Source organism: Mesorhizobium sp. P2_C5_2, from assembly GCF_056404535.1.
In genome coordinates this window covers 230058-285437 of the sequence record NZ_JBFUDV010000006.1, presented here as the reverse complement: position 1 = coordinate 285437, position 55380 = coordinate 230058, and the positions used below count along the sequence as shown (strand labels likewise).

Annotated in this window: 61 protein-coding genes (2 of these 61 running past the window's edge); 56 read left to right on the top strand and 5 right to left on the bottom strand. The window is 62.6% G+C overall.

All coding sequences use genetic code 11. The annotated features are described in order from the left end of the window. Positions 1-138, top strand: partial view of a LysR family transcriptional regulator gene (locus AC1D1B_RS25030; RefSeq protein ID WP_477335343.1) — the 3' portion only. Its footprint begins 48 nt before the window's first position; 138 of the gene's 186 nt are visible here — the last part of the coding sequence; its start codon lies beyond the left edge, outside the window; it ends in the stop codon at positions 136-138. A 5-nt stretch (positions 139-143) separates the two neighbouring features. Continuing rightward, entirely contained in the window at positions 144-851 is a 708-nt protein-coding gene (locus tag AC1D1B_RS25025; protein ID WP_477335420.1) for a LysR substrate-binding domain-containing protein, read from the top strand. Positions 852-1032: 181 nt separating this feature from the next. Here AC1D1B_RS25025 and AC1D1B_RS25020 read toward each other — a convergent pair whose 3' ends face one another. Then, a complete protein-coding gene (locus tag AC1D1B_RS25020) occupies positions 1033-1488 on the bottom strand; it encodes a DUF6314 family protein (protein WP_477335341.1) in 456 nt (151 codons plus the stop codon). 411 nt (positions 1489-1899) lie between these two features. Between AC1D1B_RS25020 and AC1D1B_RS25015 the strand changes: the two genes are divergently transcribed. Further along, positions 1900-2424, top strand: a complete 525-nt coding sequence (locus tag AC1D1B_RS25015; protein ID WP_477335339.1) for a hypothetical protein — start codon at positions 1900-1902, stop codon at positions 2422-2424. Positions 2425-2450: 26 nt separating this feature from the next. Here the strand turns inward: AC1D1B_RS25015 and AC1D1B_RS25010 are convergent, their stop codons facing one another. Beyond that, positions 2451-3224 (bottom strand): SDR family NAD(P)-dependent oxidoreductase, encoded by a 774-nt coding sequence (locus AC1D1B_RS25010; protein WP_477335337.1) that lies wholly within the window; start codon positions 3222-3224, stop codon positions 2451-2453. Between the two features lie 160 nt (positions 3225-3384). Between AC1D1B_RS25010 and AC1D1B_RS25005 the strand changes: the two genes are divergently transcribed. The 4 genes from AC1D1B_RS25005 to AC1D1B_RS24990 all read left to right on the top strand — a co-directional run bounded on the left by AC1D1B_RS25005 (position 3385) and on the right by AC1D1B_RS24990 (position 7880). Continuing rightward, positions 3385-3687: a hypothetical protein gene (locus AC1D1B_RS25005; RefSeq protein WP_477335335.1), complete on the top strand. Its 303-nt coding sequence runs from the start codon at positions 3385-3387 to the stop codon at positions 3685-3687. Positions 3688-3846: 159 nt separating this feature from the next. Beyond that, positions 3847-5241, top strand: a complete 1395-nt coding sequence (locus AC1D1B_RS25000; RefSeq protein ID WP_477335334.1) for a multicopper oxidase family protein — start codon at positions 3847-3849, stop codon at positions 5239-5241. A gap of 148 nt (positions 5242-5389) precedes the next feature. Beyond that, positions 5390-6703, top strand: a complete 1314-nt coding sequence (locus AC1D1B_RS24995; RefSeq protein ID WP_477335332.1) for an NAD(P)H-dependent oxidoreductase — start codon at positions 5390-5392, stop codon at positions 6701-6703. A gap of 277 nt (positions 6704-6980) precedes the next feature. Beyond that, entirely contained in the window at positions 6981-7880 is a 900-nt protein-coding gene (locus tag AC1D1B_RS24990) for an MBL fold metallo-hydrolase (protein WP_477335418.1), read from the top strand. A 261-nt stretch (positions 7881-8141) separates the two neighbouring features. On the opposite strand, the gene proC is transcribed toward AC1D1B_RS24990, so the two are convergent. From proC to AC1D1B_RS24975, 3 genes are all read right to left on the bottom strand, one after another. Further along, positions 8142-8957: a pyrroline-5-carboxylate reductase gene (gene proC / locus AC1D1B_RS24985; RefSeq protein ID WP_477335330.1), complete on the bottom strand. Its 816-nt coding sequence runs from the start codon at positions 8955-8957 to the stop codon at positions 8142-8144. Between the two features lie 87 nt (positions 8958-9044). Beyond that, complete coding sequence (locus AC1D1B_RS24980; RefSeq protein ID WP_477335328.1) at positions 9045-10364, bottom strand: O-antigen ligase family protein; 1320 nt, start codon at positions 10362-10364, stop codon at positions 9045-9047. After that, positions 10333-11331 carry a glycosyltransferase family 2 protein gene (locus AC1D1B_RS24975; RefSeq protein ID WP_477335326.1) on the bottom strand — a complete coding sequence of 333 codons (999 nt, stop codon included), beginning with the start codon at positions 11329-11331 and terminating at the stop codon, positions 10333-10335. The genes AC1D1B_RS24980 and AC1D1B_RS24975 overlap by 32 nt, the downstream gene beginning before the upstream one ends. Before the next feature lie 180 nt (positions 11332-11511). On the opposite strand from AC1D1B_RS24975, the gene AC1D1B_RS24970 reads away from it, so the two are divergent. The 49 genes from AC1D1B_RS24970 to terL form a co-directional block, all read left to right on the top strand. Then, on the top strand, positions 11512-11898 hold the full coding sequence (locus tag AC1D1B_RS24970; RefSeq protein ID WP_477335324.1) for a hypothetical protein: 387 nt from the start codon (positions 11512-11514) through the stop codon (positions 11896-11898). A gap of 77 nt (positions 11899-11975) precedes the next feature. Then, positions 11976-13631, top strand: a complete 1656-nt coding sequence (locus tag AC1D1B_RS24965; RefSeq protein WP_477335322.1) for a site-specific integrase — start codon at positions 11976-11978, stop codon at positions 13629-13631. Positions 13632-13782: 151 nt separating this feature from the next. Then, on the top strand, positions 13783-14481 hold the full coding sequence (locus tag AC1D1B_RS24960; RefSeq protein ID WP_477335320.1) for a hypothetical protein: 699 nt from the start codon (positions 13783-13785) through the stop codon (positions 14479-14481). Positions 14482-14573: 92 nt separating this feature from the next. Then, on the top strand, positions 14574-14849 hold the full coding sequence (locus AC1D1B_RS24955; protein ID WP_477335318.1) for a hypothetical protein: 276 nt from the start codon (positions 14574-14576) through the stop codon (positions 14847-14849). 179 nt (positions 14850-15028) lie between these two features. Continuing rightward, positions 15029-15595, top strand: coding sequence for a hypothetical protein (locus AC1D1B_RS24950; RefSeq protein ID WP_477335316.1), 567 nt, complete (start codon positions 15029-15031; stop codon positions 15593-15595). A 176-nt stretch (positions 15596-15771) separates the two neighbouring features. Further along, positions 15772-18474: a DNA-directed RNA polymerase gene (locus tag AC1D1B_RS24945; protein ID WP_477335314.1), complete on the top strand. Its 2703-nt coding sequence runs from the start codon at positions 15772-15774 to the stop codon at positions 18472-18474. A 184-nt stretch (positions 18475-18658) separates the two neighbouring features. After that, the gene (locus AC1D1B_RS24940) at positions 18659-19018 is read left to right on the top strand and encodes a hypothetical protein (protein WP_477335312.1); all 360 of its coding nucleotides are present in this window, start codon (positions 18659-18661) and stop codon (positions 19016-19018) included. Beyond that, positions 19011-19430 carry a beta-sandwich lipoprotein gene (locus AC1D1B_RS24935; protein WP_477335310.1) on the top strand — a complete coding sequence of 140 codons (420 nt, stop codon included), beginning with the start codon at positions 19011-19013 and terminating at the stop codon, positions 19428-19430. Before AC1D1B_RS24940 ends, AC1D1B_RS24935 begins: the two co-directional genes overlap by 8 nt. 33 nt (positions 19431-19463) lie before the next feature. Then, a complete protein-coding gene (locus tag AC1D1B_RS24930) occupies positions 19464-20099 on the top strand; it encodes a hypothetical protein (protein WP_477335308.1) in 636 nt (211 codons plus the stop codon). A 1-nt stretch (position 20100) separates the two neighbouring features. Then, positions 20101-20394 (top strand): hypothetical protein, encoded by a 294-nt coding sequence (locus tag AC1D1B_RS24925; RefSeq protein WP_477335306.1) that lies wholly within the window; start codon positions 20101-20103, stop codon positions 20392-20394. A gap of 20 nt (positions 20395-20414) precedes the next feature. Further along, positions 20415-21950, top strand: coding sequence for an SGNH/GDSL hydrolase family protein (locus AC1D1B_RS24920; RefSeq protein ID WP_477335304.1), 1536 nt, complete (start codon positions 20415-20417; stop codon positions 21948-21950). Further along, positions 21947-22468 carry a hypothetical protein gene (locus AC1D1B_RS24915; protein ID WP_477335302.1) on the top strand — a complete coding sequence of 174 codons (522 nt, stop codon included), beginning with the start codon at positions 21947-21949 and terminating at the stop codon, positions 22466-22468. The genes AC1D1B_RS24920 and AC1D1B_RS24915 overlap by 4 nt, the downstream gene beginning before the upstream one ends. A gap of 80 nt (positions 22469-22548) precedes the next feature. Beyond that, entirely contained in the window at positions 22549-22812 is a 264-nt protein-coding gene (locus tag AC1D1B_RS24910; protein WP_477335300.1) for a DUF7940 domain-containing protein, read from the top strand. Beyond that, positions 22799-23302: a lysozyme gene (locus AC1D1B_RS24905; protein ID WP_477335298.1), complete on the top strand. Its 504-nt coding sequence runs from the start codon at positions 22799-22801 to the stop codon at positions 23300-23302. Before AC1D1B_RS24910 ends, AC1D1B_RS24905 begins: the two co-directional genes overlap by 14 nt. 90 nt (positions 23303-23392) lie before the next feature. After that, on the top strand, positions 23393-23755 hold the full coding sequence (locus tag AC1D1B_RS24900) for a hypothetical protein (protein WP_477335296.1): 363 nt from the start codon (positions 23393-23395) through the stop codon (positions 23753-23755). A gap of 162 nt (positions 23756-23917) precedes the next feature. After that, a complete protein-coding gene (locus AC1D1B_RS24895) occupies positions 23918-24442 on the top strand; it encodes an N-acetylmuramoyl-L-alanine amidase (protein WP_477335294.1) in 525 nt (174 codons plus the stop codon). A 93-nt stretch (positions 24443-24535) separates the two neighbouring features. Continuing rightward, the gene (locus AC1D1B_RS24890) at positions 24536-24817 is read left to right on the top strand and encodes a helix-turn-helix domain-containing protein (RefSeq protein ID WP_477335292.1); all 282 of its coding nucleotides are present in this window, start codon (positions 24536-24538) and stop codon (positions 24815-24817) included. Then, entirely contained in the window at positions 24814-25236 is a 423-nt protein-coding gene (locus AC1D1B_RS24885) for a hypothetical protein (RefSeq protein WP_477335290.1), read from the top strand. The genes AC1D1B_RS24890 and AC1D1B_RS24885 overlap by 4 nt, the downstream gene beginning before the upstream one ends. Then, on the top strand, positions 25223-25579 hold the full coding sequence (locus AC1D1B_RS24880; protein WP_477335289.1) for a DNA ligase LigA-related protein: 357 nt from the start codon (positions 25223-25225) through the stop codon (positions 25577-25579). Before AC1D1B_RS24885 ends, AC1D1B_RS24880 begins: the two co-directional genes overlap by 14 nt. Beyond that, complete coding sequence (locus AC1D1B_RS24875; RefSeq protein ID WP_477335287.1) at positions 25524-27347, top strand: toprim domain-containing protein; 1824 nt, start codon at positions 25524-25526, stop codon at positions 27345-27347. Before AC1D1B_RS24880 ends, AC1D1B_RS24875 begins: the two co-directional genes overlap by 56 nt. A 63-nt stretch (positions 27348-27410) precedes the next feature. Beyond that, positions 27411-27713, top strand: a complete 303-nt coding sequence (locus AC1D1B_RS24870) for a hypothetical protein (protein ID WP_477335285.1) — start codon at positions 27411-27413, stop codon at positions 27711-27713. A gap of 20 nt (positions 27714-27733) precedes the next feature. After that, positions 27734-28582, top strand: coding sequence for a hypothetical protein (locus tag AC1D1B_RS24865; RefSeq protein ID WP_477335283.1), 849 nt, complete (start codon positions 27734-27736; stop codon positions 28580-28582). Positions 28583-28613: 31 nt separating this feature from the next. After that, on the top strand, positions 28614-28802 hold the full coding sequence (locus AC1D1B_RS24860) for a hypothetical protein (RefSeq protein ID WP_477335281.1): 189 nt from the start codon (positions 28614-28616) through the stop codon (positions 28800-28802). Positions 28803-28894: 92 nt separating this feature from the next. Then, on the top strand, positions 28895-31084 hold the full coding sequence (locus AC1D1B_RS24855) for a DNA polymerase (RefSeq protein ID WP_477335279.1): 2190 nt from the start codon (positions 28895-28897) through the stop codon (positions 31082-31084). Then, entirely contained in the window at positions 31041-31553 is a 513-nt protein-coding gene (locus tag AC1D1B_RS24850; protein ID WP_477335277.1) for an HNH endonuclease, read from the top strand. The genes AC1D1B_RS24855 and AC1D1B_RS24850 overlap by 44 nt, the downstream gene beginning before the upstream one ends. Positions 31554-31811: 258 nt before the next feature. Continuing rightward, a complete protein-coding gene (locus AC1D1B_RS24845) occupies positions 31812-32105 on the top strand; it encodes a hypothetical protein (RefSeq protein ID WP_477335275.1) in 294 nt (97 codons plus the stop codon). Next, the gene (locus AC1D1B_RS24840; RefSeq protein ID WP_477335274.1) at positions 32102-32992 is read left to right on the top strand and encodes a hypothetical protein; all 891 of its coding nucleotides are present in this window, start codon (positions 32102-32104) and stop codon (positions 32990-32992) included. The genes AC1D1B_RS24845 and AC1D1B_RS24840 overlap by 4 nt, the downstream gene beginning before the upstream one ends. After that, entirely contained in the window at positions 32989-33474 is a 486-nt protein-coding gene (locus AC1D1B_RS24835) for a DUF3310 domain-containing protein (RefSeq protein WP_477335272.1), read from the top strand. The genes AC1D1B_RS24840 and AC1D1B_RS24835 overlap by 4 nt, the downstream gene beginning before the upstream one ends. Then, positions 33467-33841, top strand: coding sequence for a hypothetical protein (locus AC1D1B_RS24830; RefSeq protein ID WP_477335270.1), 375 nt, complete (start codon positions 33467-33469; stop codon positions 33839-33841). The genes AC1D1B_RS24835 and AC1D1B_RS24830 overlap by 8 nt, the downstream gene beginning before the upstream one ends. Further along, positions 33841-34158, top strand: a complete 318-nt coding sequence (locus AC1D1B_RS24825; RefSeq protein ID WP_477335268.1) for a hypothetical protein — start codon at positions 33841-33843, stop codon at positions 34156-34158. The genes AC1D1B_RS24830 and AC1D1B_RS24825 overlap by 1 nt, the downstream gene beginning before the upstream one ends. Positions 34159-34181: 23 nt before the next feature. Further along, positions 34182-34421, top strand: coding sequence for a hypothetical protein (locus AC1D1B_RS24820; protein ID WP_477335266.1), 240 nt, complete (start codon positions 34182-34184; stop codon positions 34419-34421). Between the two features lie 16 nt (positions 34422-34437). Continuing rightward, positions 34438-36132: a portal protein gene (locus tag AC1D1B_RS24815; RefSeq protein ID WP_477335264.1), complete on the top strand. Its 1695-nt coding sequence runs from the start codon at positions 34438-34440 to the stop codon at positions 36130-36132. Positions 36133-36146: 14 nt separating this feature from the next. Beyond that, complete coding sequence (locus AC1D1B_RS24810; RefSeq protein WP_477335262.1) at positions 36147-37199, top strand: hypothetical protein; 1053 nt, start codon at positions 36147-36149, stop codon at positions 37197-37199. Between the two features lie 60 nt (positions 37200-37259). After that, positions 37260-38231, top strand: coding sequence for a major capsid protein (locus AC1D1B_RS24805; protein ID WP_477335260.1), 972 nt, complete (start codon positions 37260-37262; stop codon positions 38229-38231). A gap of 281 nt (positions 38232-38512) precedes the next feature. Further along, positions 38513-39109, top strand: coding sequence for a hypothetical protein (locus AC1D1B_RS24800; protein WP_477335258.1), 597 nt, complete (start codon positions 38513-38515; stop codon positions 39107-39109). A gap of 15 nt (positions 39110-39124) precedes the next feature. Next, positions 39125-41608 (top strand): phage nozzle protein, encoded by a 2484-nt coding sequence (locus AC1D1B_RS24795; RefSeq protein WP_477335256.1) that lies wholly within the window; start codon positions 39125-39127, stop codon positions 41606-41608. After that, positions 41605-42081: a hypothetical protein gene (locus AC1D1B_RS24790; RefSeq protein ID WP_477335254.1), complete on the top strand. Its 477-nt coding sequence runs from the start codon at positions 41605-41607 to the stop codon at positions 42079-42081. Before AC1D1B_RS24795 ends, AC1D1B_RS24790 begins: the two co-directional genes overlap by 4 nt. 6 nt (positions 42082-42087) lie before the next feature. Next, positions 42088-42609, top strand: a complete 522-nt coding sequence (locus AC1D1B_RS24785) for a virion core protein, T7 gp14 family (RefSeq protein ID WP_477335252.1) — start codon at positions 42088-42090, stop codon at positions 42607-42609. Positions 42610-42613: 4 nt separating this feature from the next. After that, a complete protein-coding gene (locus AC1D1B_RS24780) occupies positions 42614-45673 on the top strand; it encodes a M15 family metallopeptidase (protein ID WP_477335250.1) in 3060 nt (1019 codons plus the stop codon). 276 nt (positions 45674-45949) lie between these two features. Next, on the top strand, positions 45950-49594 hold the full coding sequence (locus AC1D1B_RS24775; RefSeq protein WP_477335248.1) for a hypothetical protein: 3645 nt from the start codon (positions 45950-45952) through the stop codon (positions 49592-49594). Positions 49595-49623: 29 nt separating this feature from the next. Continuing rightward, positions 49624-52128, top strand: a complete 2505-nt coding sequence (locus AC1D1B_RS24770) for a phage tail fiber domain-containing protein (RefSeq protein ID WP_477335246.1) — start codon at positions 49624-49626, stop codon at positions 52126-52128. A 235-nt stretch (positions 52129-52363) separates the two neighbouring features. Further along, positions 52364-52687, top strand: a complete 324-nt coding sequence (locus AC1D1B_RS24765) for a hypothetical protein (RefSeq protein ID WP_477335244.1) — start codon at positions 52364-52366, stop codon at positions 52685-52687. Positions 52688-52761: 74 nt separating this feature from the next. After that, entirely contained in the window at positions 52762-53163 is a 402-nt protein-coding gene (locus AC1D1B_RS24760) for a hypothetical protein (RefSeq protein ID WP_477335242.1), read from the top strand. Positions 53164-53207: 44 nt separating this feature from the next. Beyond that, positions 53208-53498 (top strand): hypothetical protein, encoded by a 291-nt coding sequence (locus AC1D1B_RS24755; protein ID WP_477335240.1) that lies wholly within the window; start codon positions 53208-53210, stop codon positions 53496-53498. A 2-nt stretch (positions 53499-53500) separates the two neighbouring features. Next, on the top strand, positions 53501-53812 hold the full coding sequence (locus tag AC1D1B_RS24750) for a hypothetical protein (protein WP_477335238.1): 312 nt from the start codon (positions 53501-53503) through the stop codon (positions 53810-53812). 15 nt (positions 53813-53827) lie between these two features. Further along, a complete protein-coding gene (locus AC1D1B_RS24745; protein ID WP_477335236.1) occupies positions 53828-54067 on the top strand; it encodes a hypothetical protein in 240 nt (79 codons plus the stop codon). Continuing rightward, positions 54064-54318, top strand: a complete 255-nt coding sequence (locus tag AC1D1B_RS24740; protein WP_477335235.1) for a hypothetical protein — start codon at positions 54064-54066, stop codon at positions 54316-54318. Before AC1D1B_RS24745 ends, AC1D1B_RS24740 begins: the two co-directional genes overlap by 4 nt. Further along, entirely contained in the window at positions 54315-54500 is a 186-nt protein-coding gene (locus AC1D1B_RS24735; RefSeq protein ID WP_477335233.1) for a hypothetical protein, read from the top strand. The genes AC1D1B_RS24740 and AC1D1B_RS24735 overlap by 4 nt, the downstream gene beginning before the upstream one ends. A gap of 201 nt (positions 54501-54701) precedes the next feature. Continuing rightward, positions 54702-55380: the start of a phage terminase large subunit gene (gene terL / locus AC1D1B_RS24730; protein ID WP_477335231.1), read on the top strand. The gene runs 1223 nt beyond the window's last position; only the first 679 of its 1902 coding nucleotides appear in the window; the start codon lies at positions 54702-54704; the stop codon falls past the right edge of the window.

Below are 55380 nucleotides of genomic sequence, written 5' to 3'. Positions count from 1 at the left end.
GCCGGCCGCCTGCTGAGCTTCAGCCGTGCCGCCGAAGAACTGTTCGTGTCGCAGGTCGCGATCAGTCGGCACGTCCGCGAACTGGAAGCCTTCATCGGCCAGCCACTGTTCGAGCGTCTGCACCGGCGGTCGAATTGACCGAAGTGGGCCGGTTTCTCCTGGACCAATTGACCGCCAGCTTCGACGACATCGATCTGCGGCTTTCGCAAATCCTCGCCGAACCAGCCCAGGCCGTGCTTCGGATCAGCGCCGAACCGACATTTTCCAGCTGGCTGCTACCGCGCCTCAATCGGTTTCGACAGCAGCATCCTAACGTCGACGTCTCGCTCGAGGCGGACGCGCGGCTGGTGGAGTTTCGCGCTCACGAGGCAGAGGTGGCCATCCGCTGGGGGAAGACCGCGCGATCATGGCCGCGGACGCAGGCGCAGCACCTCTTTGACGGGCGGGAAACACCTGTCCTTGCACCCACCCTGCTCGCGTCCGGCCCGCCTCTTCGCTCACCAGCAGACTTGCTCCACTACACTTTGCTGCACGACTATGACCGGACGTACTGGGCAAGGTGGTTCCAGATGGTCGGCCTTCCGGACTTCGCTTCGCAGAAGGGTCCCATCTATCAGTCCGGGGCGCAGGCACTTCAGGCCGCGAAGCTCGGCCACGGCGTTGCTCTCGCCGACCTTGTAATAGATGGCGAGGACCTTTGGCTTGGAACGCTTGTGCGCCCGTTCGAGATCGACATGCCCGACGGCGCGTATTGGCTTGTTGCACCCGATCTCCAAAGGCTCAGCCGACCCGCAAGTGCGTTTGCGGAGTGGATTGTGCAGGAGTTAGCGCTCGGAAGAATGCCTACGTAGACGCGCTCGTTGGCATAGACACGCTCCGACGAGCATACCTGACCGAGAGCAATGGCGCGAGCGGCAGGAAAGTATCAATAGAAACAGATAGTTGGCGTGTTGTTGACCGAGTTCGATCCTCTCTCGCAGCACCAGTCGAATCCCTCAAGAATCGCTACGCCTTAGATGGCAACATGCCGCCTCAAGTCAGATCATTGCCATCTAGGCGACGGAACCGGCTGAGGCTCGCATAGTTCTTGCGCGGGCCTTTGACCCGCCACGCCTCGGCCCATTCGTCGGGGCCGCGAAACAAGAAGCGCCCGGCATAGACATCGGCGCCGCAGCTGTGATGGACGATCTGTGTTGGCTTAGGCTCGAGCTCGATGAAGTCGCTGCCGTCGGCACGAAGAATCCGGATCGAATGGTCGCGCCGCTCGAGCTTGTAGGCTCTGCTCGCCGGCATCGCATGAGCGCCGATTTGCATGACGCCGCGCTCGGTGAATGCATCAGCTGTGACAACAGCGTTGCCGGTAAAATTGTATGTCGCACCGGCAAGGAAATCGATCATCGTGCGGCGGACCGTCCAGTCGCCGGCAATGCTCTGCCATGGCCTGGCGTCGGCGCCGGCCGCACCTTCGGTCAAATAGATGCGATCCACATTATACCCGCAACAATACAGCGCTTCGCTTCGTGTCATGGATACAATAAAGGCCCGGACAGCGTCGCGCAAAGCCATTCGATCGTCACGCCTATCAGGGTCGTAAGACTGGCGACTGGCTTCGTTTCATAACGGCCGTTTGACAGCAAGCTCCAGCCTTGCACCGCGCCCTGCTGGACGTGCCGCATCCGAACTCATGGCCGGTGTTCGACGATCGCAAAGTCACTCCCGGCCGCCGTGTCTTCGCTCCAGCCCGCGTGCGGCCGAAAAATTCTTGGGCTGGAGTGAACAAACTCACAGTCTGGAAGAAACATTTCTGTGTAGCAATCGTGATCGGCAACACATCATTGCCGACGCGCTCGAATCTATTGATGTCTTGAGCAACGATCTTAACAGGGCAGGGAGGGTGAAATGGCTAAGAATTGGGAATTGAGAATTACGCGTACCGGCGAGCAGACAAGAAGCCCGAAGCGCAGAACAGTCGGGAAGTACGAAGTCTTTCACGACGGCGTCAAAGTCGCCGGTCTTTCCGGAGTGACTGCAGAAACGAAGGGGCCGGGCGACAACAAGACTGCCGGCAACAATCGCTGTGTCGAGGCAGGCACCTACAATCTGTTCACGCAAGCCGGTGCCAAATATGTGACGATCGGCTACACCTCGAACGTCAATCCGGCCGCGCTCAAGCGCCCCGGCCTGCTGCTGTTGCCGACCGGCAAACGGGTCGGGATCCTGATGCATCCGGGGCGCGGCTTCCTGTCGTCGATCGGCTGCATCAATCCGGCGACGAAGCTTGCAACCGCCACCGACAACATCGACTTCGTCGACAGCCGCAAGCGTGTCATCGCCATCATCGACGACATGAAGGCGTTTCTTGGCGCGTCCTTTCCGGGCAACAACGGCGTCAAGATCCCGAACGCGACGATCGTGATCAAGTAAGCAATTCCAGGCACGGCGCCGGCAGCTTACGCCACCGACCAGCCGCCATCGACCAGGATGTTGGCGCCGGTGATCAGCGAGGCCGCTGGTGACGCCAGGAACACCACGGTTCCGGCGACGTCGATCGGGTCGCCGATGCGGCCGAGCGGGATGTGGCCCAGCACATGGGCGTGGAAATCTGGTTCGGCCAGCGAGGGGCGGGTGCCGTCGGTCCAGATAAAGGTCGGCGCGACGCTGTTGACGGCTATTCTGTGCTGCGCCCATTCCGCCGCCAGGCAACGGGTCAGATGGTTGATCGCTGCCTTGCTCATGCAATAGATGGCTTCGCCCTTCAGCGTCACCGTGCCGGCCTGCGAACTGATGTTGATGATGCGCCCCCCTTTCTGCGCGATCATCAGCTTCGCCACCGCCTGGGTGGTGAAGAACGTGCCCTTGAGGTTGACGTTCACCGTCAGGTCGAAATCTTCTTCGGTGACGTTCTCAGCCAGGTTTTCCGGCCCGAGCCCGACATTGTTGACCAGAACGTCGATGCGGCCGAAGGCGGCGTGCGCCTCGGCGACGGCCTTTCGAACCGTTGCGAGATCGGTCAGGTCCATCTCCACCGCCAGTGCCCGCCGGCCGATGCGCTCGATCTCGGAGACGAGGTCCGCCCCGTCGGCCTTGCTGCGAACGCCGACGATCATGTCGGCGCCGGAGCCGGCGCAGGCGAGCGCACAGGCGCGGCCGATACCACGCGAGGCGCCGGTAACCAGCACCACCTTGCCGGTCAGATCGAATTTCGGCGTGTAATCCGTTGTCATCGCAAACCTCCCCTAAGAAGCCGTCAGGCCGGAATTGCCGTATCTGGCGGACATGCTGAACACTACCCGGTCGCAAGCTGAAAGCCAGCGGGCACCATGCGCATCAACCCACGACAAGAACACAGCCCGCCCAAGGACTTGCCATGGGCCGGCCATCATGATGCCATCTCGCCTTCGCAAGATATCGCCGGGTTTCGAGGAGGCGGTGTTGATCCTGCGCGAGGCGATCGTGGTGCAAAAGAAGATCAATTCGGTGCCGGCTGTCGCCTTTGCGCAGGACAGCCTGTGCGACGTGCTGGTCGATCTGGGCGCTGCCCACAAGGACAAGGCGATGGCGCAGGAGGCCATCGCCGCCTGCCAGGAGGCGCTCGTCATCTTCAAGGAGCGCAAGATGGACGATCTCGCTGCCGGCTCTGAAAAGAACCTCGCTGAAGCACAGGCGCTGCTCGCCGAGCTGAACTGACACGCAAGCGCCGCAGCCGGCATGCGGACGAATGGCAGCCGGCCCGGCGTTCACGCCACAGTGCAAACAAATGTCATCTGGCTCGCCATGGCATGACAAAGATGGGATGTGGCAGTATCGGCTTTTGCGCCGGCAATGTTCTTTCCGTTGGAGCCTGCAATGACCCTACTCACCCGCCGCAGGCTTTTGAAAACGGCTGCGGTTGCCGGCGTGGGCGGCATCGGGCTTGGAGCCATGGGCCGACTCGGTGGCTGGGCAGCAGCCACGCCCGAGCCGGTGTTGCTCAAGACGGCAAAGATCCAGGCGAAGTTCATGGATGTCGGCCAGACCAGGGACGTGCTGACCTATGGTGTATCCGGAATGCCGCCGGTGCTGCGGATGAAAAAGGGCGAGCCTTTTGCCGCGCGCCTCGTCAACGGCATCGACGATCCGACGACGATCCACTGGCACGGCATTCGCGTGCCCAACAAGATGGATGGCGTTCCCTTTCTGGTTCAGCCTTACGTCTATACCGGCGATCATTTCGACTACGCCTTCACGCCGCCCGATGCCGGCACCTTCTGGTACCATCCGCATTGCAATACGCTGGAGCAGATGGGCCATGGCCTGACCGGCGTGATCGTGGTTGAAAACCCCGGCGATCCGAAATTCGATGCGGAGGCGGTTCTCAATCTGCGCGACTGGCGGCTGGGCGACGATGCCCAGTTCATCCAGCAGTTCCGGCCGCGCGATGCCGCAAAGACCGGCACCTACGGCACGGTGCGCACCGCCAACTGGCTCGATCAGCCGCAATTTGACGCGCCGGCCGGCGGGCTGGTGCGGCTGCGCGTCGCCATCACCGATGTCACCCGCATCTACGCCTTTCGCGTCGAGGGCGCCGAGGCCGCGGTCATCGCACTGGACGGCAATCCGGTGCCGCAGCGTTTTTCGCCCGATGCCTTGCTGCTGGGACCGGGGCAGCGCATGGAGCTCGCCATCCGCATGCCCGATCAGGAGGGCGCGATCGTCAGCCTGGGCGACGTCAGGGGCACCAAGCCTAAGATCCTGGCTACCCTGCGCGCGACCGGAAACTCGCTCAAGCGCGATTTGCGCGACCTCGCTCCGTTGGAGGTTAATCCGGTGCAGGAGGTTGACCTCGCTGCTGCTCAGCACATTGCGCTCTCACTCAGTGCCACCGCCGAAAACGTTCCAAGTGACAGCATATGCGGCACGCTCGGCTACAGCTTCTGGGCCATCAACAAGGTGCCGTGGCCAGGCGACACGCCGGACCCGACCGCACCCTTGGCCGAGCTGAAACTCGGCAAAAGCTATGTCATCGACATGGAGAATCTGACGCCGCAGTCACATCCGATCCATCTCCACGGCATGAGCTTCAAGGTGCTGTCGTCGTCGACGCGCCAGGTGCAGCCAGTCATTTCTGACACCTACCTTATCCAACCCAATGAGAAGGTTCAGCTCGGCTTCGTCGCCGACAACCTCGGTGACTGGCTGCTGCACTGCCACATCATCGAACACCAGAAAACCGGCATGACGAGCTACGTCAGGGTGGTTTGAAGCAGCATTCGGCCAATCGGCTCCGGAATGGGTACCGGTCGGGCTTATTGTCGGAGAAATTGTCGCTGTCCGCCGGTTTCGTTGGCAAAGCGGGGCCTTTCCCTGCTATTCCCGCCTGCAAATCAAGAAATTGCGGACACGCTTGCTTATGACCAATGTCGCCCTGACCGGACTGGCCCGCGATCTCGCAAGGCGGGCTGCCGAAGGCAAGCCAGTGCGCATCGGCGTCATCGGCTCCGGCGAAATGGGCACCGATCTGGTCACGCAAGGCATGCTGATGCCGGGCATATCGGTCTGCGCCATCTCGACGCGCCGCCCGCATACCGCGCGTGACGCGATCCGCATCGCCTATGGCGACGAGGCGATGGCGGTGGAGGCGGACAGCGCCGCGAAAGTCACCGGCGCCATCGAGAGCGGCAAGATCGCCATCACCTCGAACGAGATGCTGGTCACCAACCCGCTGATCGACGTCGTCATCGACGCCACCGGGAAACCCGGCGTCGCCGCCGATTTCGATCTCAAGGCGATGGAGCATGGCAAGCATCTGGTGATGATGAATGTCGAGGCCGACGTCACCATCGGCTGTTACCTGAAGCAGCAGGCCGACCGGCTCGGCGTCGTCTACTCGGTCGGCGCCGGCGACGAGCCGTCGAGCTGCATGGAGCTGATCGAGTTCGCCTCGGCGCTCGGCTACACCATCGTCTCGGCCGGCAAGGGCAAGAACAACCCGCTCAACCACGACGCCGTGCCGGACGACTATCGCGAGGAAGCAATCCGCCGCAACATGAACCCGCGCATGCTGGTCGAGTTCGTCGACGGCTCGAAGACCATGGTCGAGATGTGCGCTATCGCCAACGCCACCGGGCTGGTGCCCGATGTGCCCGGCATGCATGGCCCCAAGGCCGACCGCGACGAACTGGCAAAAGTGCTCATTCCACGCGCCGATGGCGGCATCCTGTCGAAGAAGGGCGTCGTCGACTACACGATCGGCAAGGGCGTGGCGCCCGGCGTCTTCGTCATCGTCGAGGCGACGCATCCGCGCATCGTCGAGCGCATGGACGATCTGCATATCGGTCACGGCCCCTATTACAGCTTCTTCAGACCCTATCATCTGACCTCGCTGGAAGTGCCGCTGACGGCGGCGCGCATCATGCTCTACGGCCGTCCCGACATGGTGCCGCTGCCACAGCCGGTCGCCGAAGTCTGTGCCGTGGCCAAGCGCGATCTCGCCGCCGGCGAGACCTTCGATGCCATTGGCGAGACCTGCTACCGCTCCTGGACCATGACCGTCGAAGAAGCCCGCGCCCACCGCGCCGTGCCGGTCGGCCTGCTCGAAGGCGGCAAGGTGCTGAAACCGGTCAGGAAAGGTGAGTTGCTGACCGCGGACAACGCCACGCCCGACCAGACGACAAGGCTGTTCGCCCTGCGCAAGCTGCAGGACGAGATGCTATACGGGGGCTGAGCCTGCGCCTGTCTGGAAAGCGGCAACCCATCGTTTCGTCATCCTATGGTCTTCGCGACGGAGCTCCGCTCCTTGCTCCGCCCGTGGATGACGACTTGGGGCTGTCACTAAGCTCTCAACCTACTTCCCAGTTCCACCGACCGCCGCTTCGCCGACCCCTATTGTATGATTCATTCAGACAGTCTGTCTTTTTGATCCGGGTTTTTCAAACGGTGAGGAGGTGCCAATCTCTGCCACGATCAGTTGAACCCATTGAGGATTGAAAATCTTGCAAACCATTTGGACAAGACGCGAGACAATGAAAACCTTTCTGGCAACGGGCATGGTTGCCATGCTGCAGCCTCTGGCTTTTGCAGCCAAGGCCGCCGCCAAGCTGGAATGGACCTATTTTCAGGCTGACGAGAACGGTTTCCGCCGCACGCCGGTGCTGCTGACCGGGGAGAAAGAAGCAATCCTCCTCGATGGCGGATTTACGCTGTCCGATGGCCGTGCGGTCGCGGATGCGATCAAGGCGACGGGCAAGACCCTGACGACGATCTATGTAAGTTGCAGCGACCCTGACTACTATTTTGGCCTGCGTCCCATCGCCGATGCATTCCCCGGCGCCAAGATCATCGCGGCCGGCGCAACGGTGGCGGCCATCAAAGCCAATGTGCAAGGCAAGCTCGATGTTTGGGGCCCGCAGCTCAAGGACAATGGACCGAAGGTTTTGGCGGATGTCGTCATTCCCGAGGCTTCCGACATCACCGCGCTTGAAATCGAAGGCAACAAGGTCGAGATCGTCACCGTTGCCGATCTGAAAGACCGCCGCTATCTCTGGGTGCCAAGCCTTGAAGCCGTGTTCGGTGGCGTGCTGATCTCGTCGGGCGTGCATGTCTGGGTTGCCGATGAGCCAACCGTTGACGACCGCAAGAAATGGATTGCCGCGCTCGATGAAATCGCGGCCCGCAAACCCAAGATCGTGGTACCGTCTCATCAGGTGGCCGGTGCTCCGGACGGGCTGGCGGCCGTGGAATTCACCCGCGCCTATCTCGAAACTTTCAATGAGGAAGTCGAAAAAGCGAAATCCGGCGTTGAACTGATTGCAGCGATGAAGCGGCGCTATCCCGATCTCCTTGACGCCTCGTCCCTGGAACTGGGCGCAAAGGTCGCCAAGGGTGAGATGAAGTGGGGCTGATGCGGCCTGGCTCAGGGCAGGGGCGCACGGGCCTCCTAAAGGCGGCAACCTATCGCTTCGTCATCCTATGGCGAAGCAGGAGCGCAGCTCCGTCGCGAAGACCATAGGATCCATTCCGTGACCTCAGCCGGAGGTGCGGCGGTGCAGAATTCTGCACCGTGGCAAGGCTTTGATGTCCCGGCATGTATCCCAGGGTCTGCGCCGCGTCGCCTCGCTCCGTGCTCCGCCCGTGGATGACGACGTTGGGGGCAAGGTCTCGGTTTACTTCCCCAATTCCACCGACCGCAGGCGCGCCGCTTCCACCGCTTCCGTGAGCAGCTTGGTCAACCGGTCTTCGCCCATCAGCACGGCAAGGGCGGCGGCTGTGGTGCCGTTGGGGCTGGTGACTTGCTGGCGCAGCACGCCGGGCTCCTCGCCGCTTTCAGCAGCGAGCGCGGCGGCGCCATAGACGGTCTGCATGGCGAGCAGCCTGGCGGTCTCGGCCGGCAGCCCGGCTTTCTCGGCGGCAACCGTTAGCGCCTCGATGAAGTGGAAGATGTAGGCCGGACCGGACCCCGAAACCGCCGTCACCGCATCCATCAGGCCTTCGTCGTCGATCGTCGTCACCACACCGCTCGCCGACAGCAGCTCGGCGACGAAACGCCTGACATCATCGGTAACCAGCGGGTTGGAATAGACCACCATCATGCCCTTGCCGATCGCCGCCGGCGTGTTCGGCATGCAGCGGATGATGGGTGCGAGATGGCCGAGGATATGCTCGAAGGTGGCGACCGGCGTGCCGGCGGCGATGCTGACGAAGGTGGTCCTGCCGTCGCCGAAGCGCTTGTAGGCGGCGGTGACGTCGCGGATCACCTGCGGCTTCACGGCGATGACGATGAGGTCGGGCTCAGCGTCGGCCGGGATGCCGTTCGCGTCCGCGGCAGCACCGCAACCAAGATGCTCGGCGCGCTTGCGCAGGTCGGCATTGGGCTCGACCACGAACACGACTTGCGGGGCAAGCTTGCCGGATTTCAGCCAGCCCGCAAGCATGGCGTAACCCATATTGCCGCAGCCGGCGAGAACAAGCCTGATCGTCATTGAAAGCCCTCCGAGACAGGCTTCTCCTTAGACGCTCGCGGCCGAGCGGGGAAGTCCCTCAGCGGTGGCCAGATCAGACCAGCCCGGTCAATGGCGCCGGCGCACCGCGATCGGCCGCAGCGACACTTGCCGCAGGCCAAGTACGCCGAGCACGAAGAACAGCCAGACCGGGTCGCCGCGATGGAAGAAGAAGCTTTCGAGGAACGCGTTCAGAGCCGTGAACAGCACCACCATCATGAAGAAATCGCCGAGATAGATGTTCTCCTTGCGCGGCGGAATGCGCATGTAGTCGCGCAGCGGTGCGATCAGGAAGGTGTAGACCGCCACGCACAGCGCCGGGATGCCCATCAACACGGCAATGTCGAGGTAGCCGTCATGGCCATGCACTATGGTGCGGATGTCCCAGGGCCGGTCGAAGGGCTGGTCCTGGCTGAGCAGCAGCGGTGTTCCCCAGAAACTTTCATAGCCGTAGCCGGTCCACGGCTTCTTCGCCAGCATCTCGCCGGAGAACTCCCACAGCGTGGTGCGCCCGGTATAGGTGAGGTCCGGGAAATAGGTCGCGGCCAACTCCTTGACCGGCGGAATGAAGACGATGCCCAGCGTGCCGACCGCCGTGGCGATGATCGCCAGCGCAAACAGGATCGGCGTGCCGAACCGCATGCCGATCAGGCCCGGCAGCACGACAATCAGGATCGAGAACGGCACCAGGCCTGCCGTCGTCTTGGAACCGGTGTGCAGCATGAAGACCATCGCCGCGCCGAAGATCGCCACGCCCCAGAATCGCTGCCCGCGCCGAAAGAGATAGAGGCCGGCGAAGCTGAAGCAGGCCATGACCGGCCCGGCGATGTTCTTGTGGGCGAAGACGCCACGCCACAGGCCCGCATGTTCAGGCTCCTGCGAATCGGCCGTGTGCATCGCTTCATGCGGAAACACGATGAGGCCGATATAGGACAGGCCAATGACGGCGATCGCGCAGAAGATGATGACTTTCGAGAAACTGTCGGCGTCGCGCGGCAGCACCAGGATCGTCGCTATGGTCAAAATGCCGAGCAGCGTGAAGAAGGCCGCGCGCATCGCTGAGGACGGGTCGGTCGCGTTGATGACCGAAAGCATGAAAAAGCCGAGCATCAGGATCCAGGACGGGCTGAGCAGCGAGCGCACCACCTTGGGGTCGGCGAACGTCAGCAGTGAGAAGATCGAAATGGCGCCGAGCGAACTGAAGCCAAGCTGGTTGACGATGTCGCCACCGTCGCCGGTCAGTTCAGCGCCTGCCGGCTGAAACGGCCGGAACGACACGATGATGACGGCAAACAACAGCGCGGCAATGGCCGTCGCCACACCGTCGCGGGTGACGATGCCGCCCAGCAACAGCTCGTCAGTTCTTCTCAGGCTGCCTGTATTGCTCATTGGCGTATCCGAATTCGGCAAGCACGCGGCCGAGCGCGACATAGACGGGGTAGAGCGCCGTCGACAGCGATCCTGTCCGCGCCAATTTGAGTGCGCCACGCAAGGGCGAGGCGACCAGCAGCGCAAGGCTTTTCGCAAACACCTTGACGCCGGCCAACGGTGTGCCGGCGCGTTTCTTTTTCTCAACCAAGGTCGAGATCACACCGTTGCGCAGGCTGCGGGCACGGATCCAGTCGGCCTCGACGCGCCTGGCTGGAACACCTTCGCGCACCTTGGCCTCGGCGCACCAGCCAAGCACGAAGCCTTTCTGCACCGACCGGCTGAGGAAGTCGGAATCGCCGCCGCCCATGAAGTTGAATCGCAGGTCGAGGAAAGGCGGCCCCATGGCGGTAAGCACATTGCGCCCGACCAAAAGGTTACCCGAGGAATAGAGTGCGGCCACGCGTCCGGTCTCGCGATAGGGCGGCGCAAACACCGGGTGCTCGGCCCATTTCGCGTGTGCCGGATCGGCAAACACCGGCACTTGCGGCCCACCGACAATGTCGGCGCCAAGCGTCTCCGCCGCCTTGCACATCCGCTCCAGCCAGTCGGCCTCGGCGATCTCGTCATCGTCGATGACCAGCAAATGGCGAAAGTCAGGAAAATGCAGGATCGCCGTCTGCCAACCGGCATTGTAGGCGCTGCAATTGCCGCGCTCATGCGCAATGATGACCATGCCCTGGATATCGCCGCGCTCGAACAGCGGCACTGCCGCCTTGGCGCCCTCACGCGCATCGGCCTCGTTCTCGATGACGATGACGGCGAAACGCCGGCTGGTGTGCTGCGCCTTCAGCGATGCCAGCGTTTCCAGGAGCAGTTGCGGCCGCTTGAAGGTCGGCAGCGTGACGACAGCTTCGATGGTCTCGGCGGCGAGCCCCGGAGAGCGTCCCGCGATCGATACCGAACCATCCGATGGCAAAGGGATCATTCGCTCCAGCCGCATGTATCAAATCTAGCTTCCGATAGCACCGCGATGATAACGTTTCGTTAAAGTGGCGGTGTGCTCTGGAAGCCTTGTGCCGCGCCATGTGTAGCATTTTGTTTGACTTTTCGGAGCCGTGGGGTGTAACAGCGGGGTGTAACAGGACCCTAGAGGAGTTGCACCGAAATGACCCGATACCAGATAGCCGTTAGAGACTACATCAAGGAAGCGGGAGGCATGGCCACTGTTGCAGACATCATCGCTTTCTGCTGTTCCATACCGCAGCTTGAGCGCTTAGAGCGGGATGGCTACGTGAAGATCGATGGCGTTGATACAAGCACCATGGGTAGCTATGTGGCCTGGGTGGATGACCGCGCTTCGTTCATGCGGGACTTTGCGACCACCGTAATGGAGTCCGTCAACGCTTTGCCTGTGTGGAAGCCAAAGTGTGAGTTCTGCTGTGACACGGGGTTCATCGATTGGCGAATGGAAAAGCCTGCCGTCCCCTGCACCGAATGCACCACCTACACGGCCGACACGCGGCACTTCCCCACCATCGGGCGGAGGCGCTGAGATGTTGCAAGCTGCCCTCACCTCTGTTACCCTTTCGTTCATGGTGCTGATTTGCGCCAGTTGCTACGAGGTGGCCAATGCCCCTCGCTAACCCCTACGTCCAACGCATCCCGGCTGACATCAAGCCCCGCACCGCTGGCCTCAGTCTCGACATCCCGGTGGGCGACACGCTCACACCCTACACAATCACTGCCGCCGCCCAGGCTATACGGCTGAGCTTGCGGACCAACGATGTGCGGGAGCGTAAGGCAAGAGCCTTGCGGGTGAGTGCCTTCCTTGAGACCGTATGGAATGCACTGCGACGCAATGAACTTGTGCCTCAATCTCTCCCCAACTGTGTGCTCCTCGCTAAGGCCATGTATGTGGGCTGGGCGGAGAGCCATGAGGTCCGCACTGACAGCATCACGCTAGACCAGACCGATAGGCAGCCTGATGGCAGCTATCCGGTCATGGACCTCAAGCAGAACATGGGGCCGGACACAGAGCCCCCTGAGTTCTGGGTTGCGATGGTGGAGAAGACTGAGGCACAGCTCACCGACTTGGCCAATGGTGAGCTTGATGCTCTCACCATGAAGGACCTAGACATCATCATCACCAAGCAGCTCCTCAGGCTGAGAGGCGTGATGGGCACCGACAAGGACACCATGCAGGTGTTGCGTAGGGAGTTCCTCAGGGCCAAGCGTGATGGCTATGCCAAGCGGGTCAAGACAGCAGACGGGGACTTTACGCCAGACACCAAGGCCGAACGGTTCCCCAAGGAGTTCACTGAGCAAGGCTATGCCGGTGTGCCTAAGCGAGCCCCCATGCCTGCCTCTGGTGTCCGCATCACGGGCCTAGTGGATGAGTGGTGGAAGGAAGCCGAGAAGACTGGCCGTGCGGCTGCCACATACAGTGGCTACAAGACCACCTTCAATCACCTTGCGGCCTTCGTGGGGCATGATGATGCGCTCCGCGTTACGCCAGCCAATGTGGTGGCCTTCAAGGATGCGAGACTGGCAGGGGGCTCCTCTGTGGCCACCATCACGCTCAACCTCGCTGCACTCAAGGGCGTCTATGAGTGGGCCAAGGACAACCTCATCGTTCCGACCAACCCGGCAAGGGACGTGAGGGTGAGCAGGATGAAGGCCGTGAAGCTCCGCGAGAAGGACTTCACCATGGAGGAGGCCACCGCCATCCTTGCGCATGCCAACAAGGCCGCAGGGCCGGGGCATAGGGACCTTGCGCGGTACTGGGTGCCGTGGCTCTGTGCCTACACCGGGGCCCGTGTCGGTGAGATGGTCCAGCTCCGCCCCCAAGACCTCAGGCAAGAGGGGGAGGGCGATACGGCTTACTGGGTGCTCACCATCACGCCTGAGGCTGGCACGGTCAAGGACAAGGAGCTGCGCCACGTGGTGCTGCATGAGCACTTGGTGGAGCGTGGGTTCCCCGAGATGGTGGCAGCATGCAAGACCAAGCACATCTTCCTGCCCGACACCAACCGGAACATTCCGCTGCTTATGCGCTCCATCAAGGGCATGCTGGGGGTGTTCGTGCGGGAGATCATCAAGGACCCAAACGTAGCCCCTAATCACGGCTGGCGGCACAGCTTCAAGACCCGGGGCCGTGGGGCTGGCATACAGGACAGCATCTTGGACAGCATAACGGGCCACGCTCCGCAGACGGTGGGAGGGCGTTATGGCCGCGTGGAGCTGGACACTCAAGCGGAGGCGATGCGCCGCTTTCCGCGCTACTAAAGGCGAGAGCACGGCGAGAGCGCAAAGGTGGCGAAATGCGGGCTTTCCGCAATACCACCCACTTTACGAAGGAAAGAGCCCAAGGCCGCCTTTGCATCTTGGAGTAACCGCGCCGGGAGGTCCCCGGTCAATCGTATGGAGAAACCACACAATGAAGAAGCTTTTCGTTACCAGCCTTTGGGCCATCGCCTGCCTCGCCCCGGAAGCCGGCGGCTCTGTGACATTCAAGACGGACCCCAGCAAGTCGGAAGCCGAAGTTGCCGGCGAGGCCAAGGCCATGGGGGAGGGCATGACGTTCCAGACCGACCCGGCCTTTGCGGAAGCCCAAGCGGCGGCCAAGGGTGCGCCTCTCGTTGGCCTCACGGGGAAGACCGTGCAGGTTCACAAGGAGGGCGAGGAAGGCATGCTGGCCATCGACGCCTTCACCGGGCAGGTCATCATGAACGACGACACCCCGGAGTGGGCCAAGGACTTGGGCCTCGTGGTCGCCCAGCTCACCGAACGGCACATCTTCTACGGCAACCGTCTGGGTCCGGACTATGCGGCAGCCCATCAGCAGCCCGAAGTGCTGGCCTTTGAAGACCTTGGCTGGCTGTGCCTCGTGGACAACGGAACGGCTGAGCCCCATGAAGCCGTGGTGCAGGCCGACAGCGAGCACCGCATGAACGTGGTGGCCACCGTGCTGGGCATCGACCGTGACGTTGACGCCACTGAGCCCATGGGGGCCGACGCTTCCGGCTGGAGCATGGAGGTCTACAGCAACGAGACCCGCTCCCAGGCTGAGCTTGACGCTCTGGAGGCCGCCCGCATCCAGCAGTTCGAGAAGGACCAGCAGTCGGCACAGGGCTGACCCACACGGACCACCGACGATCTACAACTGAGGGGCTGGCCGCAGGGCTGGCCCCTATGTTTTTTGGAGAGCTTTGAGGGAGACACACAACCATGCACAACCACAGCAATTACCGCCTTGCCTTCATTGAGCGCCTTGCCGCTCCGCCACCGCCCAAGGTCTTTGTGGCTGACACCATGCAGGCCCAGCTCGCATACTCACAAAGGGTCATGCAGCAATACCACCGTCTCCTCCTAAAGGAGGACATCAAGTTTACCATGGTGGGCCACGACGAGCTTGCCTTTGACACGCCCATGGCCCCGGAGCTTCTGGCCCGCATATGGAATGACGCCATGCTATTGGTGCAGGTGGGGAGGGACCTTCACTAAGATGGGCACACCGTCTGACATGTTCCGCACCATGCCTCTCCTCAGGCAGTTCTTTATGCTTGATATTGAGAGAGGCACTATGCTAAGGCATGAGGTAAGGCGTGACCCGGCCACAGGCTTGACCCTGACCCGCTCCGCCGACTTCATCCCTCAAGTCAACCAAACAGGAGCACTACCTCATGGCAAAGCAGTCAGCAGCACTCCAGAAGCCTAAGGCCGAAGGCGGGGAGGCCCCTAAGCAGCGGTCCTTCTCGTTCGCCCCGGTGGTCCTTGCGACCCTCCCGGACCTCCCCACGACCACCACGCGGGCACCCAACGACAACGACTTGCCCTTCCGCAAGGAGTTCTTCGCCAAGGTCCCCGAGACGGTCACCAAGCCCGGGGAGCAGGCCACCCTGTTCGTGCCCAAGGCGTTCTGGGAGACCCGGGACGTGGACATGGAGAAGGTGGACGGGGCCTACCAGAAGCAGAAGCTACGGGACCAGTTCAACAAGTGGCGCGACGAGACCAAGGTGGTCACCAAGGAGCGCACCCGTGGCCCCAGCGTCGGCCAGGGCAAGAACGGCAAGCCCATCCCCGGCCCGGAGCTGACCCCGGAGGAGAGCACCAACACCGCGCGGGGGCACTATGTGTTCTTCGCGGTGGAGCGCACGGGCAAGGAGCCGGAAAAGCTCTGGACCGATATGGGCCTCTCCGCCAAGGACGCGGAGGAGGGCGTACAGGTCATCGTCTACATTCCGAGATGATTTGTTAACGAACGGGTAAGTCACTCCTAGGCAACACCCTGTAACTTTTCGTGAGGGGCTGCGTTTTTGGTTAAGCGCGGCCCTTCGCTTTTGTTAAGCATGCTCACTAACGACAACAAGAGCAAAGCGCCCCGGCCCCTGCAACAGGCCTTGGCGCGTATGGGAGCCGCCGCACCATGACCGCACACCACGCAATCATTGCCGACCAACTCGACCCCTCCGCCCCTGAGGCGCACCCGCTATGGCAGCTAGAGCTGGACCTTGAGCGGGACATGATGCAGTCCGGCGCTGACGCAGTGCGGGATGCCGTAATCAAGAGCGAACGGCGGGACCAGATGTCACGCTCCCCGGTTATCCGTGGGGTGATGACCGACTGGCTACCGGAGCTTGGAGCCCACATCCGGGACTGGGTGAGGCAGGCCAATCTGACCACAGGCCCCCGCCCCATCTCGCTGACCTACATCAAGGAAATGGACCCGCACGTTGCCGCCCTGGTAACCGTGAAGGCCATCATGGACGGCATAGGGCGCTCCAACCAGAAGCTCGTCCAGCTTGCCATGGACATTGGCCGGACCTGTGAGCACGAGCAGCAGGTACGCCTCTGGGAGGCCAAGCAGCCCAAGCTGTTCTACCACTACAAGGACGAGATGGACCGCAACCGGGCAACCGATGTGCACCGCCGCCGTGTCAACGTCAACCAGTTCGCCAAGCTGGTGAAGGATGAGCAGATTGACCTGAGCTGGAACGGCTGGGGCAGGGAGGCCAGCTTTCGGGTGGGCGTATCGCTCATTGACGCCTTGGTCACCAAGACCGGCTGGTTCGAATACCTTCCGGACCCGGAGCACGTGTTCAAGCGCGGCGCTGCCAACTCCCCGCAGATCGTGGTGGCCCCCACAGAGGACTTCCGCAAGTGGCTGGGCAAGGCCATGGACCGCTACGAATTGAACAGCCCCCACTACCGCCCCACGGTCATCCCCCCGAAGCACTGGGACGGCATCAGGGACGGGGGCTACCATACGCCCTACGTCCAGTCTCCCCGCTTGGTCCGCTTTAAGGCCCACCAAGAGACCCAGAAGGAATACGCTGCGGATGAGTATGACGCCATCGACATGCCGGTGGTCTACGATGCCATCCACCTCTTGCAGGAGACGAGCTGGAGGGTGAACAAGCGGGTGCTCGATGTCGCCTTGAAGGCGTGGGCATTGGATGAGGGCATTGGCAAGCTACCGCCGATTGAGGACCTCCCGCTGCCCGACAAGACCCCGGAGATGATTGAGGACCAAGCGGCAGCCCGTGAGGCCCGCAAGGCAAAGCGGGAGCACAAGCGGAGCCCCCACGTTGACGCCCAGGTCCTTGACTGGAAGAAACGCGCCAGCCCCATCTACCGGGCCAATGCTAAGCGGTTCACCCGGATGCGGGCCACCACGGTCACCATCCAGACTGCCCAGAAGTACGCTGAGTACGAACGGTTCTACTTCCCGCATATGCTCGACTTCCGGGGCCGTATGTATCCCATCCCGAACTTCCTCCAGCCGCAGGGCAACGACCTTGCGCGGGGCCTGCTGACCTTTGCCGATGGGCTTCCCATCACGGAGGACAACGGTGGGGCGGGATGGCTGGCCATACAGCTTGCGAGCATGTGGGGCCACGACAAGGTGCCCTACGATGAGCGCATTGGCTGGGTGGAGGAGAACGAGGTCATGTTCCGCCTCATCGCGGAGGACCCGATGGTAAACATGGAGTGGGCCAAGGCGGACAAGCCATGGCAAGCTCTAGCCGCATGTCTCGAATGGGTGGACTTCCTCAACGCGGGGTGGGGCTTTGTGTCCAGCCTCCCGGTGATGGTGGACGGCACCTGCAATGGCATCCAACATCTCTCCGCCATCTTGAGGGACGAGGTGGCAGGGCGCTACGTCAACCTCGTGCCCAGCGACAGGCCGCAGGACATCTACAAGGTGGTGGCCAAGGGCACGGAGACCATGGAGGATGGCGTATGGGTTGAAGGCCTCCAGCGCATCCTTGAGGACATCGAAACGCAAGGCGGCCCGGACATACACAAGGCCTCCTACTGGCTGGACCTGTGCAAGCGAGACCTCCCCCGCACCCTCACCAAGCGGCAGGTCATGGTGCTGCCGTATGGCGGGAGCCGTGATGCCTTCTACAAGTACACACGGGCATGGCTGGACGAGGCAGACCCTGTGCCAGACAATGGTGGCACGCCAGCCTACCGTGAGCGCCGCAACGAAATGATTACCTTCATGGTCAAGCATATGTGGGCCGTGGTCAGCAAGGTGGTGGAGAAGGGGCTGGCCGTCATGACATGGCTCCAGAAGTGCGCCAAGGCCGTGGCGGACACCAACCAGCCCATCTACTGGCAAGTGCCCAGTGGCTACGTGGTGCGGCACTTCTACGGGCAGACCATGGACAAGCGCGTGGAGTTGAAGCTCAGTGGTGAGCGGGTGAGGGTGACGGTGCAGGAGAGGACCGCAAAGCTCAGCGCCAAGGAGCAGCTCCAAGGCATAGCCCCCAACTTCATCCATTCACTGGACGGGGCGGCACTCATGCTCTGCCTCAAGCGGTGCAGGGAGGCGGGCATAGAGGACTTTGCGGGAGTGCATGATGCCTTCGGGACGCATGCCGCCAACATGAACCCTCTCGCCCAGTTCCTACGGGAAGCCTTCGTGGAGGTCCATGAGCATGACGTGCTTGGGGAGTTCCGTGCGGCCTGCCAACGCATCCTTGTGGACGTGCTGGTGGCGGAGCAGGGCATGGACCCACTGGCGGCTGCCGAAAAGGCGGACGAAATGCTCCCGGAGCCGTTGGAAAAAGGCAGCCTGGACCTCTCCGCCGTGCTGCAAAGCGACTACTTTTTCGCCTAACATTTCGCGGGCTTAACGGCTCGCCGGAAATACCACCCACTATACGAAGGGAAAAGCGCTCGGCTGCTTGGCGGCTCGCGGGGTGACGGCCCCTTCGATCACTGTTGCAGGGCTCTCCATGGGTTACACCGTGGGGGGCCCTTTCTGTTTGCTTTCGCCTCTACGACCAACTGGAGAGACCATCATGGGAGTACGCAAATTCGACCACGGGCACGAGGTCCCCAAGCACCTCCGTGGCAAGAGGCCACTCGACCGCGACAAGCTCAGCCTCACGCCCCGCCTTCACGCCCTCAACGTGGCCCACGAAGCCCTGTTCCCCATACAGGACTGGGATGGTGGCCCGGAGGAGCAGACCTTGGGGGTGGGCGTGCTGTTCGCTGCCCTCTGCCTCAAGACAGGGCTGGACCCCTACGTCCTCTATCAGATGGGCATGCGGGTCCTCACCGCCCCCGACGAAGGGGACCACGTGACCGGCAACAGCGCCCAGGTGCTTCAAGACTTCCTTGGGGCCCGCATAATGGCCAAGGAGACATCCATTGCGTAACATCTTCGCACTCGCCGCAGCTCTCATCACCACGGGCCTTGCGGTGGCCTCATGCAACGACGCGGACGTGGCCAGCCGAAACCTCAGCACCGCAGCCGACAACTTTGAGATCACACGGCGCATCGTGTTCTACAACGGCATCACGGGTGACTACATGCTCACCCTTGAAGGTCTGTGCTCGCTGGGCAATGCGGACCCATCGCGGCAGCTCACGGTCACCTGCAAGACCGGCCCCGGGGAGTTCAAGAAGCACTTCCTTGGGCTCTCGGACAACGTGACCTACTTCGTGGAGCAGACCGCGCCGGCACCGGCTGGGACCTACCACTATCGGGTCATCTTCAAGCCTCAGACCATCCTCCCGGACCTCGACTTCAAGGGTGACGCCGGGCAGCTCCTCTCCAACCCAAACTGAGCCCTAGGGCCAACCGCGCAAGGACCAGACCACATGACCACGACCTACAAGGACAGCCCCTACGGCATCGCCCAGTACCCCCACCTCAACAAGCCGGACACCAAGTTCGATGAGCGCGGCACGGGTGGCGAGTACAAGGTGGACCTCATCATCGACGGTGACGCCGGGGGCCGGGAGCTGTTCGACACCGTGTCGGCGGCCTCACAGCAGGCCTTCGATGACTGGATGGCGGACGAGAAGGGTGGCTTGAAGCTGCCCAAGCTCAAGCGTGAGGAGTTCAAGGTGTTCTGCCCGGCCAAGCCTGAGCGGGACGAGAACACCGGGGACGAGACCGGGCGCTACATCTTCGACTTCCGGCAGAACGCCCGCATCAAGCTGCGTGACGGCACCTTCAAGGACATCACGGTTGGCCTCTACCAGCCGGACGGCAAGACCGCTGTGACCAAGGGCATTTGGTCGGGCTCTGTGCTCCGCGTGCGGTATGCGCTGCGGGCCATTCCCATGCCTGGCCTCAAGCAGGTGGGCGTACGGCTGGACTTCGCGGCGGTGCAGGTGCGGAAGCTCGCCACGGGCAGCCAGCAGCAGGGCTTCGGGGCTGACCCTGATGCTCCTGCCGATGGGTTCGGTGACGACAGCTCGGGCACTGATAGCGGCGCGGCGGACTACTGATATGGCCCGCTTCTCGCCAATCCAAGCACGGTCCCCGGACGGTGGCGTTCAAGTCGCTTCCGCCACGGGCAACACCCTGCTTTGCGCGGAGGACCTGTCGTGCCTCAAGCGAACCATCTTCAACGACAGCACGGCCATCCTCTACGTGAAGGTGGGCGTGACGGGCGCTTCGGCTACCTCCAAGTCCTTCAACATCGCCCCGGGTGGCTACTTTGAGGTCTTCGACACCACGGCAGTCATCTACGGAGCATGGGCAACGGCCAATGGCTTCGCCTACGTGACAACCTATCGCTGACCTTTGAAGGGGCCAAGACCATGGGACTTTACGGAACAGGAAGCCTTGGCCCCAAGGGCAACACACCGCCCGGCAGGTGGGACATGGTAGCTTTGGGTGGCCCGGTAGTGGAGACACCCGGTGTTGACTTGGTGCTCCCCGCCACGGGTGTGGGTGGTGCGATCTATTCGGCCAATGCCATCTCTGGGTCTGCCCTTGCGTGCTGCCGTGTGGTGCGCACCTCAGACAGCGCTGAGCTGGACATTGGCTACCGCACGATAAGCCGACAGCTTGACCTCCAGGCTGCCATGGCCTTCAAGCAGTCGCCAGCGGATATCATCCTGCTCAAGACGGTGTACGACCAGAGCGGCAACGGCAACCACGCCACCCAGACCGTCCAGGCCAACATGCCGAAGCTCCTCGCTGAGCGTGGCGCTGCCTTTGTGTTCGGCGCTAGGCGGGCAGACAACACTATCGGCAACGCCATCACGCGCCACATGGCCATCCCGGCAGGCGTGGCGTTCGACCGTCTGGGAAACACTAAGCTGGCCGTCTTCACCAGCTACGTGTCCATTCAAGGCATCATTCCCTACGAGTTCCCCAACAACGCCCAGTCGGACAACCTTGCGCTGTCGTCGGGCAACGCCATGTCCGTCCGCTGGTTCCCCGGTGCTGTCAACGACAAGGTGCCAGCCGCCAAGCAGAACCCAGAGTTCTACGGTATGGTGACGGGAGCCACGGGCTCGGGCATCTTCCGCACCACAGGGGCCAAGAGCACCATCACGGCACCCACCACGCTGGCCGTAGCGGGCGGCTACTGGGGCTTCAACTCTGCGGCATCCCAACCGTGGAACAAGGCGGCCCGTATGGACTTCGGCCTGCTGGCTTTCTATCCGACCCAGCTCAATGATACCCAGATCACGGATGCCCGCACGGCAGCCCTCGCAGCCTTCGCCATCCCCACCACCTTCGACAACAACTTTGTGTTCGTTGGGGATAGCATCACGGAGAGCGTCTACACCGACGACAACAAGACGCTTGTCGCCACGGCTATGCCTTCCGTCTCGGCAGCCAACCAGCAGATATGGAACCTTGGCATTGCGGGCCAGACGATGGCGCAGATTGTCACCGGCAGGGCAGCGCATGAGGCCACCCTCTACAGTGGCTCCATCACCGGCAAGAACGTCCATATCCTCTGGGCTGGCACTAATGACATCGTGGCGGGCACAGGCGTGGCGTCTGCCATCATGGCCAACATCCAGACTTGGGTGGCGGCCCAGAAGGCCCTAGGGTCCAGTGTGCGGTGCGTGGTGGGGACATGCCTGCCGCGAACCACGTATGCATCGGGCAGCGCAAAGGACCTGGACCGCATAGACCTCAACAACCAGATACGCGCCAATGCCCCCGTCAACGGCTACACTGTGGCAGACTACGCGGCTGATGCGGTGATGGGGCTGTACGCCAACCTGTCGGACACCTCGCTGTACGGCGATGGTATCCACCCAGTTGCCGCTGGCTACCAGAACTATCTGGGCCCCATATGTGCAGCCGCTATCAACACGGCGCTTGCATCATGACCAGAGCGATACCCAACTGGGTGCGGGCCAAGAGTGCTGCCAAGCGGGCAAGCTACAGGTCCGGGCTTGAGGTCTCGCTTGGCGAGGAAATCAAGGCAGCCGGCCATCCGGTGGTCTACGAGGAGTACCGCTTGCCTTACCTCGTGCCCGAGACCCGGCACCACTACACGTGGGACTTCACGCTGGCCAACGGGATCATCATCGAAGGCAAGGGCATCTTCGACGCCACCGACCGCGCGAAGCACCTCTATGTTCGCGAACAGTTCCCGGAGCTGGAGATACGCTTCGTGTTCTCAAGCCAGAACGCCAAGATTGCCCCCGGTAGCAAGACGACGCTGGCCGTGTGGTGCAGGCAGTACGGCTTCCTGTGTTCACACAAGCACATCCCGCCCGAATGGTTCCGGGAGAAGGGTCCGGCTATCCACCCATCCATCCTTCTGGCTGAGGGCCCGTATGGCTACCTCAAGCGGGACCCGGATGCCGCCCGCAAGGAGGCTCTCCGCCGTGCGTCAAGGTGACCTAGAGCTACTCGCATGGTGGGCCGTGCTGTTCTTCCTGCCCTGCATCATCCGTCTCGGCTAACCCATAAGAGGCACCAATGCCCGGCAAGACGCCCCCGTATTATCGCACCCGCATGACCTACCCCCAGCCCGTGCCCGATTGGCGCACCCGGCTCCGCAAGGCGTGGTCGCCCCGCTTCATGGCCGTCCTTGGTGTGAGCCAAGCGGTCAATGCCGTGTGGCCGAACTTCGGGGGCATCGTGGACCCGCCCGTCTTCAACGCGGTGAGCTGTGTGCTCGCCCTGCTGGCCCTCGTGGCGATCTTCACCAAGCAGGAGGGCTTCACCTATGGCAAACGCTAGTCGCCTCAAGCAGGGCACGGCGGCAGGGGCCCTCCTCGTCACTGTCATCACGGGCTTCGAAGGGGTGCGCCTCAACGCCTACCCCGACCCGGCCACCAAGGGCCCGCCGTGGACCATCTGCATGGGAGAGACCCAAGGTGTCCGCCCCGGCATGCGCAAGACGCTGGCTGAGTGCAAGGCCATGCTGGCCGTGCGGCTCCCGAACTACACGCGGCCCATCGCGGTGTGCCTCAAGGCCCCCGTCACGGACAAGCAGTTCATTGCGCTGGTGTCGCTGGGCTGGAACATCGGGCCGGGCAAGGTGTGCCACTCCAAGAAGGGCCCCAGTGTCATCGACCTGTTCAACATGGGGAAGGTGCGTGAGGCCTGCAATGCCTTCCTCAAGTACAACAAGGCGGCGGGCATAACGTTCCCCGGGCTGACATCACGCCGCGTCAAGGAGCGTGCGCTGTGCCTTGAGCCCCCGTCCGCTGGGAACCCGCTGTCATGACCGGCCTCGTGTTCATCGGCCTCCTTGCCCTGCTTGATGCCGGGCTCATTGTCTACATCGCCTGCCGCATCTTCAAGGGGACATGACACCATGGCCACCATAAAGGGATACCTCTATCTGGCCGGGGTGCTTGCCATCCTCGCCGTTGCCAGTGGGCTCTACGCAAAGGGCCAGCTTGATGCCCGCCATGCGGTGGAGACTGCGGCCCTCAAGGCCACCATCACGCGCATGCATGCCCAGGCTGAGGCCGACGCGGCAGCCGCAAAGCTGGACGCCATACAGGCCAAGCTCGACGCTGAGGACCTCTACGCCCTCGCCCAACGTACTCAAGAGCTACAGGACAAGCTCAATGCGCCCGATACTGTTTGCTTTGATGGTCATGACGCTGGCCTCGTGCAAGACCTCTGGGGACCTCGCACAGCTCAGTCTCCCGCCCATCCCGGCAGACATTAAGGCCACGCTGGAGCACCAGACGGCCAGACCTAAGGACGGCGCGATGACAACCAAGAGAGCCTTCGCCCTCATCGCGGAGCTTAAGGCCAGCGAGGTGGCAAAGACGGCGGCAGGGAAAAGGCTTATCGCCCTGTGGGAAGCTCGGATGAAGGTGAAGCCGTGATGCTGGCCTACAAGCTCCGCGCTGCGACCACTGCGGTAGTCCTGCACGATAGCCACACGCCACCCAGCCAGTCAGACGTGCAGCACTTCCTTGCAGTCGGCGGACGGGAGAAGGGGCTGCTGGACATAGGCTACCACTTCCTCATCCTCCGGGATGGCCTTGTGATTACGTGCCGGCCATTCACCGTGCAGGGAACCCACATGCGGTCCAAGCGCAACAGGGATACCATAGCGGTGTGCTTGGCGGGCGGCACCACAGAGACCTACGCTGTCTGTGAGAATGGCCATGATAGGTGCTACGAGGGGGCCTTTGAGGGCTGCCCGTATTGCAGCACCAAGACGGACCCGGAGGACAACTTCACGCCCGACCAGTGGCACAGCCTCACGCTCCTCATGCACACGCTCCGCAAGCACTACGGCCCCCTCCCTCTGGTGGGCCACTCGGAAATCGATAAGCACCACCACGGGCGATGCCCCCCGGTGGACATGATGGAGGTGAGGGACCGATGCCTAGTGATCCTCTGAGAGGCCACTGTGCGGCCACCGTCATGGCAAGCCCCGAAGTCACCACTACGCTCGCAGCGCTCGCTGCCTTAGCACCACCGAAAAGGAAGCCCCATGCATTCCAACCTAAAGCTCTCGACACAGCAGCAAATCGTGATGTCACAACTGGAGAAGGGCCGCTCCCTGACTAATCTTGTGGCACTCACCTGCCATGGCGTCCAGTCGCTCAGCTCCCGCGTGGCGGAACTCCGCAAGCTTGGCGTTCCGATCATCGACCGCACGGAGACCGACCAGTTCGAGCGGCAGTTCAAGGTGTACTCCATTGAGGCAGCCAAGGTGCAAGCCGCAGTGGAGACGCTGGTGGCCCGGACCATTGAGGGGAACGACGCACCATGAGCAGGCTGCCCCTCTATCGCCACATGGCCGCCCCCAAGGCCCGCAAGGTTCTGGAGGTGGACCCGGATGCCTACGTTGAGCGTCCAAGCTATCCGCGAACCATCCGCGTCGGCCCCTTTGACTGGACCATCAAGCCGTGGGATAGCCGGGCGGCCGGCAACTCTGCGGCCTACGGGATGTGCGACACCGGCACGCTCACCATCTTGGTGCAGGAGGGCCTGACCATCCAGTGGGAGCAGCACGTCCTCCTCCACGAGTTGCTCCATGCCATGCACAGCACCGGGGCAGTCCGTGAGCTGGCGGCGGACAGCAGCTTGGAGGAGGGCATCGTGTCCATCTTCGCCTTCCAGTTCATGGGCCTCATGCGGGACAACCCGGACCTGATGGCTTACCTCATGCACCGCGATGCCGCTGCTTGACGGCTACGTGGGGGGTATCATCAAGAGCAACGCGAACATGCTCATCCCCCACTACCTCATGCACTCCTACCTGTACTACGTCATGGACGACCCGGTGGTGAGTGACGCCATGTTCGATACGATATGCAAGCGGCTTCTGGCGGAGCTTGATGGTTTGAGCCACGTGCACAAGCCCCTCGTAGACCCAAGTCTCCTTGTGGCGGGCTCGGGGTTCAACCTCCAGTTCCCCGGGATGGTGGCAGGTGCCGCTCAGTGGCTTCATTACAACAAGAAGGCGTTAGCCCAGCATGGATCACGATCAAGGCGAGAGCGTTCCGGTGGGCCCCAAGGCTCCGTGCCCTGACTGCGGTGGCAAGAAGTGCCTCCAGACCTACACGGACGGGCACACCTTCTGCTTCAAGTGCGAGGTGGTCACACACCCGGAAGGCACCACAGCGGCCCCCCTCAAAGTTGTTGGTGGAATGGACCGCGACTACGGGGACCTCCTAGACCCGGGCCAGCAGGTGGACCCGTGGGCCTCCAAGCAGAAGCGGGGCATCACGTCCGACACCCTGCGGCGCTACGGCGTCTTCTCGGGGGGCTACTCGGGCGGCAAGGTGGTGGTCTATCCGTACTACTCCCAGGACGGCGAGTTGGTGGCCCAGAAGCTACGGACAGCCGGCAAGGAGTTCCCGGTGCTCAAGGGCCCGGGCTATACGGCACTCAATGAGTGCCAGCTCTTTGGACGCCACGTCTACGGCGACAAGTTCGACCGGCAGATTATCATCACGGAAGGCGAGGAGGACGCCCTTGCGGTGGCCCAAAGCCTCAACTTCAAGGTGGCCGTGGTGTCCGTCAATGGCGGGGCAGGCAACGCCGCCAAGAGCATCAAGGCCAACTACCTGTGGCTAGACCGCTTCGCTGATATTGTCCTCTGGTTCGACCTGGACGAGGAAGGCCAGACGGCTACCAAGGAGGTGGCCGCACTGTTCAAGATCGGCAAGGTTCGCATCGCCAAGGCCAGTGGCTTCAAGCCTGACAGCAAGGTCCCGGCCAAGGACGCCAGCGACATGCTGCAAGACAACCGCCCGGGTGACATCCAAACGGTCATCTTCTCGGCGGCGGCATGGCGTCCAGCCGGCATCGTCAACGCGGCCCGCGACAAGTCGGACGTGCTGGCCAACCGCGAAGGGGCCCGGGTGTTTGACTACCCGGACTGCATGCCGCTCCTCCAAGAGATGACGGGGGGCATGTATGATGGCGATGTGGTCTACCATGTGGCCGGCACCGGGGTGGGCAAGAGCACCCAGATGCGCGAAATCATGATGCACCTCGTGGACCAAGGCGTGAAGATTGCCTACTTCTCGTTCGAGGACACCAAGCGTGACGCCAAGCTAGGCCTCATGAGCATCAGGGCTAACACGAGGCTGGGCATGGTGCCAGAGCCTAGGGCTCCCAAGTCGCCAACCCCGGAGGCACTGGCGGCCTTCGAAAAGGAATGTGACCAGTACGACGCTCTGATGGGGAAGTGGCATGAGCTTACCTTCAAGGGCGGGCTCGTGGAGCTGTTCGACCCGGAGACGGCAGACTGGGCCATGGAGGCCCTGCTGGGCTACATGCGCTATTGCGTCAAGGCTCTGGGCGTCTGGGCAATCTTCGTGGACCCCATGTCGTTCCTCACTGCTGGACTTGACCTCAACGCTGATGAGCGAAGAGTGCTCGACAAGATCGCCGCTGAGATTGCCAAGCAGGGCAAGGAGCTAGGCTGCCACACACAGATTGCCCACCACCTTAAGCGAGTGGGTCAAGGCATACCGCACGAGGAAGGGGCCCCCACCTCCCTCAATGAGCTGCGGTCATCGGGTGGCCTCGCCAACTTTGCCACTGCGGTGGTGGGCTGGGAGAGGAATAACCAAGCGGAAGACCCGCTATGGAGAGTTACTCAGGCCCGCGTCATCAAGCCCATACGGCGGACGGGACGGTCTGGCAAGGCGGACCTTCTCTACTTCGGGGAGGACGGGCGGCTCATCAAGTCGCCTCACCCCATGCCACCTCCCGGCAAGCCAGACGGTCAGCATGAAGGCAGCGGGTCACGAGGGTTCGCGCCAGACACGGGCGGGGGGGACTATTAGCCGCCCTCCTGCCCACCTCGTCTGCTACCCCAATAAGAAGAACACAAAGGATGCGTGGGGGCCATGAGCCTACAGACCGAAGACGACGCTATTGACCACACGAAGCTGGAAAAGGAGGACCTCGTGGCCCGCCTTATGGGTGCCCAGATGCTCGCCCGCTTCATACTCCGGGGATACTCCGCGAAGGTCTCCTATGATGTGGACTTCATGAAGCTGCCCGAGTGGCAGAACATGCAGGACCTTGAGGAGACCTACAAGCTCCGGCCCTACGCGGCACAGTGGAAGATTGCAGCATGGATAGGCCGGCTGGACCGTGCCTTGGATGCAGCTATCCGCCGCCGCCAGATGCAACTCCAATCCCGATAACCCAAGGGGGACCCTCTCCGATGAACCTCAATGCTAACCCCAAGCATGTCTCCTCGCCCGTTGACATCGCGCTTTACAACGAGCGCATGGCGCGGACCTTGGCGGACAAGACGTTCTTTGTTGAGAGGGTCCCCGCAGAGGTCACCGTCTTTGCGGACTTCGGGTGTGCGGACGGGCGGCTCCTCCGGGATGTCCACCTCATGCGCCGCGACTGGCCACAGGGCTGGGGGCACCACTACATCGGGTTCGACCACAACGCCGGGATGATTGAGCTGGCGAAGCATGTCCGCTCCATCGGCAACTTCGAGTTCACCAGCGACTTCGCCATGTTCGCTGCCCGCATCAACCGCCACCGTAGGAAGGGCCTCAAGGTCTGCCTCGTGCTCAGCTCCGTAATCCACGAGGTCATGAGCCAGCAGCCCAACGAGTTCATCCCGTTCTGGCACCAGCTCAAGAACCTGGGCTGCGAGTACATCGCGGTGCGGGACATGGGGGTGGACCCCGATGCCTACCACAAGCGCGTCTCCCGTGAGGAGTTCGAATCGGTCACCACCGGCCCGGCTTGCGAGAACATGAAGCACTGGCTTCTGACTGGGGCCGCTGAGCCCGGGCAGTTCGCCAACCGTGCAGAGTTCCTTGAGGCTCTCCTCAAGTGCGACTACCGGGACAACTGGGAGAACGAGTGGGCGGAGCGCTACTTCCCCCTTACGGCTGACCAGTGGGTGAATTTCACCACCGTGGGGTCCGGCTACAAGCTCCGCCACTTCGAACACTCGGGGCTGCCGTACCTCCAGCAGAAGTGGAAGGACCGCTACGGCATCTACGTGCCCGACCCGACACACGTCAAGCTCCTCCTCCACCGCGACTGACACGCGGCAACGCACAAGGGACTAGCCAACCATGAAAGCCGTCATCCTCATCATCATTGGTCTCACCCATGGGCAACCCAATGCCCAGCAGGCCGGTGTCTTCCAGAATGCCGATGAGTGCCAGAAGGCTTGGACGCTGTTCGCTGCCACCGCGATGCTCAACAAGGTGCCGCTCTCTGGGGTGTGCATCGTGTACAATATCCCGGGCAAGGACGTGTGACCGTGGGCCGCCGTCTTGTTGGCGACTTTGAGGGCAACGGCCTGCTAGACATGGGACCGGCCCTCCGCATGCATTGCCTTGGGACCATCGACATGGACGCCCCGGGCCCAGCCCCCTCTGGCCGTGAGGAGTTCTATTACGGTCCCGCAGTGCCATACGACTTCGACTGGGACCGCATGCCTGTGCCCGATGAGGCTACACGCCAGCTCCTCGCCAACCCCACCAGCCTTGACATAGCGGATGGCGTTAGGTCCCTGCAAGACGCGGACATGACGGTGTTCCACAACGGTGTGGACTACGACTACATCGCGGCGGAGATGTGCTACCCGTGGTTCAAGCGCCCGGCGAAAGCCTGGGACAGCTACGTGATGGCCAAGGTGGTGTGGCCTGTTGACATCCTTGCGGACCCTGACTTCAAGAGGGCCAAGGCCGCCATCAACCCTATGCCCATGAACCTCGTCAAGCGGCACAGCCTGAAAGCGTGGGGCTGGCGTCTGGGTGACCATAAGGCCGACTACGAAGGCGACTTCCACAAGTACCCGGAGCCCCGCGACCGTCCCGCCAAGGCAGGCGATGAGCGGTTCGATAGGCGGTGGGATGAGTGGAACGGCTTCATGGCAGCCTACATGATGCAAGACAACAGGCCATGCCTCAAGCTGTGGAACCTCATTGAGGACCGCGTTGGCTGGAACCCGGAAGTGAAGTGCTCCGTGGTCTGGCCTGAGCGGGTCTTTGAGGTGGAGCATGAAGTAGCCCGCATCATCAAACGGCAGGAGTTGCACGGTGTACACTTCAACGTCCCGAAGGCCCAGCGCCTCGCTGCTGACCTCACGAACGAGCTGGCCAAGATTGAGAAGCAGCTTGTTGCAACCTTTGGGTCATGGTGGGCGACTAGCCCCGTGGTCACTCCAGCAGCCAGCCGCAAGGTCAAGCTTACGTATCTGCCGGATGTAACCAGGCCGCGCTTCGGAGCGAAAGGCCAACCGCTGGCACCGTATGTCGGCCCTCCGGTCTGCGAGTACAGCCCCGACGCACCCTATACGCCAATCGAGTGGACCACCTTCCAGCCGTCCAGCCGGGACCACCTGGGGCAGCGCCTCCAAGCGCTCTACGGGTGGAAGCCCAAGATGTTTGGCAAGAACGGCAAGCCCACGGTGGACGAGGGAACCCTTGAGGAAATCCCTGAGGCGGTGATGCCGAAGGATGTTCGCAAGCTTCTCATCAACTACTTCGTGGTGGCCAAGACGCTCGGCACCCTGGCAAAAGGCCAGAAGGCGTGGCTCAACCTTGTGGACGACAACGGGTTCATCCACGGAGGCATGGACACGGCGGGCGCTATCACAGGGCGTTGCACCCACAAGAACCCAAACCTAAGCGGCGTCCCAGCCGTGATGAAGGTAAAGGACGTACACGAGGACGGCACTAAGTACGAGCGTGTAGCCTACGGCCTAGAGGGCCGCTATGGCTTTGAGTGCAAGGAGTTGTTTGAGGCCGACCCAGGCTGGGAGTTCACGGACTGTGACGCCTCCAGCTTGGAGCTAATCGACCTTGGGCACTTCCTGTACCCATTGGACGGCGGCAAGTTCTCTGCCCGCGTATGCGACCCCAACCGTGATCCGCATCAGGAGCACGCGGACCTTGCGGACATGACCCGCTCGGATGCCAAGACGGCCACATATCTCAAGGTTTACGGGGGTGGGGCCTACAAGCTCAGCCTAGCGTTAACCGTTGGGGATGACACTGAGGTTGTGGAGCTGCTCGGCTACCGGGGGCTCCCCATGCTCTTGAGCAACTTGGTCAAGCGCTTCGACCAGACCTTTGTGGATAAGCTGGACGACAACCAACGGGCACGCATCGCCAAGGCCCGCATCATTTTGAACAAGTTCGACAAGAACATTGAGGGCCTCAAGGCTCTATCAGATGACGTGAGCAAGGTGGCCGAACGGGGTTGGTTGAAAGGCCTTGATGGCCGGCGTGTGTACGTCCGCAAGGCGTATGCGGCCCTCAACACACTCCTCCAGTCTGCGGGCGCTGAGACCTGCAAGCTGTGGCTCGTCTTAATCCACCAAGAGCTTGAGCGGCGGGGGTGGGTCTACGGCAAGGACTTCAAGCAAGTGTTGTTCGTTCACGACGCTCTTAGCTTCACCCATCGCCCTGGGCTAGGCCCTGAGCTGCTTGAGGTGGCCTTTGCGCAAATCAAAGTGGCGGGCCGCATGCTTGGCCTTAGAGGAGAGTACCGTGCCGCAGGAAAGACTGACAAGGATTGGGCGCGGACGCATTGACCTTGACTTGATCCTGGCCACCTTCCGCCTTGACGGTGAGGACGTAGTGCGCATCTCATCGGAGAAAGTCGTCAAGCCCCCAAAGGCCCGGCGATGCGTAGTCAACTGTGGCCGCGCTGATGGAAAGCAGGTGAACCTCTACTACCATCGCATAAAGTTCGCGCTGGCTAAGGGGTATCTCCCTGAGCAGGTAGACCACAGGGACACCGACTGGCACAACTCCCGCCTTGGCAACCTTCGGGCTGCTACAAATCTTGAGAACAACCTTAACAAGGGCCCAAGGAAGCGAAAGAGCGGATTGCCCCGGGGGGTGTATCCCATCAAGACAGGCGGGCGGTTCTTTGCGAGGATCAAGTGGGCGGGCCTAACGCATTACCTGGGCTCGTATGACACTCCGGATGCCGCCAGCCAGATTGTAGAGGCACGGCTCAAAGTGTTGCATGGGGAGTTCTACCATGCGCCCGTATAGTGGGGATTACCCCCCGCAGCTTTGGCTCGTCCTCAAGCTCGCCCATGACAGGTACATTAGTGTCCAAGGCGACTGGGCCAGAGCGCTTGCCGCAGAGGTAGCCCTTGCTGCTTCCCTAGGCTGGCTCTCCAACATCCTCCCCGACCGGGAGACCTACGACAACAAATGGCGCACCACACCCGCAGGGCTCACCGCTCTGTACGACATCATGCCCCGCCTCGTGGCGGCCATCAACAGCAACAACAAGGACGCACCGTAATGCTCACCCACCTTGTCCTCCTGCTCATCGCCATCTACTGGGTCATCGCTGCCTTCTGCTGGGTGCAGCTCCTTGTGGACGATGAGCCCCCCGCAGCGCTTGACCACGCGACCACCTATGGTCCCGACAATCTGGCCATCTGGGAGCGCCTGCTGCTGTGGGTCTACGTCCCGGCCATCATCTGGTACGTATGGCGGAATGACAAGTGGCCGGGCCTCAAGGACACCCTCCCTGAGCTGTGGTGCGCCATCGTGGTGGGCCGGCAGTACAACGTGAAGGATGCCACCAAGTGAGTGATGGCAAGGAATGCACCCTCCTCATCGACGGCGACGTGATCGCCTTCACGGCGGCCTGTGCGGTCCAGCGCATCTACGAGGATGAGTTTGGCTTTGTCTCCCCCTTCGCCAATCGCTTTGAGGGCGAGGCCGTGGTGGACAATATGCTCATCTCCTTGGAGCTGGCCTTCAAGAGCACGCACCGCCGCATCGCCCTGTCCGACCCCAAGGCCAACTTCCGCAAGACCATCTTCGCGGACTACAAGTCCAACCGCAAGGACAGCGTGCGGCCCCTCCTGCTGGACATCCTCAAGCAGTACCTCCGGGACAAGTACGCGGCCTTCCACTGGCCGGCCTTGGAGGCGGACGATGTGCTGGGCATACTGTCCACGGAGCCCCAGCAGTATCCCGGGGAGCGCATCCTCGTGGGCAAGGACAAGGACTTCAAGACGGTCCCCGGCTACTACCACCGCCTCAAGGACTTCAAGGCGGACGGCACGCCCAACGTCCAGCACATCACCGCGTGGCAGGCCCAGATGTTCCACCTGTGGCAGACCCTCGCAGGGGACATGACGGACGGCTACCCGGGCTGCCCAGGCATCGGCAAGACGCGGGCTTCGGCCATCCTTGAGAACCCCGTGCGGCTCATGGCCAGCATGACGACCATCACCCGTGGCCCCAACAAGGGCAGGCCGGTGAAGGCGTGGAAGGCTGAGCCCACCACGGACCTCTGGGCTTGCGTGGTGTCCCACTACCAGAAGGGCATGGACGTGGACTGGAACATTGCGGAGCAGAGCGCTCTGCTGTCCGCCCAGCTCGCCCATATCCTGCAACACGGGGACTACGACCGTGAGCAGAACAAGCTGGCCCACGCATGGTTTCCCGACAGGATCAAGCCGCAATGAGCAAAGACCACGAAGCCAATCCCTTCCCGCTTGACGGGGCCGGCATCCCCAGCGCCTACGATGATGCCGACTGGGCCAAGCACGGCCTGCACGACGCTACGTCCTCCCTCCGCCAGACCCAGCAGACCTTGAGGCGTGGCCTTGAGGACGGAACCATCAAGCGCCAAGACGCGGTGGAGGAGCAGTTCTCCCTCAACCTCGCCACTGCGGTGAGCCGTGGGGTGGCCACCAGCAAAGACATGGTGAACCTCCCGCCGCACTATGCCCGCTTCAAGATCGAACCCATACGGTTCATCGCGGAGAACAAGCTGGACTGGTTCCAAGGCAACATCATCAAGTACGTGATGCGCCATGATGCCAAGAACGGCAGCGAGGATATCCGCAAGACCATCCGCTACGCCAACATGTACCTCCTGTTCCTGCAAGGGGACCCGGACTGGTGGATGGCGGGCAAGCCTGAGGACTTCCAGCACCATGAGTGACAAGCAGAGAGGCTGGATTGGCGTAGACCTCGATGGCACCCTTGCGGTCTACGATGGGTGGAAGGGGCTGGACCACATTGGTGCCCCTGTGCCCGCCATGGTGGCCCGCGTCAAGCAGTGGCTTGCTGATGGCTGGGAGGTTCGCATCTTCACGGCTCGCGTCACGCCGGCCCCAGGCGCGGACATCGGGGGCTTTAGGCTGGCCCTGATGGAATGGCTTGTTGTGGAGGGCCTTCCGTTCGACCTCCAGGCCACCAACGTCAAGGACTTTGAGATGGTCGAACTCTGGGATGACCGTGCGGTCTCCGTGGAGCAGAACACCGGCAAGGCCTTGGCCCCCTCAAACATCACACGAGGTATTGCGTAATGGCACCCACAAAGCCCCGCAACCATGTCACCGACCACCTTCAAGCCTTCCTTGCGGGGCCCGACCTTACGCCGGACCTTCCCGTCCTGGCCGACGAGGTTCTCACCAAGCTGGAGCAGATGTTCCCGCCACGGTGCCTCGCCCGCACTGAGACCGCAGAGGAGCACCTCCGGTACGCCGGCAAGGTGGAGCTGGTGGCGTGGCTCCGTAACCGCCAAGCCAACTTCCGGTCCGAAATGGACATGGGTGGTGAGGCTGATGAAGACATCCCGGTGGACCCTGAGGCCGCAGACCGCGCCAGCTCCGCCCAGCAGTGACCAACCAGAAGGAAAGCGACGAGATGAAGCGCTACGCAACGAACTACTGCTTCTTCCCCAAGACCCCCAAGGCCAACGTACCGGGCCCCGACGCTCAGCCCGAGAAGGTGGCGGACCCCCAGCAGATCGGCCAAGCACGGCAGGCGGAGGACCAGACCCTATTCGGTGGCATCCCGGACCTCCGTGTGGACCGGAGCACCACGGGCGGCGGTGTGGGGGCAGGCGGTGCCGGCCTCAATGTCCCTGCCGGAACAATGAAGTAAACCCACGGAGGGCCCTATGGCCGACAATTACGCGGAGCCCCAAGCGGGAGCCGATGGCGAAGCCATGGGTGCTTACTCCTTGGGCATGAAGGCGGAAGCCTTTTACGACAGCCTCACAGGTCGGCGGCAGGCGGTGGAGGATATGGCCCGCAAGATGGCGGAGCTGACCCTGCCATTCGCCTTTCCCCCGCTGGGGTACATTGAGGGCGATGACCTTCCGGGCAACAACCAGTCCATCGGGGCCCAGTGTGTCAACACTCTGGTATCCAAGCTGGCGGACGTGGCGTTCCCCCCGGGGCACCCGTGCCTCAAGCTCCTACCGGAGGAGACCGACATCCAGAAGGCCTTGGACGAGGACCCGGAGCAATGGGCCCAGACGATCAAGGCACTGACCCGCCTCTCCATCACGCACACCACGGCCTTCTACAGTGTTGGCATGCGGTCTGCCTACATCGAATACATCAGGCAAGTCCTCATCGCCGGCAACGCGATGTGGAAGCACCTCAAGTGGCGGAGCCCCACATGGCACCGTATGGATAGCTACGTGGTCCAGCGGTCTACCACGGGGCTCCAGCTTGCGGTGGTCCAGAAGGTGTGCGTGGCGCTGGCCGGGCTGGATGATGACACCCGGAAGTTCATTGAGGAGCAGCGCCAAGCTGACCCTAGCGATGGAGACAAGCCAGAAGCCGTCAAGTCGGCATGGGAGCAGGAGGTAGACATCTACTGTGCCCAGAAGTATGTGCCCCCGGCTAGTGGCGACGATGAGACCGAAGGGTCCTTCCGCTACTGGGAGGAGTACAACGGCAAGCTCATCCCCGACACCACCGTGGAGACGGACTTCGATGCTCCCGTGATGCACGCCGGCTGGCTCATCAAGACGGCTGGCCGCAACTGGAGCCCGGGGTATTGCGAGATGTACCGGGGCGACCTGTTCACCGTGGAGGCAGCCGCCTCTGGCATGAACGACATTACGGCAGCCTCCGCGCTGGCCCTGATGTTCCACAAGCCGGGCAGCCAGTCCAGCATCAAGCAGGTGCGTGAGGCTCGCAACCTGAGCATCCTCCCGGGGTCCGCAGAGGACCTCTCCATGTTCCGGGCGGAGAAGTCTGCCGACAACAACACCGTGGGCGGGAACCTTGAGCAGGCAGCACGCCGGCTCTCTGCCGCCTTCCTCATGCAGTCTGCCATACAGCGCTCCGGTGAGCGGGTGACCGCAGAGGAAATCCAACGGCTGGGCACTGAGCTGGATAAGGCGCTGGGCGGCCTCTACACCTCCATCAGCGATGACAACCAGAAGCCCATCATCGTGCGTGGCATGGTGCTCAACGAAGAGCGCAACCCAAAGCTCCGTCTCCCCAAGGGTGCTGTGACCGTGCAGGTCATCACCGGCATCGAACAGACCGGGGACAGTCTTGAGGCCCAGAACCTCGTGGACTGGGGCTCTGTGGTCTCCAAGATGTGGGGCCCCAAGGGTGTGGAGCAGGTGAATGTCAATGACTTCGCCACCCGCTACGCCACCTACAAGGGCATCAAGACCGATGGGTTGGTCTATACGCCTGACCAAGTGGCCCAGAACACCCAGCAGAACCAGCAGGCCGGCATGATGCAGGAGGCCCTGAGCAAAGGCATAGGGCCGGGCATCAAGGCCCTCGCAGACCGCAGCGGGGGCGGTAACCCCGAGAACCCAACCGCACCGCCACCGACAGCTTAAGGAGCTAGAGCACTATGGCAGACGACATCAAGAAGGAACCCAGCGCTGGCGAGAAGGCCATCGCGGACGGTCGCCTTGAGGTGGACACCGGGGAGGGCATCTCGTCCTCCGTGGAGGCCGGCTCCAAGGGAGTCACCACCAAGACCAACGCCGGCATCATGTTCGATGTGACCGGCGAAGGGGTGGAGCAGCAGGGCATCAACGCCCACCAGAAGACGGAGCTGGAAACGGAGGACCTCACAGCGGAGGCCAAAGAGGACGGCGACGAGGAGGGCACGGAGAAGCCTGAGGGCGCGGACACCAAGCCGGAAGACGAAGCGGCCAAGCCCTACGAACCCCTCCCGGACTTCGACCCGGCCAGCGAGGAGGTGACCGCAGCGTATGACGCAAGGTTCCTCAAGGACCACGAGGACGCGGACGGCAAGGGCGTGGTGCTCAACCGTGAGGCCATCGCCGATGAAATCCGTGCGAACATGGCCAAGGCGGAAGGTGCCTCTGAGCGTCCCAACGAAGGCACCTACAAGTACCTTCGCGAGAAGCTGGGCATCACGCGCCAGATGGTGGATGACGCCATTGAAGGCGAGAAGGCCAAGTTCACCCAGGCCAAGGCCGCAATGGACGAGGTGACGGGCGGCGAGGAGGCTTGGTCCAAGAAGATCGCATGGGCCTCCACCCAGCAGGACGGCAAGCTTGGCGGCTACACCAAGGCCCAAGTGGACCGCTTCAATGCGGCCATGGCGGAAGGTGGCGCAGCGGCGGCAGAGCAGATCGAGCTGTTGAATGAGCGCTTCGCCAAGGCCAAAGGCGGCGGCACCGGCAAGGAGGCCCCCGCAAAGCCGGGCATCGGGGTCCGCCGTGCGGCCAGCCCTGCCAAGACGGCCAGCACCGGGGCCAACACCCAGACAGGCGGGGCCCCCTCCGCCAAACCGTTCGCCACCAAGGCGGACTACGACAAGGAATTGGCTACCCTCTCCCACATGAAGAATGGCCCGGAGAAGGACGCCAAGCATAGGGAGCTGCGGGCACGCACTGCTGTCTCCCCGTGGTGGAAGCAGCAAGGCCGCTAGGACCACCGCACTGGACTACCCGCAACACCCTAAACGCAACAACCATTAGGAGACGACTTCATGTCGGACTACACGGATGCCGCATCTCGCTTCGGCAAAAAGGCGGGCACTGGTGACGACCGCGCACTCTTCCTTCAAGAGTTCGGTGGCTTGGTCATTCAGACCTACGACGAGGCCATGGACTATATGGACCTCCGCTTCGTCAAGAACATCACGGAAGGCAAGGCGGACAGCTTCCCGATCATTGGCCGCAAGCGTGACGCTTCGGAACACCTGCCGGGCGAGCTGATCCTTGGCGGCTCGGTCGAAAGCAACGAGGTGGTCATCGCGCTGGACAACATGGTCTACGACAGCGTGTTCATCGCGGAGATCGATAAGCTCATCTCGCACTTCGATGTCATGGAGCCCTACACGCACCAGCTCGGCCAGTCGCTGGGCAGCTTGCAGGCCCGCCGTGTCGCCATCATGCACATCCTGGCCTCCCGCAAGTTCTATGTCGGCAACACCCCCACGGGCGTGCCACAGGGCCAGCCCAACCCGTTCTACATCTTCGACGTCAACATGCGGACTTCGGCCACCGTGCTGGAGACCTCTGCATTCGCCGGCAGGCAGTACCTTCTGGAGAACGAAATCAGCGGCTCTGACCCCCGCCTGATGCTCCCCCACCAGCAGTACCTCCTGCTCGCCCGCAACTTCGGCGTCGATGTCTTCAAGCCGGAAGCTGGCGGCGGTGACCGCAGGACGGCCCGGGTGACTTCCCCCATCGCCGGCTTCGAGGTCAAGGGCACCAACCACATCCCGAAGACCAACATCACGACCGGCCTTGCGAAGTATCAGGGCAACTTCACCACCACGGTCGGCCACATCTCGTCCAAGTGGGCTGTCGGCTCGCTGGAGCGCCGTGGCATGCGCGTGGTGGTCAAGGACCAGGAGGAGCGTCTCGGCACCATCGCGATTGCCTCCCAGTTCAACGGCCACGATGTCCTCCGCCCGGAGGCGAGCATCGAGCTGGCCACCACCATCCGCTCGTAACTAGATCGGGGTGACGTAGGGTTCGCTACCTTACGGAAGGTTGAAGACCGCACCCTGTAGACCCTCACGGCAGCCGGCAGGTTACCGTGGGGCTCGCCTCCCCGCGTTCGCAGTGGACAATCCCCTAGTGGGAGCGACCGAGAACCGGGGAGGTCTCTTTAGGACGGCACTAGGCTGGATACTTGAGCGGGGTGAACCACCGGCTACTCCCTCGGCTGTTCCTCTCCAGTCGCCCCAGCAGTAACGATGGCCTAGTGCCACCCTAAGGAGACCTGATAGCTATGGCAATCGACACCACACCCACCACGCCCACCACCCTGCTTGACGCGGTGAACATCCTCCTTGAGGCAGCCCGTGTGTCCGGCATTGACAGCCTCGCACAGGTGGACCTCAACGAGGACGCTGCGGCAGCCAAGAAGGCTATCGATGATGTGAGCCGTGAGGTCCAGAGGAGCGGATGGGAGCAGAACACCAGTCGGGGCTTTGTGCTAGACCCTGAGGTTGACGGCACGGTCCTTCTCCCGCTGGACACCGCCAAGGTCAAAGTGAGCCGGGGCTACAGTGGCAACCGTTTGGTCCCCCGTGACGGCAAGCTCTATGACCCCAAGCTGCGGACCTACACCATTGGCAAGAGCGTCACGGTGGACCTCGTGCAGTACCTTGAGTTCTCTGACCTCACGGACAGCATGAAGGCCTACATCACGGGGCTGGCGGCCAGACGCTTTGCTATCCCACGACTGCCCTCTCCGTCGAACTTCAAGTACACGGAGGAAATGGTGGAGGGGTTCCTCACGGCCTTGGAGCACGAGGACACTGACCATGACGACCGTGGCATTGAGGAGATAAGCCCCCACTTCGCCAAGTTCCACCGCCGCTAAACAGGAGGTAGCCTCATGGCTGGCCACTACGCCGACCAGACGGACATCCAGACCCAGCTTGTAGCCAACCTCGTGCAGGGCGTGAGCCAGCAGGCAGAGCAGCAGCGTCGGGACACCCAGTGCGAGAGCCAATTCGACTGCTTCAATTCCCCGTCTGAGGGCGCACAGGCGCGGCCATGCGCTGAGGTGGTGAAGGTCTGGGCGGGACGCACTCTCACCGGGGCTTTCTTCTCGGAAATCGTTAGGGACACGGAGAACTACCTCTCGGGTGTCTACAGTGCTGCCACCTTCGCCATCAACCTCAACACGGGGGCAGACGCTACGATTACCCAGAGCAACGCGGACGGATACCTCACGCTCCCCGGTGGGGTGAGCCCCAAGGACGCATTCCGCACGGTCGTGGTGGAGGACACAACGTTCCTCCTCAACCGCTACATCAAGCCCCTCATGGACAGCACCATCTTGAGCCCAGTGCGATACCCTGAGGCCCTTATATTCGTGAGGGCTGGCGGCTTTGGCTTCGGCTATAAGCTCACCATCACGGGCAAGAACGGCAACACCAACAATCTGGTGAGCGCCTACACCACGCCCCGCACCTCCTCCACGCACACTGAGCAGGCCACAACCACCGTGATTGCTCAACGGCTGGCGTTAGGTGGTGTCAACGGCGACATCGGCATTGCGGGAGACCTTGGATATGCAGACCCCAACCCCGGCATCAACGGTGTGGTCGGCTACAGTGCCACCGTGAACGGGGCCGTATTCCGCATCTTCCGGGCTGACCACGGCGACTTCGACATAGCCACTGAGGACGGCAACGGGGAAGACTTCATGTTCGCCTTCAAGGAGAAGGCACAGAGCTTTGCCAAGCTGCCGGCCAAAGGCTTTGACGGCATGGTGCTCGAAATCAACGGTGACGACAGGGCCAAGGCGGACAGCTACTTCCTCCAGTTCCAAGGGCCCAGCGCTACGGGCTTCTGGAATGAGGTGGTGGCACCGAACACCCAGACCACCCTCAAGCCCGGCCTCATGCCCCACCTGTTGAAGAACACGGCAGTGGACACCTTCACCTACGCCAGCTCGCCGTGGAGCACCCGGATTTCGGGCGATGGCATCGATACGTCCAAGGACCCCGGCTTCGTCGACAAGCTGCCCCGCGACATCTACTACCACGAGAACCGCCTTGGCATTCTCTACACGGGCGGCGCGGTGTGGTCCAAGGCGCGGTTCCCTTTCACCTACTTCCCGGACACCGCTCAGGCAGCCCTTGCGGAGGCCCCGGTGGACGTGACGTTGGTGCCGGGGCAGACTACGCGCGGTGCCTCTGAGATGGACTTCGCGGTCCAGATCGATGAGAGCCTGTTCCTGTGGAGCCCCAAGGCCCAGTTCCGCATCTCCAGCGGCACGGACAACTTCAAGCAGGACAGCGTGGCGGCCAACCCGTCCACCTCCTACCTGTACTCCCGCATCTGCGACCCTTTGGCAGTCGGCTCATTCCTCTACTTCCCGGCAGACGTTGGGCCCCACTCCACGCTCCGCTCCGTGCAGTTCTATCAGGGCAAGCCCAACGGTGACATAACGGTCACCAACCATGTGCAGGACTACCTTGCGGACAACATCAGGTACATGACGGCATCCGACACGCTGGGCGTGATGTTCCTCGTGTCGGACAATGACCCCACGATCCTCTATTGCTACAACTTCCTGTTCGACAAGCAGGAGTATATCCAGTCGTCATGGAACAAGTGGCGGATACCGGGTGGCAACATCCTGTGGGCCAGCATCAACGACAACCTGTTGCGGGTCATCCAGCAGCGTGCAGAGGGTGTGGCCCTGCTGTCCTTCAACCTCACTCCCAAGGCTGTGGACCCCATCACGGGCGCTGAGTACAGCACGAGGCTGGACCTCAGGGTGGACGAAACGAAGGTCACCGCAGGGTCCTACAACGCGGGCACCAACAGGTACAGCTTCACGCTGCCCTACACACCAGCCGTTGGCTCCCCCACCTTCCGGGTCATCACGCGGGAGGACAAGGTGTCGGGCTACAGCCGTGGCCGTGAGTTCCCCATAGTCAGCATCGTGGGGGCTGTGGTCACCGTGACGGGAGACCTTACGGGCTACAAGTTCTACGCGGGGCATGCCATCAAGTCTGAGAGGACGGAGAGCAGGTTCTTTATCCGCAACCAGCAGGGCATCGTGCCGACCGATAGGCTGACCGTGGCAGACTTCACGGTGCAGTTCGCACAGACCGGCTACACCCGCATTGAGGTGGCCACCCCAAACAAGGACACCAAGTCCTACCCGTGGGAGGCTCGCACCAAGGGCCTGCCCGGCAGCGAGGCGGGAACCCCGGGCATCGGCACGGGAAGCAAGACGGCCCCCGTCAAGGAGCTGGCTGAGAACGCAACCATCACGCTGGTGAACGATAGCTTCCTGCCCTCCAAGTGGCAGTCGGCCTCCTACCAGTACACAGCCGTTGGAAAGGCAGCTATGAAATGACCGAAGGCGTAACATCTCTCCGTATCGTCACCATCACGAGGTCTCTCCTTGCGAGCTTCCTTGCAGCCCCCATCAGACCGGAGGACTTGGCTGAGTGGCAGGACGCGGGGCTGGACCCGCAGGTGGACCTCTCGCCCATGATCGAAGCGGCCAGCTATGCGCGGTGCGTGGTGGATGACCGCTCCGGCATCAACGAGTGCGTGGCCGTCTGGGCTGTCTCTGTGTCGGAAGGCATCGGCACCGTGATGCTCATCGGCAGTGATCGCCCGGAGCTTGTCATCCCCATTCATCAGGAGTTCTCCCGGGACGAGTGGTTCCGCATCAAGGCTCTCGCCCCGGTGCTCCAGGCCTACCCAAGCGTCAAGAACACCCAGCACCACAAATGGCTGGAGCATTTCGGCTTCGTCAAGTCCGGCAAGCCTACCGTCATGGGGAAGGGCAAGTACCAGCGCTACGTCCTCACAGCGGAGTAACGGCCCATGTGCTTTGACCCCGTTACGGCGGGCTTCCTGTCCTTTGCCGTGGGGGCAGTGCAGTCCATCGCCCAGTACAACGCGCAGGCGGAGGAGGCGGCAGCCACACGCAAGGCCTCACTGCAAGCCTACGCCAACGACCAGAACGCCATCGCCCACCGGCAGATACAAGAGGCCGACGCCGGCAGCCAGAAGGTCCAGCAGGTAAACCTTGAGGAGGCCAAGAAGGTCTCAGAGGTTCGCCTCTCCGCCTCCAGCGCTGGCGTTACGGGCATCTCCGTGGGCAACCTCGTGGGTGACGTTACGCGGCAGGCCAGTCAGAACCGACAGAACCAGTTCGACAACACCAAGATGGCCATCAACCAGCTCCAGCTTGAGCGCAAATCGAGCCAGAGCCAAGCCCAAAGCCGCATCAACTCGGCCCCACGGCCATCCGCTCTGGGCCTCATCGCCGGCATAGGGGGTGCGGCCTTGAGTGGCATGTCAACCTACAACCGGCAAATGTCCTACGCGGACGGGAGCGCTTAGCACCATGGAACGCAAACAGGTATCGACTGACCTCCGCCCGGTTGAGCTACAGCCGCAGGCCTCCCCGGTTGACACCTTTGTGCAGCCCGCCAAGTCCGGCTGGCGGGACATTGCGGATGCCTTGGGCAAGATCGACCAGCCCCTTGCCACCTTCATGGACCAGCGTGCCAAGAAGCAGGCGGCAGATGACTTGGTGCGGGGACAGGCGGCCTTCCTCAACGGCAGCGCCGGGGAACTCTCCACGCTCGTGCAGGAGGGCAAGGTGCCCGCCCAGTACAGCCCGGCCTTTGTGCGTGGCTGGCAGTTGGCCAGTGGCGATGTCATGGGGGGAAACCTCAAGGCCCGCTTCCAGCAAGACTACGATGCGTGGGATGGCAAGAACAGCACGGACCCGCACGCCTACGAGCAGTTCGTCTCTGACTGGACCTCCAAGAACGTCCCCAAGGATGCAGACCCCATGGTCCTCCGGGGGCTCCTCCCGCAGATCAAGCAGGGTGTCGGTTCCGTAGGGGCCCAGCACGTGCAGGATGTCCATGACCACGTGTACAACGGGGCGGTGGATGCCGGCGTGGCAGGGGCCAATCAGGACATCGACGAGTTCAACAACGAGGGGCTCACGACACCGGAAGGCACCAACTACCCGGAGCTGTTCAAGCATATCGAGCAGCGCCGCCAGAACCTCGTGGATACCGGCGTGCGGCCTGAGGACTTCGACAAGCAGATGATGCAGGCCATATCTGCCAAGGTCCTCTCGACGCGGGACCCGGGGCTCCTCAAGTTCTTTGACCAGAAGGTTCCCGGCAAGGACTACACCTACGGGGACAGCCCCGATGGCCAGAAGATCAAGGCGGAGACGCTAAGCTCTCTGGAGGTCATCGCGCGGTCCCAGCAGTCGCAGGCTCACGAGGAGCAGGTTGCCAAGGACAAGGAGACCTTGCGCCAAGCCAAGTCGGCAGCCGTGGACATTCTCCTCAAGGACCCCCGTGCGGCTGTACCGGATGGCGTCCTCGCTGCCGGGGCCTCCGTGGACGGGGACTTCAAGGTGAACGTTGAGCAGTGGCGACAGTCCCTCGCCAAGGGGCTCCCTTCCGACAACAACCGGGTGATGCACGTCTACAACCAGATGCGCGTTGTGGCCGGCTCTGGGGGTGACCCCATGGCAATCTTTGGGGACGCCATGTCGCAGGACGTGTTCTCCAATCCGCAGGACGCGGCGGCGGCGCAGAGCTTTGCCAAGGCGCTCGTGGACAGCAAGGACAACATCAAGGCAGCCTTTGAGGACCAGAGCTACAAGCGCATGGCGCAAGTGCTTGATGTCCGCACCAAGGGTGTCAACCCCATGACAGGGGACCCCATCATCGGCACCAGCAATGAGGGCCTTGAGGCGCTCTACGACTTCCAGCAGAAGGTCTCTGACTGGGTGATGGCGAACCCACAGTCCAGCTCTGTGGACCGCGCCAAGGCCATCAGCGACATCGGCAATGGCATCCTCAAGAACCTCGTGGCCGACCCCAACGCCATCGACCCAAGCACCGGCCAGCAGTACAACCGGCCAACGGGGGATGTAACACAGGGCCCCAACCCCTTCACGTCCGGCACAGGGACCGCTGCGGACCTACCCGCCAATGCCATCCCGGAGCAGTCCGCCACGGGCGGCCCGCAAGTCGGCAAGATGATTGGCACCACGCTCAACAAGGCGCTGGACCAAGGGCTGGCCACACAGGTCCCGGATGAAGATGTCCAGACCATGATTGAGGGCCTCACGCCTGAGCAGAAGGGACAGATGGATGGCCGTGCGAAGTCCTTTGGGCTGACCACGGAGGAATACGTCCGTAGGCTCCTGACCCCCCAGGCAGAGCCCGCGCCGGCAGCCGGTGGGAAGCGTAGCGAGAACACCCCGGACTTCCAGCCGGTCAGCTTCACCACGGCCAACGACCCGTCCGCCACCAACAATGCGGGCAACCCAACGATGACCGGGGCTATTGCCTCACAGCTCCTTGACGAGAGCCTCAACGAAGTCGGCACCACGGTGGGTGAAGGCAACGCGGAGGGGGCCGTAAAGGTTCCGGTGGTTGGCGGTGTGGACCCGCAGGCTCAACGCCTCATCGGGCTCATCCTCAAGCACGAGGCGGCGGGAAACTGGAATGCTGTCTACGGCAACGCCCACAACACGGTGGACCTGGGCCAGTACAGCTTGAACCAGATCATGGCCATGCAGGTGGCGGCCAGAGCCCGGGGCGCTAAGTCCACGGCCATTGGCGGCCCGCAGTTCCTCCTCAAGACCCTTCGGGGCCTCAAGGCGGACATGGGGCTCACCGGGCAGGAAAAGTTCAACCCGCAGCTCCAGACTGAGATGACCATGACGCTCCTCCGCACGCGGGGGTGGGACCAGTACAAGGCCGGAACCCTGAGCAAGCGAGCCTTCGCCCTCAACCTATCCCAAGAGTGGGCCTCTCTGCCCGACCCAAGGACAGGCCGCAGCTACTACGCGGGGGATGGGCTCAATGCTTCCGGCACGTCACCCTCCAAGGTCTACGAGGCGATGGGCCTAACGCCTACCCAAGTCAGCTTCAACCCCAGCCAGTCGGCCCCAGTCGGCAACTCGGATGTCTATGGCGATATCCCCGATGTGGACGGCTCGGGCAACGCTGGGCAGCGTGAGAAGTTCATGCAGTGGAACAGTGACCCTGTGGCCAACAACGAGGCCAACATGCGGTCCATTGACCCAACGCTGGCCAACGTCATCCGCAAGGCTCAGGAGTACGCTCCGGGTGTGCAGATCGTCATCGGCTCTGGCAAGCGTGACGCCTCTCTCCAGAAGAAAGCCGTGGAGTGGGGATGGAGCAAGACGGAGGAGAGCGACCACCTGGGTGGCGGAGCGGCTGACCTCTGGCCCGTCCTTGGGGGCCGCGTGAAGTTCGACCCGGCAGCACAGAAGACCATCGTGAAAGCCATGAAGCGAGCAGCCAAGGAGCTGGGCGTGGAGCTGGACGTTGGTGCTGACTGGAAGCGCTTCAAGGACGTGCCGCACTTCGCCCTCAGGAAACGACCCACAGAAGCCTAACCGCAGGAGATGTAGATGGACCAAGCTGAGTTTGACGCCCTCATGGCCAAGGAGGCACAGATTGCCCCCCAAGCCCCCGGTGCCGCTCAGCCGGGTTCACCGTCCCCTGCCGCCCCCGCTGATGCCGCAGTGACAGACGGTACGCAAGTGCCTGATGCTGGGGCTGGCGGGGGCACCCCTCCATCTGCCGACCTTCCAAGCTTGACCGACTTGGCCTCCCAACTGGGACCGGCCTTGCGCTCAACGGGCAGGGAGGGGGACTTTCAGGCCAACACAATGTCCTTCGGTGCGGGTGCCCTTGAAGGCATCTTCCAGACCAAGGACTTTCTGTTTGGCACCACGCCCCCGGACGATCGCTCAGAGTTCCGCCAAGTCAGCGATGCGACCTATGGCGGGCTCATCAAGGACGCCCCTGTGGCTGGCCTCGTGGGCGGGCTAGGACAGTTCACCGTGGGCATGCTCGGGGCCGGCAAGATCACGGCTGCCGCAGAGGCGCTCCCGTGGTTTGGCGCTGGGGTCAAGACGGTGGCAGCCAACCTCCCCAAGACCGTGGAGGCCCTCAAGGCAGCCTGGGCCGGCGCTACGGCCTTCGACCCTCACGGCAACCGCTTGTCCAACCTCGTGCAGGACACCACGCTTGCCAATCCGATTAACGCCTGGCTGGCCGCAAAGCCCGGCGACAGCGAAGCAGAGGGCCGCATTAAGAACGCCCTTGAGAGCATCGGAATGGACCTGACCGTTATCAGCGTCTTTCGCGGCGCTACGTCCATCTGGAAGTACCTCAGGGCCGGCGACGCGGAGGGCGCTAGGGCTTCCGCCGACGCCCTTCAACAGGAGATCGAGCATAATGCCAACAGCCAGCCAGCCCCCGAAACTGCCCAAACCCCAACGGGTGACGCGGGAGCGGGAAGCCCCTCGTCTGATGCAGCAGTGCAGCAAGCTCCTAACGCTGGAGGAGACATCGGCGCTGGGCCTGCTGGGAACAATCCTGGCGGAGCACAGCCGGTGGCAGAGGGCGCACCGCAGGGCAACGTCACGCCGGCACCTGAACCGGGGCTGACTGGCGATGTATCCGGGAACAGCAATGCTCAGCCGGGAGGACATCCGGCAGCGCTTGACGGAATGCCTGACAGGACCGTGGGGCAGGCCGATGCCGGCACCAGCGGAGGAGGGCAGCGTGCAGGGGGCGATGGCGGCCCAGTCGGTGATGGACCAGTTTCGATCACACCAAATGCGAGAGCAGCGGCGGAGGCAGCAGGAACGCAACTCCCCAACCCTCAGCCGCGCATAAGGGTCAGCCAAGAGGACACTGAGGCCCTCGTCAAGTCCATGTCCGACGACAGCTTTGCGATGGCGCAATTCGGCGGTTGGTATCAGGCCCTTGAAGGCGGCCATACGTTTGGCCGTGGGGCCCAGGTCCCGTGGCAGAAGCTTGGCGATGGCGGCGCGGCAGACGTTGAGCTTAACAACCTCATGGCCCGCGTCACGGACACCGTTGAGAGCCGCATCGACGGGATCAAGGGTGGCGCTGTGCTCACCGACAAGAAGGTGGCCACAGTGTCCGCACAGATGGCCAACCTGTTCAACGTGGACCCCGCCAGCGTCATTGGCATGGTGCAGCAGGCCGGCAAGGATGCGGCCCACATGACCTCCATGATGGAGGCCGGGTGGCTCGTCTCTCGTCGGCTCATGCAAGATGTCCACGCTCTAGGCTCCCGCATCAGCATGGGGGACTACATTGAGTTCGGCTCAAGGGACGCCGCTCTGGCGGAGCTTAAGAAGCGGGCCTCCGTGGCTGCCTCTGTGTTTGCGTCCAGCCGCTCCATGGCCACCTCAGCGGGCAGGGCACTACGCCGCATGCGCTTCGCTGTGGACCCCTCGCTTGTCGAGACAATGAACACCATGGACGGCGATGCGCTCCTCAAGCTGGTGAACGGCGCTGAGGGAGACCCCAAGCAACTGGCCAAGGCGCTGAGCCCCACGCTCCTCAAGCGGGTCACGGACTACGCGCAGTTCCTTCTCGTCAACAACCTCGTGTCCGGCCCAAAGACCCAGCTCATCAACCTCACCACCAACGCCTACATGCTGGGCGTGCGGCCCTTGGAGAAAATCCTTGGGGCCACCTACATGGCTGCTCGGGGTCAAGCTGGTGCCAGCCGGGTCTACCGTGAGGCCATGCGCCAGTACGTCTACATGGGGAGCAACTTCACGGAGAGCTGGAAGGCTGCCGTGGATGCGTTCGTCATGAACGACAGCGTGATGGCACCGCACCGCAGCGAAGTGCATACCTCTGCCGGGCTGGCCCCCCAAGACCTCGCTACGGGCCTCATGGGCCTCAAGCCGATGACCTCGCCGCAGGCCCTTGCGGCTAACGCGGGGAAGATCGCAACGCTGACCTTGGGGCTGCCTACCCGCTCCTTGGGGTTCGTGGATGAGCTGATGAAGCAAATCACCTACCGCTCTAAGGTCTCAGCCGGTGCCTACCTTGATGGGCTGGATGCGGCCATGGGGTCTGGGCTCAAGGGCAATGCCGCGAAGGACTACCTTAAGACCTTTGTGGACGACCGTGTGGGCTCGGCCTTCGACAGCAGCGGCAGGGCACTCAACAAGGACGCTCTCCGGGAGGCGCAGATTGCCACCTTTCAGCAAGACCTCCTGCCCAACTCTCTGGGCAAGGACTTGCAGAACTTCGCGTCCAAGCATCCCGGCCTCCGCCTCATGATACCGTTCATCAAGACACCCACCAATGTCATGCGTTACGGGTGGAAGATGACACCGGGGCTCAACCTCCTGCAAACGGAGTTCCGTGAGAGCCTCAGTGGGGTGCATGGTGCAGAAGCCAAGGCCAGCGCTATTGGCCAGATGACCATGGGCATGCTGTTCATGGGCACTTCGGCTTACGCTGTGTCGCAGGGCAACATCACGGGGGGCGGGCCGTCTGACCCCAAGGCCAAGGCAGCCCTCATGGCAACAGGATGGCAGCCGTACAGTGTCGTGGCGCAGAACGAGGATGGGAGCAAGACCTACATCCCCTTCGGACGGCTGGACCCTGTGGCTATCCCCATGGGCATGATGGCCGACATGATGGATGCCCACCACAACTTGGAGTACGCCGACAACCCCGGCCTTGAGCAGGCGTCTATGGCGATGCTCATAGCGATGGCCAAGCAGTTCACCGACAAGACCTACCTTCAAGGCATCAACCAGATGATGCAGGCGATGTCCGACCCTGACAGGTCAGTCAAGCGGGTGGCAGGCCAGATGGCGGCGAACTTCATCCCGTTCTCTGCGGCCCAGCGCCAGCTCAATCCCGACCCGTACCTGCACGATGCCCAGACTATGGTGGACAAGATGCGGGCCACGGTGCCGGGCCTGAGCGACAGCGTGCCCATGCGTTATGATCCCTTCGGGGAACCCGTCATGCGTCCCGGGCTGTGGTCCAGCGATAATGGCCAAGTCCTCTCTGCGGAAATGCAGCGGCTCGCCATTGAGACCGGGCGGACCATTGAGGTGCCCGGGTCCAACCACAACGGCGTGGACCTTCGGACCATCACGCTGGAAGACGGCGGGAACGCCTACGAGCAATACCAGAAGTGGGCGGGCAATCCGGGGCAGGGCATGAGCCTCAGCACGGTCCTGGCAAAGCGCATCCAGACGGAGGCCTACGCGGTCCTGCCGGATGGGGATGCCACGACGAAGGGCACCAAGCTCTGGACCCTTACGGGCATCGCGGCCAACTACCGGGAACGGGCCCTCAAGATGCTCAAGCGTGACGCTAATGTCCGTGACGCATTCCGCAAGGCCCAGCTCAAGGCCGTCACCCAGTTCCGGGCCAACGTGGCGGCGCGTAATGCCAGCCGCTCCGGGAGCCTTGACGCACTCGGGGATGCCTTCGGGGCAGACCTCAATACCGGCCAGTAACCGGAACACACATAGGAGACCTACAGCCAGTGGCCAGCACCATCACCAGAAGCGTGGCATCGGGGAGCACTGCGGTGTTCTCCGTGCCGTTCCCCTATCTCGACAAGACGCATGTGCAGGTGCGGCTCAACGGTGTCCTCAAGGCGCTGGGGGTGGACTACACGTTCCCCACCTCCAGCACCATCCAGATCACCGCTGGCAACCCCACGGCAGGGACCATTGTGGAGCGCAAGAGGGTCACGCCAACGGAGACCCTCACGGAGTTCCAGCCGGGGAACCTTGACAGCGGGGACCTCAACGTTGGCATTCTCCAGCCCCTCTACCTCGCACAGGAAGGCAATGACGCTGCGGCGGACATCCTGCTGCGGGCGTGGTTCACCATCAACTTCGGCAATGGGGGCACCATCACGGTAGGCCCCGATGGCACTATCCTCATCTGGGACGCCACAGGGAACGTGGTGCCTGGGCCTAGCGCCAGTGACATTGCGGGTTACAGTGCGGCGGCGGCGGCAAGCGCTGCGGCTGCCCTTGCGTCCCAGAATGCGGCCAGTGCATCCGCCACGCTCGCCCAGAAGTGGGCCTCCAACCCGGAGGACACCCCGGTGGTCACGGGGCCAAGCCAGTTCTCCGCGCTCCACTGGGCGGCCAAGGCGCTCGCTTCGGCTGTCTCTGCGGCGGCGGTCCTGGCTGCGGCTGCCTTCCCATCTTCGCCTGTCGCCAACACCTTCTTGCAGCGCAATGCGGGCAACACCCAGTATGACGCCAAGACGGCCACTGAGGTTCGCAATGCCCTTGCTGCGGCTGCCTTCGTGGCTGACCGCACGGCAGTCAAGGCGCTTGACCCCACGAAGGACAAGGCGGCTACAACCTACGGCGAGGGGCTGGGCAGGAATGGCACGTGGGTCCCGTTCCTCACGTCCGGCCTATCGTCCGCAGATGTCGCCGCAAAGGCGCTCGACACGGTGGAGGCCATATACCTCACCTCAGGGAGCTACACGTGGATACGCCACGGTGACTGGCGTGCCAATGGGGCCCGTGCCCTGTGGTTCGGCCTTGACCCTGCCGCATCGGACAACGCAACCGCCACGCAAATTGGTGTCAACGTAACGGCCTCCTTGGGCGTTGCCTTCAACATGGAGCCTGGGGTCTACAAGCTTGGCTCTGCGGTCACCGTACCGGCCAACAGCAACATCCAAGGGCCGGGTCAGCCCGCAGACCGCAACGGGGCTTTCAGCACATCCGCCTGCTACTTCCACTTCAACCACACCGGAGTGGGCCTCAACCTTCTTGGCACGAATGACGGGGCGCGGCGGCTTGCCGGGTTCGGGACTTATCGCACTCAGCCTACTCCGGGCCCGGGGTGGGTTCCCTTGGCGGCATTGGCAGACGTGCAGATTAGTGGCTGCTACGACGCCATCGTGGAGGACATTTTCTTCTACAACCCCACCACGGCGCTACGTGTCACGGGCAACACCGCGTCCACCGGCTACGGCAATGGCCGCCTGACCCTAAGGCGTCTTCGCGGCCAGCCACTTAGCGCCGGCCTAACCATGACGCACGTCTACGACTGTGCATACGTGGATGACATTCACTGGTGGGTCTATTGGTCGGCGGACGCCAACGTCATATCCTACACGAAGACCAATGCCTTTGCCTTCATCCTTGGTCGTGTGGATTGGCCGCAGTTCGGTCGCATATTCTCGTGGGGGTTGGGCACAGGTGTGCACATCAACCAACAGGCTTCCGTTGGGCTCGACGGTGGTCTACCCCCGGGCACCACTACGGCGGCGCACTTCGATAGCGTCGGGGCCGACAACTGTGAGCGGGGTCTAGTGATAGCCTCTGGTGCCAATGGTGCCACGGTTAGCATGGACCACATATACGCCACCAACACGGTCTACGCTGCAAGCTCTATGATTTCGATGGCGGCGGACAACTGCCGGGTTGCCATCTTGGATGCTTACGTGGCTAACACCAATGCTAGTGGTCTTGCGATCACTGGTGGCGGCAATGATGTAAAGATTGGAGCCTACCGCTCCTCAGGCATCGACCATGACGCTAACGGGACGCCGGAGTTTGATCTTGCTACGGGTGTCAACAAGCTCACCCTAATGTCCAAGCCAATCACGAGCGCGGGGGGCGGTGTCCTCTACAACCCTGTGGGCACCAGCAGGATTAGCTCGCCGGACTGGATTAACTTCACGCCTACCATCACGGCCTCCACGGGCACCATCACCACGGTGGCGGCCATCACCGCTGGCGACTGCAAGTACAAGCTTGAGGGCACTACCCTGAGCTATGACATCACGGTCACCATCACCACGAATGGCACCGGGGCCGGCACCCTGCTGGCCACTATGCCGTATCAGGCCAAGAAGGTGTCTACCTCTGGTGTGGGACGTACCGGCGTGGTCATGCTGGTGGGCGTGTCGCAGTCCAGCGTGGCGCGACTGGACATGAACAAGTACGATGGGACCTACCCCGGTGCAGACGCAACGACCATCCGCTGTGTCGGCAGCTACGAGATAGCCTAGTCGGCTTTCGCGGTGGGGATGGCCATGTGTGACGTGGCGTACATTCGCTCTAGGGCAGCTCGTTGCTCTGGCGACACGTAGGCCAGCATGGCCACATCCGCGCTCTCATAACGCGGTGCTTCGGGCTTCGCCTTCTTGGGCTCCGTAGGGGTCTTAATCATCGCCGTGTTCTCCGTTGTGGGTCCGGGCGTGGTGTAGCCCGTTTCGCCCCCAAACTGCAAGGAAAACACACACGATGGCGGAGACGACGCCTACTACCGTCAAGCCTCCCCGCAAGCCGCGCACCGCTGCCACCAAGCCCCCATTCGACTACGGGGAGCTGATGCGGACGGTGTTCCGGCTGGAGGCCAAGATGGACTACGCCGCAGAGGAGAACCGCGCGGCTCTCCGCAGGTATGACGATCACGAGACCCGGCTGCGAACGCTTGAGGGCTCGGAAGCGAAAAGGCAAGGGGGCACCACTACGGCCCGCTTCCTGTACGGGGCGGTGTGGCCAGCCGTTTCCTTCTCCATCGCGGCCATCGCCCTGTACCTCCAGTACAAGGCGTCCCACCCCTAAGGCTGGCCCGCGCCAGTCTGACCCTCCCACCATCAACCGCTGGCCCCGCCAGCTCCCACCAAGGAGACTACCCTATGTCACTAAAGGCAGGCAATCGCCGCTATCTCGACTTCATCATCAACCAGGTCGATCTTCTCGCCGGCACCGCCGTGGAGATCATCGTGCCGGAGGACAGCGTGGTGGAAGCCATCCGCTCATCCGTCCAGGCGGCAGTCACCACGGGTGGCACGCTGACCCTCAAGAAGACCGTCACCACGGCGCTGGACACCACGGTCTCGGCGGCTCTCACCCAGACCATCGCCAACGCGGCCACCAAGGGCACCCAGCAGCTCACAACGGACCTTACGGCACTCGCCACGCTCAAGCTGGTGGCCGGCGACCGTCTGGCCATCGTCCCGGCATCCTTCGCCACCGCAGGCGCTATCATCGGCACCGTGGTGGTCCGTTCCATCTCGCTGGCCCCGGCGCTGCCGTAATGGCCCGGGTGCTGCCCTTCCAGAAGGGTGGCGCTGAGCCAGACATGGCGGAAGACATTGAGGCGGGCAACGAGGTCACCAACGCTGAGTACCTCCAGCTCATGGACAAGTCCATTGAGGACATCCTGAGGGAGGGGCAGAAGGCCCTGTTCGCCCGCCTCGTGTCGTCCTGCCGGGCCGGCACCGCGTCACACCAAGAGCTGGCCATCTTGCGGAACATCCTCAAGGACAATGGCCTCACGCTGGGCATCCCGCCCGAAAGGCCAGCAGGTGGGGACCGTCTCCCCTTGCCGGGTGACATTGAGGTCCCGGACTACGGACCCCCGGAGCAGTGACCATGCAAGTCAAAGACATCACGGGTATCCCCCTTGAGCCCGGCCATAAAGTGACTTGGGGAGTAGGGGGCCGCCACAACTATGGCATCGTGCTTGGAGAGGTCCTCAAGATCGAGGAGGAAACCTACGAGCACAAAGACTACGACTACACCAACCGGGTCTACCTCCCGGCTACCCAACACGTTCGCTACTGGGTCCACGTTAAGACGCTGGACAGTGGGCGAAAGGGTGGCAGGCGGCTGGTCCGGGATGGCGTGGCCGATGTGGTCTGCATTATGGACCAGAGCTGGCTTGGTGTGACTGAGCCAAACTAACAGGAGGACGCCACGGTGCGCGACAAGCTAGGCCAAGAGCTAAACCTTGGGGACACCGTGGCGTTCACCCAGAAGGGTGAGCCCATCGTGCAACTGGGGAAGGTGGAACTTCCATCGTACCCGGAGCACTGGGCATGGCCCAAGGACATGTACATCAGGGTGGCAGAGGGGTGCCTCAAGGTCCCTGCCGATGTCGTGCTCGTTAAGCGCGGCGAGTGGCAGCCAGAGGTATGGCCGGGGAGCTTCCTCCCATGACCGCAGAAGTAGTGGTCCTTAAGTATGCCGTTAGGGTCCGTGCCACAAAGCGGTGGTGGACAGAGCGAGGCGTCACGGTGGAAGCCCTCAGTGATCCCGATGTCAAGCTCTACAACAACAAGAAGGCTGCCCAGGCGGCGGCCCGCATAGTCGGGGCATCCAATGCCAAGACCAACGAGACATATCATTCGGACATGCCTGAGGCCCACGACGCGGTGACCATACGGCTCAAGATGGAGGTGGTGGAATGAGTGCGTTACCAGCCGTCACCGACCGTAAGGGCAAGTTCCTGTTGCCCGGCCTCACGCTCACATTCGGGAGGGCCAAACGCACCGGCACCGTGGTCACCTTCGGGCATGGCTGGGCGCGGGTCAAGGAGCCCAGTGGCCGCATGGCTACCGTGAAGCCTACCAGAGCTGAGGTGCAAGCATGAGGCCATACATCGCCTGCCGGGACTGCCAGCACTACAGCGCCAGCGAGGGGTCAGCATGCTATCGCCCAGAGCTGATGCACCCTCACGTCATCTATGGGCAAGTCCCCCAGATGCCGCAGGTTAACCGTGAGGACGAGAGCCTGTGCGGGCTAGGCGCGAGGTACTTCGAGATGCGCCGACATTGGTGGGAGGTACTGTTCCGTGGCTGACACAACGTTCATCGACGCTGAGCACGCCTTAGCGCAACACCGCCGCGCTTCCGGTATGCCCTCCTCCGGGGACTTCATTGTCAAGCCGCTGGCCGGCATCGTGGATGTCATCCCGGCTTCGCTTGAGGCCCGCGCCAAGGCAGACTTCCGGGTCTTCCTCACGCTCATCTGGCGGCACCTGCTTGGCGTGGACCCTTCGCCCATCCAATTGGACATGGCGTATTGGCTCCAGCACGGCCCCTCCCGCGCCATCACCATGGCCTTCCGTGGGTTCTCCAAGAGCTGGATCACCGGGGCCTACGCCCTGTGGCGGCTCTACGTGGACCCGGATGAGAAGGTCCTCGTGGTCTCTGGCTCCCTCATGCGAGCGCAGGCCACAACCAACTGGTGCCTCCAGCTCATCATGACGCTGCCCCTGTTGGCGCACATGAAGCCCAAGCCCCAGTACCGCCAGTCAAGCCAGATGTTCGACGTGGGCAACTGCATCCCGGCCCAGTCCGCGAGCTTCATGGCGATGGGCATAGGGGGCCAGCTCGTCGGCTTCCGTGGAACCTGTATCATCCCGGACGATGTGGAGACCCAGACCAACTCCCTCACGGAAGGCGGCAGGGTCAAGAACCGTGAGGCCGTCAAGGAGTTCGAAAGCGTGCTGACGCCGGGTGGTGTCATCA

What these genes read in the sequence shown, in the direction of transcription:
- AC1D1B_RS25010 (WP_477335337.1), bottom strand. Translation starts at nt 3,224, where the DNA reads ATGACAACGGATTACACGCCGAAATTCGATCTGACCGGCAAGGTGGTG.
- AC1D1B_RS24765 (WP_477335244.1), top strand. Translation starts at nt 52,364, where the DNA reads ATGGCGGAGACGACGCCTACTACCGTCAAGCCTCCCCGCAAGCCGCGC.
- AC1D1B_RS24775 (WP_477335248.1), top strand. Translation starts at nt 45,950, where the DNA reads ATGTCCTTCGGTGCGGGTGCCCTTGAAGGCATCTTCCAGACCAAGGAC.
- AC1D1B_RS24925 (WP_477335306.1), top strand. Translation starts at nt 20,101, where the DNA reads ATGGCCCGCTTCTCGCCAATCCAAGCACGGTCCCCGGACGGTGGCGTT.
- AC1D1B_RS24835 (WP_477335272.1), top strand. Translation starts at nt 32,989, where the DNA reads ATGAGCAAAGACCACGAAGCCAATCCCTTCCCGCTTGACGGGGCCGGC.
- proC (WP_477335330.1), bottom strand. Translation starts at nt 8,957, where the DNA reads ATGACGATCAGGCTTGTTCTCGCCGGCTGCGGCAATATGGGTTACGCC.
- AC1D1B_RS24825 (WP_477335268.1), top strand. Translation starts at nt 33,841, where the DNA reads ATGGCACCCACAAAGCCCCGCAACCATGTCACCGACCACCTTCAAGCC.
- AC1D1B_RS24755 (WP_477335240.1), top strand. Translation starts at nt 53,208, where the DNA reads ATGGCGGAAGACATTGAGGCGGGCAACGAGGTCACCAACGCTGAGTAC.
- AC1D1B_RS24740 (WP_477335235.1), top strand. Translation starts at nt 54,064, where the DNA reads ATGACCGCAGAAGTAGTGGTCCTTAAGTATGCCGTTAGGGTCCGTGCC.
- AC1D1B_RS24890 (WP_477335292.1), top strand. Translation starts at nt 24,536, where the DNA reads ATGCATTCCAACCTAAAGCTCTCGACACAGCAGCAAATCGTGATGTCA.
- AC1D1B_RS25000 (WP_477335334.1), top strand. Translation starts at nt 3,847, where the DNA reads ATGACCCTACTCACCCGCCGCAGGCTTTTGAAAACGGCTGCGGTTGCC.
- AC1D1B_RS24975 (WP_477335326.1), bottom strand. Translation starts at nt 11,331, where the DNA reads ATGATCCCTTTGCCATCGGATGGTTCGGTATCGATCGCGGGACGCTCT.
- AC1D1B_RS24795 (WP_477335256.1), top strand. Translation starts at nt 39,125, where the DNA reads ATGGCTGGCCACTACGCCGACCAGACGGACATCCAGACCCAGCTTGTA.
- AC1D1B_RS25015 (WP_477335339.1), top strand. Translation starts at nt 1,900, where the DNA reads ATGGCTAAGAATTGGGAATTGAGAATTACGCGTACCGGCGAGCAGACA.
- AC1D1B_RS24950 (WP_477335316.1), top strand. Translation starts at nt 15,029, where the DNA reads ATGGCAAAGCAGTCAGCAGCACTCCAGAAGCCTAAGGCCGAAGGCGGG.
- AC1D1B_RS24920 (WP_477335304.1), top strand. Translation starts at nt 20,415, where the DNA reads ATGGGACTTTACGGAACAGGAAGCCTTGGCCCCAAGGGCAACACACCG.
- AC1D1B_RS24785 (WP_477335252.1), top strand. Translation starts at nt 42,088, where the DNA reads ATGTGCTTTGACCCCGTTACGGCGGGCTTCCTGTCCTTTGCCGTGGGG.
- AC1D1B_RS24845 (WP_477335275.1), top strand. Translation starts at nt 31,812, where the DNA reads ATGCTCACCCACCTTGTCCTCCTGCTCATCGCCATCTACTGGGTCATC.
- AC1D1B_RS24870 (WP_477335285.1), top strand. Translation starts at nt 27,411, where the DNA reads ATGAGCCTACAGACCGAAGACGACGCTATTGACCACACGAAGCTGGAA.
- AC1D1B_RS24960 (WP_477335320.1), top strand. Translation starts at nt 13,783, where the DNA reads ATGAAGAAGCTTTTCGTTACCAGCCTTTGGGCCATCGCCTGCCTCGCC.
- AC1D1B_RS24995 (WP_477335332.1), top strand. Translation starts at nt 5,390, where the DNA reads ATGACCAATGTCGCCCTGACCGGACTGGCCCGCGATCTCGCAAGGCGG.
- AC1D1B_RS24860 (WP_477335281.1), top strand. Translation starts at nt 28,614, where the DNA reads ATGAAAGCCGTCATCCTCATCATCATTGGTCTCACCCATGGGCAACCC.
- AC1D1B_RS24955 (WP_477335318.1), top strand. Translation starts at nt 14,574, where the DNA reads ATGCACAACCACAGCAATTACCGCCTTGCCTTCATTGAGCGCCTTGCC.
- AC1D1B_RS24940 (WP_477335312.1), top strand. Translation starts at nt 18,659, where the DNA reads ATGGGAGTACGCAAATTCGACCACGGGCACGAGGTCCCCAAGCACCTC.
- AC1D1B_RS24790 (WP_477335254.1), top strand. Translation starts at nt 41,605, where the DNA reads ATGACCGAAGGCGTAACATCTCTCCGTATCGTCACCATCACGAGGTCT.
- AC1D1B_RS24805 (WP_477335260.1), top strand. Translation starts at nt 37,260, where the DNA reads ATGTCGGACTACACGGATGCCGCATCTCGCTTCGGCAAAAAGGCGGGC.
- AC1D1B_RS24880 (WP_477335289.1), top strand. Translation starts at nt 25,223, where the DNA reads ATGCCGCTGCTTGACGGCTACGTGGGGGGTATCATCAAGAGCAACGCG.
- AC1D1B_RS24760 (WP_477335242.1), top strand. Translation starts at nt 52,762, where the DNA reads ATGTCACTAAAGGCAGGCAATCGCCGCTATCTCGACTTCATCATCAAC.
- AC1D1B_RS24875 (WP_477335287.1), top strand. Translation starts at nt 25,524, where the DNA reads ATGGATCACGATCAAGGCGAGAGCGTTCCGGTGGGCCCCAAGGCTCCG.
- AC1D1B_RS24735 (WP_477335233.1), top strand. Translation starts at nt 54,315, where the DNA reads ATGAGTGCGTTACCAGCCGTCACCGACCGTAAGGGCAAGTTCCTGTTG.
- AC1D1B_RS24830 (WP_477335270.1), top strand. Translation starts at nt 33,467, where the DNA reads ATGAGTGACAAGCAGAGAGGCTGGATTGGCGTAGACCTCGATGGCACC.
- AC1D1B_RS24855 (WP_477335279.1), top strand. Translation starts at nt 28,895, where the DNA reads ATGGACGCCCCGGGCCCAGCCCCCTCTGGCCGTGAGGAGTTCTATTAC.
- AC1D1B_RS24965 (WP_477335322.1), top strand. Translation starts at nt 11,976, where the DNA reads ATGCCCCTCGCTAACCCCTACGTCCAACGCATCCCGGCTGACATCAAG.
- AC1D1B_RS24885 (WP_477335290.1), top strand. Translation starts at nt 24,814, where the DNA reads ATGAGCAGGCTGCCCCTCTATCGCCACATGGCCGCCCCCAAGGCCCGC.
- AC1D1B_RS24815 (WP_477335264.1), top strand. Translation starts at nt 34,438, where the DNA reads ATGGCCGACAATTACGCGGAGCCCCAAGCGGGAGCCGATGGCGAAGCC.
- AC1D1B_RS24910 (WP_477335300.1), top strand. Translation starts at nt 22,549, where the DNA reads ATGCCCGGCAAGACGCCCCCGTATTATCGCACCCGCATGACCTACCCC.
- AC1D1B_RS24865 (WP_477335283.1), top strand. Translation starts at nt 27,734, where the DNA reads ATGAACCTCAATGCTAACCCCAAGCATGTCTCCTCGCCCGTTGACATC.
- AC1D1B_RS24820 (WP_477335266.1), top strand. Translation starts at nt 34,182, where the DNA reads ATGAAGCGCTACGCAACGAACTACTGCTTCTTCCCCAAGACCCCCAAG.
- AC1D1B_RS24945 (WP_477335314.1), top strand. Translation starts at nt 15,772, where the DNA reads ATGACCGCACACCACGCAATCATTGCCGACCAACTCGACCCCTCCGCC.
- AC1D1B_RS25005 (WP_477335335.1), top strand. Translation starts at nt 3,385, where the DNA reads ATGCCATCTCGCCTTCGCAAGATATCGCCGGGTTTCGAGGAGGCGGTG.
- AC1D1B_RS24750 (WP_477335238.1), top strand. Translation starts at nt 53,501, where the DNA reads ATGCAAGTCAAAGACATCACGGGTATCCCCCTTGAGCCCGGCCATAAA.
- AC1D1B_RS24810 (WP_477335262.1), top strand. Translation starts at nt 36,147, where the DNA reads ATGGCAGACGACATCAAGAAGGAACCCAGCGCTGGCGAGAAGGCCATC.
- AC1D1B_RS24900 (WP_477335296.1), top strand. Translation starts at nt 23,393, where the DNA reads ATGGCCACCATAAAGGGATACCTCTATCTGGCCGGGGTGCTTGCCATC.
- AC1D1B_RS24895 (WP_477335294.1), top strand. Translation starts at nt 23,918, where the DNA reads ATGCTGGCCTACAAGCTCCGCGCTGCGACCACTGCGGTAGTCCTGCAC.
- AC1D1B_RS24800 (WP_477335258.1), top strand. Translation starts at nt 38,513, where the DNA reads ATGGCAATCGACACCACACCCACCACGCCCACCACCCTGCTTGACGCG.
- AC1D1B_RS24780 (WP_477335250.1), top strand. Translation starts at nt 42,614, where the DNA reads ATGGAACGCAAACAGGTATCGACTGACCTCCGCCCGGTTGAGCTACAG.
- AC1D1B_RS24915 (WP_477335302.1), top strand. Translation starts at nt 21,947, where the DNA reads ATGACCAGAGCGATACCCAACTGGGTGCGGGCCAAGAGTGCTGCCAAG.
- AC1D1B_RS24970 (WP_477335324.1), top strand. Translation starts at nt 11,512, where the DNA reads ATGACCCGATACCAGATAGCCGTTAGAGACTACATCAAGGAAGCGGGA.
- AC1D1B_RS24980 (WP_477335328.1), bottom strand. Translation starts at nt 10,364, where the DNA reads ATGAGCAATACAGGCAGCCTGAGAAGAACTGACGAGCTGTTGCTGGGC.
- AC1D1B_RS24905 (WP_477335298.1), top strand. Translation starts at nt 22,799, where the DNA reads ATGGCAAACGCTAGTCGCCTCAAGCAGGGCACGGCGGCAGGGGCCCTC.
- AC1D1B_RS24930 (WP_477335308.1), top strand. Translation starts at nt 19,464, where the DNA reads ATGACCACGACCTACAAGGACAGCCCCTACGGCATCGCCCAGTACCCC.